Origin of the sequence: Nocardioides cremeus (assembly GCF_030518195.1) — a bacterium.
Classification (GTDB): Bacteria; Actinomycetota; Actinomycetes; order Propionibacteriales; family Nocardioidaceae; genus Nocardioides; species Nocardioides cremeus.
In genome coordinates, this window is the sequence record NZ_JAULSC010000001.1 from 112,983 (window position 1) to 168,638 (window position 55,656).

The 55,656-nt window shown below is 72.9% G+C and carries 53 protein-coding genes (2 of these 53 running past the window's edge); 28 read left to right on the forward strand and 25 right to left on the reverse strand.

Going from position 1 to position 55,656, the window contains the following annotated elements; genetic code table 11:
- The 3 genes in view from QWJ41_RS00515 to QWJ41_RS00525 are tightly spaced (at most 22 nt apart) and all read left to right on the forward strand, a layout consistent with a single transcriptional unit that may run on beyond the window.
- Positions 1-835, forward strand: the 3' end of a protein-coding gene (locus QWJ41_RS00515) for an acetyl/propionyl/methylcrotonyl-CoA carboxylase subunit alpha (RefSeq protein WP_302705154.1). 1,103 nt of this gene lie to the left of the window's left edge; only the last 835 of its 1,938 coding nucleotides appear in the window; the start codon falls outside the window, past its left edge; it ends in the stop codon at positions 833-835.
- A complete protein-coding gene (locus QWJ41_RS00520; RefSeq protein ID WP_302705156.1) occupies positions 832-1,998 on the forward strand; it encodes an acyl-CoA dehydrogenase family protein in 1,167 nt (388 codons plus the stop codon). Before QWJ41_RS00515 ends, QWJ41_RS00520 begins: the two co-directional genes overlap by 4 nt.
- A gap of 22 nt (positions 1,999-2,020) precedes the next feature.
- The gene (locus QWJ41_RS00525; RefSeq protein ID WP_302705157.1) at positions 2,021-3,166 is read left to right on the forward strand and encodes a YihY/virulence factor BrkB family protein; all 1,146 of its coding nucleotides are present in this window, start codon (positions 2,021-2,023) and stop codon (positions 3,164-3,166) included.
- Here the strand turns inward: QWJ41_RS00525 and QWJ41_RS00530 are convergent.
- Positions 3,123-3,893, reverse strand: a complete 771-nt coding sequence (locus QWJ41_RS00530; protein WP_302705663.1) for a tyrosine-protein phosphatase — start codon at positions 3,891-3,893, stop codon at positions 3,123-3,125. The genes QWJ41_RS00525 and QWJ41_RS00530 overlap by 44 nt on opposite strands.
- A 66-nt stretch (positions 3,894-3,959) precedes the next feature.
- Between QWJ41_RS00530 and QWJ41_RS00535 the strand changes: the two genes are divergently transcribed.
- The 3 genes from QWJ41_RS00535 (at position 3,960) to QWJ41_RS00545 (ending at position 6,498) form a co-directional block, all read left to right on the forward strand.
- Entirely contained in the window at positions 3,960-4,610 is a 651-nt protein-coding gene (locus QWJ41_RS00535) for a class I SAM-dependent methyltransferase (protein WP_302705158.1), read from the forward strand.
- Positions 4,611-4,826: 216 nt separating this feature from the next.
- Complete coding sequence (locus QWJ41_RS00540; protein ID WP_302705159.1) at positions 4,827-5,669, forward strand: SDR family NAD(P)-dependent oxidoreductase; 843 nt, start codon at positions 4,827-4,829, stop codon at positions 5,667-5,669.
- Positions 5,670-5,673: 4 nt separating this feature from the next.
- Complete coding sequence (locus tag QWJ41_RS00545; RefSeq protein WP_302705161.1) at positions 5,674-6,498, forward strand: mechanosensitive ion channel family protein; 825 nt, start codon at positions 5,674-5,676, stop codon at positions 6,496-6,498.
- A gap of 4 nt (positions 6,499-6,502) precedes the next feature.
- Here the strand turns inward: QWJ41_RS00545 and QWJ41_RS00550 are convergent, their stop codons facing one another.
- The 9 genes from QWJ41_RS00550 to QWJ41_RS00590 all read right to left on the reverse strand — a co-directional run bounded on the left by QWJ41_RS00550 (position 6,503) and on the right by QWJ41_RS00590 (position 16,314).
- Positions 6,503-7,072: a protein-L-isoaspartate O-methyltransferase family protein gene (locus tag QWJ41_RS00550; RefSeq protein ID WP_302705163.1), complete on the reverse strand. Its 570-nt coding sequence runs from the start codon at positions 7,070-7,072 to the stop codon at positions 6,503-6,505.
- 81 nt (positions 7,073-7,153) lie between these two features.
- On the reverse strand, positions 7,154-7,969 hold the full coding sequence (locus QWJ41_RS00555; RefSeq protein ID WP_302705164.1) for a DUF1295 domain-containing protein: 816 nt from the start codon (positions 7,967-7,969) through the stop codon (positions 7,154-7,156).
- Position 7,970: 1 nt separating this feature from the next.
- Positions 7,971-9,251, reverse strand: a complete 1,281-nt coding sequence (locus QWJ41_RS00560; protein WP_302705165.1) for a class I SAM-dependent methyltransferase — start codon at positions 9,249-9,251, stop codon at positions 7,971-7,973.
- Entirely contained in the window at positions 9,248-10,522 is a 1,275-nt protein-coding gene (locus QWJ41_RS00565) for a class I SAM-dependent methyltransferase (protein ID WP_302705166.1), read from the reverse strand. Before QWJ41_RS00565 ends, QWJ41_RS00560 begins: the two co-directional genes overlap by 4 nt.
- Entirely contained in the window at positions 10,519-12,567 is a 2,049-nt protein-coding gene (locus QWJ41_RS00570; RefSeq protein ID WP_302705167.1) for an FAD-dependent oxidoreductase, read from the reverse strand. The genes QWJ41_RS00565 and QWJ41_RS00570 overlap by 4 nt, the downstream gene beginning before the upstream one ends.
- Before the next feature lies 1 nt (position 12,568).
- Positions 12,569-13,303: an anti-sigma factor gene (locus tag QWJ41_RS00575; RefSeq protein WP_302705169.1), complete on the reverse strand. Its 735-nt coding sequence runs from the start codon at positions 13,301-13,303 to the stop codon at positions 12,569-12,571.
- Positions 13,300-13,908, reverse strand: a complete 609-nt coding sequence (gene sigK / locus QWJ41_RS00580) for an ECF RNA polymerase sigma factor SigK (protein ID WP_302705170.1) — start codon at positions 13,906-13,908, stop codon at positions 13,300-13,302. The genes QWJ41_RS00575 and sigK overlap by 4 nt, the downstream gene beginning before the upstream one ends.
- 38 nt (positions 13,909-13,946) lie before the next feature.
- A complete protein-coding gene (locus QWJ41_RS00585) occupies positions 13,947-14,603 on the reverse strand; it encodes a fasciclin domain-containing protein (protein WP_302705171.1) in 657 nt (218 codons plus the stop codon).
- Positions 14,604-14,736: 133 nt separating this feature from the next.
- The gene (locus QWJ41_RS00590; RefSeq protein ID WP_302705172.1) at positions 14,737-16,314 is read right to left on the reverse strand and encodes a molybdopterin-dependent oxidoreductase; all 1,578 of its coding nucleotides are present in this window, start codon (positions 16,312-16,314) and stop codon (positions 14,737-14,739) included.
- 66 nt (positions 16,315-16,380) lie between these two features.
- Between QWJ41_RS00590 and QWJ41_RS00595 the strand changes: the two genes are divergently transcribed.
- Positions 16,381-17,148, forward strand: coding sequence for an enoyl-CoA hydratase family protein (locus tag QWJ41_RS00595; RefSeq protein ID WP_302705173.1), 768 nt, complete (start codon positions 16,381-16,383; stop codon positions 17,146-17,148).
- A 3-nt stretch (positions 17,149-17,151) separates the two neighbouring features.
- Here the strand turns inward: QWJ41_RS00595 and QWJ41_RS00600 are convergent, their stop codons facing one another.
- Together QWJ41_RS00600 and QWJ41_RS00605 are read right to left on the reverse strand one after the other, a co-directional pair.
- Positions 17,152-19,260: an acyltransferase family protein gene (locus tag QWJ41_RS00600; RefSeq protein ID WP_302705174.1), complete on the reverse strand. Its 2,109-nt coding sequence runs from the start codon at positions 19,258-19,260 to the stop codon at positions 17,152-17,154.
- Complete coding sequence (locus tag QWJ41_RS00605; RefSeq protein WP_302705175.1) at positions 19,260-20,831, reverse strand: sulfatase family protein; 1,572 nt, start codon at positions 20,829-20,831, stop codon at positions 19,260-19,262. Before QWJ41_RS00605 ends, QWJ41_RS00600 begins: the two co-directional genes overlap by 1 nt.
- Positions 20,832-21,006: 175 nt before the next feature.
- Between QWJ41_RS00605 and QWJ41_RS00610 the strand changes: the two genes are divergently transcribed.
- The 3 genes from QWJ41_RS00610 (at position 21,007) to QWJ41_RS00620 (ending at position 25,196) form a co-directional block, all read left to right on the forward strand.
- Positions 21,007-21,558, forward strand: a complete 552-nt coding sequence (locus QWJ41_RS00610) for a SigE family RNA polymerase sigma factor (RefSeq protein WP_302705177.1) — start codon at positions 21,007-21,009, stop codon at positions 21,556-21,558.
- Entirely contained in the window at positions 21,555-22,901 is a 1,347-nt protein-coding gene (locus tag QWJ41_RS00615; RefSeq protein ID WP_302705179.1) for a hypothetical protein, read from the forward strand. The genes QWJ41_RS00610 and QWJ41_RS00615 overlap by 4 nt, the downstream gene beginning before the upstream one ends.
- Positions 22,902-22,985: 84 nt before the next feature.
- The gene (locus QWJ41_RS00620) at positions 22,986-25,196 is read left to right on the forward strand and encodes a HelD family protein (protein ID WP_302705180.1); all 2,211 of its coding nucleotides are present in this window, start codon (positions 22,986-22,988) and stop codon (positions 25,194-25,196) included.
- On the opposite strand, the gene QWJ41_RS00625 is transcribed toward QWJ41_RS00620, so the two are convergent.
- Positions 25,180-26,139: a helix-turn-helix transcriptional regulator gene (locus tag QWJ41_RS00625; RefSeq protein WP_302705181.1), complete on the reverse strand. Its 960-nt coding sequence runs from the start codon at positions 26,137-26,139 to the stop codon at positions 25,180-25,182. The genes QWJ41_RS00620 and QWJ41_RS00625 overlap by 17 nt on opposite strands.
- A gap of 69 nt (positions 26,140-26,208) precedes the next feature.
- Between QWJ41_RS00625 and QWJ41_RS00630 the strand changes: the two genes are divergently transcribed.
- The 5 genes from QWJ41_RS00630 (at position 26,209) to zwf (ending at position 32,368) form a co-directional block, all read left to right on the forward strand.
- On the forward strand, positions 26,209-26,886 hold the full coding sequence (locus QWJ41_RS00630; protein WP_302705182.1) for an alpha/beta fold hydrolase: 678 nt from the start codon (positions 26,209-26,211) through the stop codon (positions 26,884-26,886).
- Positions 26,887-26,929: 43 nt separating this feature from the next.
- Positions 26,930-28,843, forward strand: a complete 1,914-nt coding sequence (locus QWJ41_RS00635; RefSeq protein ID WP_302705183.1) for an anthranilate synthase family protein — start codon at positions 26,930-26,932, stop codon at positions 28,841-28,843.
- Between the two features lie 133 nt (positions 28,844-28,976).
- The gene (locus tag QWJ41_RS00640) at positions 28,977-29,567 is read left to right on the forward strand and encodes an anthranilate synthase component II (protein WP_302705184.1); all 591 of its coding nucleotides are present in this window, start codon (positions 28,977-28,979) and stop codon (positions 29,565-29,567) included.
- Positions 29,564-30,892 (forward strand): anthranilate synthase component I family protein, encoded by a 1,329-nt coding sequence (locus QWJ41_RS00645; protein WP_302705185.1) that lies wholly within the window; start codon positions 29,564-29,566, stop codon positions 30,890-30,892. The genes QWJ41_RS00640 and QWJ41_RS00645 overlap by 4 nt, the downstream gene beginning before the upstream one ends.
- Before the next feature lie 24 nt (positions 30,893-30,916).
- A complete protein-coding gene (zwf, locus tag QWJ41_RS00650) occupies positions 30,917-32,368 on the forward strand; it encodes a glucose-6-phosphate dehydrogenase (RefSeq protein WP_302705186.1) in 1,452 nt (483 codons plus the stop codon).
- 18 nt (positions 32,369-32,386) lie between these two features.
- Here zwf and QWJ41_RS00655 read toward each other — a convergent pair whose 3' ends face one another.
- Genes QWJ41_RS00655 through QWJ41_RS00665 form a run of 3 tightly spaced genes read right to left on the reverse strand, consistent with a single transcriptional unit; the run spans position 32,387 to position 35,395 of the window.
- Positions 32,387-33,244 (reverse strand): acyl-CoA thioesterase domain-containing protein, encoded by an 858-nt coding sequence (locus QWJ41_RS00655; RefSeq protein WP_302705188.1) that lies wholly within the window; start codon positions 33,242-33,244, stop codon positions 32,387-32,389.
- A 10-nt stretch (positions 33,245-33,254) separates the two neighbouring features.
- Positions 33,255-34,685 carry a HAMP domain-containing sensor histidine kinase gene (locus QWJ41_RS00660; RefSeq protein WP_302705189.1) on the reverse strand — a complete coding sequence of 477 codons (1,431 nt, stop codon included), beginning with the start codon at positions 34,683-34,685 and terminating at the stop codon, positions 33,255-33,257.
- Positions 34,682-35,395, reverse strand: coding sequence for a response regulator transcription factor (locus tag QWJ41_RS00665; protein ID WP_439117289.1), 714 nt, complete (start codon positions 35,393-35,395; stop codon positions 34,682-34,684). Before QWJ41_RS00665 ends, QWJ41_RS00660 begins: the two co-directional genes overlap by 4 nt.
- 124 nt (positions 35,396-35,519) lie before the next feature.
- Between QWJ41_RS00665 and QWJ41_RS00670 the strand changes: the two genes are divergently transcribed.
- Positions 35,520-37,874: a PQQ-dependent sugar dehydrogenase gene (locus QWJ41_RS00670; RefSeq protein ID WP_302705190.1), complete on the forward strand. Its 2,355-nt coding sequence runs from the start codon at positions 35,520-35,522 to the stop codon at positions 37,872-37,874.
- Between the two features lie 19 nt (positions 37,875-37,893).
- On the opposite strand, the gene QWJ41_RS00675 is transcribed toward QWJ41_RS00670, so the two are convergent.
- Genes QWJ41_RS00675 through QWJ41_RS00685 form a run of 3 tightly spaced genes read right to left on the reverse strand, consistent with a single transcriptional unit; the run spans position 37,894 to position 39,670 of the window.
- A complete protein-coding gene (locus tag QWJ41_RS00675) occupies positions 37,894-38,787 on the reverse strand; it encodes a fructosamine kinase family protein (RefSeq protein WP_302705191.1) in 894 nt (297 codons plus the stop codon).
- On the reverse strand, positions 38,784-39,293 hold the full coding sequence (locus QWJ41_RS00680; protein ID WP_302705192.1) for a low molecular weight protein-tyrosine-phosphatase: 510 nt from the start codon (positions 39,291-39,293) through the stop codon (positions 38,784-38,786). The genes QWJ41_RS00675 and QWJ41_RS00680 overlap by 4 nt, the downstream gene beginning before the upstream one ends.
- On the reverse strand, positions 39,290-39,670 hold the full coding sequence (locus tag QWJ41_RS00685) for a phage holin family protein (RefSeq protein WP_302705194.1): 381 nt from the start codon (positions 39,668-39,670) through the stop codon (positions 39,290-39,292). Before QWJ41_RS00685 ends, QWJ41_RS00680 begins: the two co-directional genes overlap by 4 nt.
- 42 nt (positions 39,671-39,712) lie before the next feature.
- Between QWJ41_RS00685 and QWJ41_RS00690 the strand changes: the two genes are divergently transcribed.
- From QWJ41_RS00690 to QWJ41_RS00705, 4 genes are all read left to right on the forward strand, one after another.
- Positions 39,713-40,267 carry a VanZ family protein gene (locus tag QWJ41_RS00690; RefSeq protein WP_302705195.1) on the forward strand — a complete coding sequence of 185 codons (555 nt, stop codon included), beginning with the start codon at positions 39,713-39,715 and terminating at the stop codon, positions 40,265-40,267.
- Between the two features lie 36 nt (positions 40,268-40,303).
- On the forward strand, positions 40,304-41,386 hold the full coding sequence (gene hisC / locus QWJ41_RS00695; protein WP_302705197.1) for a histidinol-phosphate transaminase: 1,083 nt from the start codon (positions 40,304-40,306) through the stop codon (positions 41,384-41,386).
- A 57-nt stretch (positions 41,387-41,443) separates the two neighbouring features.
- Complete coding sequence (locus QWJ41_RS00700) at positions 41,444-42,409, forward strand: glutathione S-transferase family protein (protein ID WP_302705198.1); 966 nt, start codon at positions 41,444-41,446, stop codon at positions 42,407-42,409.
- 176 nt (positions 42,410-42,585) lie between these two features.
- Positions 42,586-43,143, forward strand: coding sequence for a TetR/AcrR family transcriptional regulator (locus QWJ41_RS00705; protein WP_302705199.1), 558 nt, complete (start codon positions 42,586-42,588; stop codon positions 43,141-43,143).
- Positions 43,144-43,155: 12 nt separating this feature from the next.
- Here QWJ41_RS00705 and QWJ41_RS00710 read toward each other — a convergent pair whose 3' ends face one another.
- Positions 43,156-43,371 carry a hypervirulence associated TUDOR domain-containing protein gene (locus QWJ41_RS00710; RefSeq protein WP_302705200.1) on the reverse strand — a complete coding sequence of 72 codons (216 nt, stop codon included), beginning with the start codon at positions 43,369-43,371 and terminating at the stop codon, positions 43,156-43,158.
- Positions 43,371-43,823, reverse strand: a complete 453-nt coding sequence (locus QWJ41_RS00715; RefSeq protein WP_302705201.1) for an SRPBCC family protein — start codon at positions 43,821-43,823, stop codon at positions 43,371-43,373. Before QWJ41_RS00715 ends, QWJ41_RS00710 begins: the two co-directional genes overlap by 1 nt.
- 203 nt (positions 43,824-44,026) lie before the next feature.
- On the opposite strand from QWJ41_RS00715, the gene pdhA reads away from it, so the two are divergent.
- From pdhA to QWJ41_RS00750, 7 genes are all read left to right on the forward strand, one after another.
- Positions 44,027-45,205, forward strand: coding sequence for a pyruvate dehydrogenase (acetyl-transferring) E1 component subunit alpha (gene pdhA, locus QWJ41_RS00720; protein ID WP_439117290.1), 1,179 nt, complete (start codon positions 44,027-44,029; stop codon positions 45,203-45,205).
- Positions 45,205-46,194, forward strand: coding sequence for an alpha-ketoacid dehydrogenase subunit beta (locus QWJ41_RS00725; protein WP_302705202.1), 990 nt, complete (start codon positions 45,205-45,207; stop codon positions 46,192-46,194). Before pdhA ends, QWJ41_RS00725 begins: the two co-directional genes overlap by 1 nt.
- Positions 46,195-46,215: 21 nt before the next feature.
- The gene (locus QWJ41_RS00730) at positions 46,216-47,679 is read left to right on the forward strand and encodes a dihydrolipoamide acetyltransferase family protein (RefSeq protein ID WP_302705203.1); all 1,464 of its coding nucleotides are present in this window, start codon (positions 46,216-46,218) and stop codon (positions 47,677-47,679) included.
- A gap of 219 nt (positions 47,680-47,898) precedes the next feature.
- Positions 47,899-48,525 (forward strand): alternate-type signal peptide domain-containing protein, encoded by a 627-nt coding sequence (locus QWJ41_RS00735; protein WP_302705204.1) that lies wholly within the window; start codon positions 47,899-47,901, stop codon positions 48,523-48,525.
- 31 nt (positions 48,526-48,556) lie between these two features.
- The gene (locus QWJ41_RS00740; RefSeq protein WP_302705205.1) at positions 48,557-49,084 is read left to right on the forward strand and encodes a signal peptidase I; all 528 of its coding nucleotides are present in this window, start codon (positions 48,557-48,559) and stop codon (positions 49,082-49,084) included.
- Entirely contained in the window at positions 49,081-49,713 is a 633-nt protein-coding gene (locus QWJ41_RS00745) for a TasA family protein (RefSeq protein WP_302705206.1), read from the forward strand. Before QWJ41_RS00740 ends, QWJ41_RS00745 begins: the two co-directional genes overlap by 4 nt.
- A 41-nt stretch (positions 49,714-49,754) precedes the next feature.
- Positions 49,755-50,156 (forward strand): hypothetical protein, encoded by a 402-nt coding sequence (locus QWJ41_RS00750; RefSeq protein ID WP_302705207.1) that lies wholly within the window; start codon positions 49,755-49,757, stop codon positions 50,154-50,156.
- On the opposite strand, the gene QWJ41_RS00755 is transcribed toward QWJ41_RS00750, so the two are convergent.
- Positions 50,137-50,949, reverse strand: a complete 813-nt coding sequence (locus QWJ41_RS00755; protein WP_302705208.1) for an SDR family oxidoreductase — start codon at positions 50,947-50,949, stop codon at positions 50,137-50,139. The genes QWJ41_RS00750 and QWJ41_RS00755 overlap by 20 nt on opposite strands.
- Positions 50,950-51,037: 88 nt before the next feature.
- On the opposite strand from QWJ41_RS00755, the gene QWJ41_RS00760 reads away from it, so the two are divergent.
- Positions 51,038-52,351: an endonuclease/exonuclease/phosphatase family protein gene (locus tag QWJ41_RS00760; RefSeq protein ID WP_302705209.1), complete on the forward strand. Its 1,314-nt coding sequence runs from the start codon at positions 51,038-51,040 to the stop codon at positions 52,349-52,351.
- A gap of 57 nt (positions 52,352-52,408) precedes the next feature.
- On the opposite strand, the gene QWJ41_RS00765 is transcribed toward QWJ41_RS00760, so the two are convergent.
- The 3 genes from QWJ41_RS00765 to QWJ41_RS00775 all read right to left on the reverse strand — a co-directional run.
- On the reverse strand, positions 52,409-53,542 hold the full coding sequence (locus QWJ41_RS00765; RefSeq protein ID WP_302705210.1) for a S8 family serine peptidase: 1,134 nt from the start codon (positions 53,540-53,542) through the stop codon (positions 52,409-52,411).
- Positions 53,543-53,639: 97 nt separating this feature from the next.
- The gene (locus QWJ41_RS00770) at positions 53,640-54,503 is read right to left on the reverse strand and encodes a DUF2705 family protein (protein WP_302705211.1); all 864 of its coding nucleotides are present in this window, start codon (positions 54,501-54,503) and stop codon (positions 53,640-53,642) included.
- Positions 54,500-55,656 carry the end of an alpha/beta fold hydrolase gene (locus QWJ41_RS00775; protein WP_302705212.1) on the reverse strand. The gene runs 1,603 nt beyond the window's last position, so only the last 1,157 of its 2,760 coding nucleotides appear in the window; its start codon lies beyond the right edge, outside the window — the gene reads right to left on this strand; its stop codon occupies positions 54,500-54,502. Before QWJ41_RS00775 ends, QWJ41_RS00770 begins: the two co-directional genes overlap by 4 nt.

The following is a 55,656-nucleotide window of genomic DNA, read 5'->3' on the forward strand; positions in this document are numbered from 1 at the left end:
TTCGGTCGTCTCCACGCACTACGACGCCATGCTGGCCAAGGTGGTCGTGCACGCCGCCACCCGTGAGGCCGCCGCCCGGCGGCTGGCCGGCGTGCTCTCGCGGGCCAGGATCCACGGTCTGGTCACCAACCGCGACCTGCTCGTCGCCGCGCTGCGCGACCCCGACTTCGTCGCGGGCCGGGTCAGCACCGGCTTCCTCGCCGAGCACCCCGACCTGTCCGCCGGGGCCCAGGTCGACCCGGGCGCGCCGGTCGCCGCCGCGCTGGCCCTGGCCGAGCGCACCCGCGCCGAGCGCACCGTCCAGCACGGCGCCCCGGTCGCGTGGCGCAACGTGGTCTCCGCCCCGCAGCGCACCGAGCTCGTGGCGCCCGGCGCCGACGAGCCGGTGGTGGTGCAGTGGTGGGGCGGTCGCGACGGCTGCTCGGTCGAGGGCTGCAGCGTGCTCTCGGCGAGCGCCACCTCCGTGACCCTCGAGCGCGACGGCGTGCGCACGACGTACGACGTCGCGGTGAGCGGTCCGACCCACCGCGCGGTCGTCGACGTCGACTCCCCGCGCGGACACCTGCGCCTGGTGCGGGTGCCGCGCTTCACCGACCCCGCCGACGCCGTGGCCAGCGGCAGCCTGCTCGCGCCGATGCCGGGCAGCGTCGTGAAGGTCCTGGTCGCCCAGGGCGACGAGGTCGGCGCCGGTGACCCGGTGCTGGTGCTCGAGGCGATGAAGATGCAGCACACGGTCAGCGCCCCCACCGACGGTGTGGTGGTCACGCTCGACGTACGACCCGGCTCGCAGGTCGCGGCCGGAGAGGTCCTGGCAGTAGTGGAGGAGAAGCAATGAGCACGCACGCGTTCACCGAGTCCGAGGAGCGCCAGGAGCTGCGCAAGCAGGTCGCCAAGCTGGCCGCGACCTACGGACGCGACTACTTCGTCGAGAAGGCCCGCTCCGGCGGCAAGACCACCGACCTGTGGATGGCGATCGCCAAGAACGGCTACCTGGGCATCAACATCCCCGAGGAGTACGGCGGCGGGGGCGGCGGCATCGGCGACATCGCCGCGGTCTGCGAGGAGCTCTCGGCGCAGGGCTGCCCGCTGCTGCTGATGGTGGTCAGCCCGGCGATCTGCGGCACCATCATCGCCCGCTACGGCACCGAGGAGCAGAAGCAGAAGTGGCTGCCCGGGCTGTGCGACGGCACCGGCACGATGGCCTTCGCCATCACCGAGCCCGACGCCGGCACCAACACCCACAACATCACCACCACCGCGCGTCGCGACGGCGACGGCTGGGTGCTCAACGGCCGCAAGATCTGGATCTCCGGCATCGACGAGGCCGACAACGTGCTGGTCGTGGCCCGCACCGAGGACGCCCGCACCGGCAAGCTCAAGCCGTGCCTCTTCGTGGTGCCCACCGACGCCCAGGGCTTCGAGGCCAACGCGATCCCGATGGAGATCGTCAGCCCCGAGAACCAGTTCCAGGTGTTCATGGACGACGTGCGGCTGCCTGCCGACGCGCTCGTGGGCGATGAGGACGGGGGACTGGTGCAGCTCTTCGCCGGGCTCAACCCCGAGCGGATCATGGCGGCGGCCTTCTCGCTGGGCCTGGCCCGCTACGCGCTGCGCCAGGCGACGGCGTACGCGAAGGAGCGCGAGGTCTTCGGCCAGCCGATCGGTGCGCACCAGGCGATCGCGCACCCGCTGGCGCAGAGCCACATCGAGATCGAGATGGCGCGGCTGATGAACCAGAAGGCCGCCGCGCTGCTCGACGCCGGCGAGGAGATGGCCGCGGGCGAGGCCGCCAACATGGCCAAGTACGCCGCCGCCGAGGCCGCCTGCGACGTCGTGGACCGCGCCGTGCAGACCCATGGCGGCAACGGCGCCAGCCAGGAGTACGGCATGGCGGGGCTGCTGGTGGCCACCCGCGTGGGCCGGATCGCGCCGGTCAGCCGCGAGATGATCCTCAACTTCGTGTCGATGCACTCGCTGGGGCTGCCCAAGTCCTACTAGCCGTTCCACTAGCGTGGGGCGGGTGGGAAGAGTCCTGGACCGTGCCGACCGGTTCCAACGTCGCTACCCACCCGTCTCCGTGCCGATCGCGGTCTTCTACAAGTACGTCGACGACCAGGGCCCCTACCTGGCCGCGATCATCACCTACTACGGGTTCATCGCGATCTTCCCGCTGCTGCTGCTGGCCACCTCGATCCTCGGCTTCCTGCTGCAGGGCAACCCGGGCCTGCAGGAGGCGGTGCTGAGCTCGGCGCTGCGCCAGTTCCCGATCATCGGCGAGGAGCTGGGCCGCCCCGAGGGGATGACCGGCTCGACCACCGCGGTGGTCGTGGGGTCGCTCACCGCCCTCTACGGTGCGCTGGGCCTGGGCCAGGCCCTGCAGAACGCGCAGAACATCGCCTGGTCGGTGCCGCGGCACAACCGGCCCAACCCGGTGGTGCTGCGCTTCAAGAGCCTGGTGCTGCTGGTGACCTCCGGCGTGGCGGTCCTGGGCGTCTCGATCATCTCGGCGCTCGGCTCGGAGACCGACATGTTCGGGCCCACCGCCGACGGCTCGTGGCGCTGGCTGATCCGCCTGGTGACGGTGCTGCTGGTGGGGGCGGTCCTCACGGGGCTGTTCCGCTTCGCTGCTGCGCGGCGGCTGCGCTGGTCGCAGGCCGCCCCGGGCGCCTTCGTGGTGGCGGCGCTGTGGCAGCTCCTGCAGTGGCTCGGCACGCTCTACGTCACTGCGGTGATCAACGAGACCGACGGGATGAACGGCACGTTCGCCCTGGTCCTCGGCCTGATCGGCGTCATCTACATCGCTGCGGTGATGGGGGTGATCGGGATGGAGGTCAACGTGGTGATGGCCCGCCACCTCTACCCGCGCGCGCTGCTCACGCTGTTCATCGACAAGGTCGACCTGACCCCGGCCGACAAGCGGGCCTACTCGTACTACGTGCGCGCGCAGCGCCACAAGGTCAACGAGGTCATCGACGTGCAGTTCAGCGAGGACGAGCCGGAGCCCCCCGCCCTCGACGAGCTGCGCCAGCAACCACCGACGACCGTGCTCGACCTGCCGGGGCCCAGCGCGGGGTCCGGGTCAGGATCGAGCGCAGGGTCCAGCACAGGGTCCAGCACAGGGGCTAGCGCAGACGCGCCACCAGCGCCGCCACCGTCTCGCGACTGAGGCCCAGCCCCTCGACGGCGTACGTCGCGTGGTCGCCGTGCTCGGCGCGCACGCGCTCGTCGGCGGCAGCGAGGTAGTCGGCCTCGGCGACCATGATGCTCTCGTAGACCGGGACCTTCTCGGGGCCGAGGTGCTCGGCGACCATCGCGAGGTACTTCTCGCGGGTGCCGTTGACCTCGTTGGTGCGCAGGTAGTCGGCCAGCACCGTCTCCTCGGGCACCCCGGCCAGGCGCAGCAGCAGCGCGGAGGCCCAGCCGGTGCGGTCCTTGCCGGCGGTGCAGTGGAAGACCTGGGGTGCCGCGCCCGCCGCCAGCCGGGTCAGCAGCTCGGCGAAGCTGACCCGGGCCATCTCGTCGTCGACGAAACCGCGGTAGACCGCGCGTATCGCCTCGTCGGCCTCCTCGCGGCTCGACAGCGCCACCACCTGGTCCATCGGGATGCCCGGCACCGGCAGGTGGTGCCAGCTCGCGCCGGCCACCTCGATGTCGGGGTGGGCGTCGACCTCGTGCTGCTCGCGCAGGTCGAAGATCTCCCCGAGCCCCAGCCCGGCCAGCCGGTGCACGTCGGCGTCGCTGAGCTGCAGCTCGTTGGAGCGGTAGAGCACCCCGGGACGCAGCGGCGTGCCGTCCGCCGTGCGGTGGCCGGGCCCGGCCAGGTCGCGGAAGTTGTCGGCGGAGGCCAGCCGCACCAGCTCGTGGCCCAGGTCTCCGGTCTCGCCGGGGGACATCTCGCTCACGACCCGAATCCTGCCAGGTGCGTGTCCAGCCGCGGGTGGGTGTCGCAGGATGGGGGGATGGCCGCCGGCAGCAGGAGCACGCCCACGTGGACCGGCTACCGGCAGTCGATCGGGGACCGCTCGAGCCTCTTCGCGTCGTTGGCGGGGGAGGGGGGCTGCGCCCGCGCGCTCTACCCCGGCTCCTACCTCGACCTGTCGCCGTCGACGGCGATCGCGTCGGTCACCTACGTCGACACCGACCGCCGGGCGGCTCGCTTCTTCGCCGACGAGGCACTGGTCGCCACCGAGCTCGAGGGTCGGGCGGCGCCCGGGGCGGGTGCGGAGGTGCGGTTCGTCCAGGCCGACTACACCGAGCCGCTCCCGCTGCCCGACGTCGGCTTCGACCTGCTCGTCTCGCTGTACGCCGGGCCGGTGTGGGACCACTGCTCGCGCTACCTGGCCCCGGGCGGCGTGCTGCTGGCCAACACCAGCCACGGCGACGCCAGCATCGCCGCCCTCGACCCCGCGCTGGAACTCGTGGCCGTGGTGCAGCACCGCGGTGACGCCTACCGTCTCGACAGCCGTGACCTCGACACGCACCTGGTCCCGAAGGAGCCGGCCGCGGCCGATCCCGACCTGATCAAGCGCAGCGGGCGAGGCATCGCCTACACCCGCCCCGCCTTCGCCTACCTGTTCCGGAAGTGTGGAGGCCTGGCTGAACCAGGTTGATCCAGGACTCCACACTTCCCGGCCGAGGCCGGGCCAGGTCGCGCCGCCGTTGGTTGAGGAAGGCGCGCAGCGCCTGTCTCGAAACCGGGTGAGTCCATGGCGTACGGCGAGTGGTTGCGGTGGGCGCGGTGCTTGCGGGGTCTCGGCGTCGGTCGTCGCTGGCGCTCCTCCCTGCTCGACCAACGGTGACGTCGCTCGGTTCACTAGGCTCGAGCCATGACTGAGCAGACGATGGCGGGCCGCACGGTCCTGGTGACCGGCGCGAGCGACGGGATCGGGGCGGAGGCGGCGCGGGTGCTGGCCGCCCAGGGGGCGACGGTGCACGTGACCGGGCGCAGCGCCGACAAGCTGCGGCCGGTGGCCGAGGCCGTCGGCACCGAGCCGCTGGTCGCCGACTTCTCCCGCCTCGACGACGTGCGCCACCTCGCCAAGCTGGTCGCCGAGCGGGTCGGCAGCCTCGACCTGCTGCTCAACAACGCCGGTGGCACCTTCTCGCCCGCGCAGCGCACCCACGACGGCCACGAGCCCAACCTCCAGGTCAACCACCTGGCGCCCTTCCTGCTCACCCACCTGCTGCGGCCCAGCCTCGCCGCGGCCGGCGGCTCCCTGGTCGTCAACACCTCGAGCATCGCCAACCTGCTGGGCCGCGTCGTCCTCGACGACCTCGACTACGAGCGGCGCCGCGCGATCGAGTTCCCGGCGTACGGCACCGGCAAGCTGATGAACATCCTCTTCACCCGCGGCATCACCCAGCGCTGGGCCGACGACGCGATCCGCTCCGTGGCTGTGCACCCGGGGCCGGTCGGCAGCTCGTTCGGCCGCGACTCGTGGCTGGTCGGGCTGCTCTACCGCTCGCCGCTCAAGCGGTTCGCGACCATCACCGTCGCCGACGGCGCCGCACCGCTGGTCGCGCTGGCCCACCGGGGCCCCGACCCCGAGATCGACGGGCGCTACTTCAGCCGCTTCAAGATCGACGGGCGCGAGAACCGGCAGGCTCACGACCAGGACCTGATCGACGGGCTGTGGGAGCGTTCCGAGGCACTCGTCGGCCTACCCTGACGCCATGATCGACGAGCTGGACAGCCAGCGAGCCCTCCTCGGCGCGGCCGTCCTGGGCCTGACCCTGATGCTGGCCGTGGTCGTGCGGCGGGTGACGATCACCGTCCTGGACCGCGGCGACTCCGACCGGCACACCGGTCGGGTGGTCGGGCGCCTGGCCTCGGTGGTCGTGGTGGTGGCCGGCACCGTCTACGCACTCGAGCTGGCCGGGCTCCAGGTCGGGCCGATGCTCGGCGCCCTGGGGATCGGCGGCATCGCCCTGGCCTTCGCGGCCCAGGACATCCTGTCCAACTTCGTCGCCGGCATCCTGCTGCAGGTCAGGCGCCCCTTCCGGGTCGGCGACGAGATCGCCAGCGGCGACTTCGAGGGCCGGGTGGAGGACGTCAACCTGCGTTCGGTCCGGCTGCGCACCTACGACGGCGTGACCGTCTACCTGCCCAACGCCGAGGTGTTGCAGTCGGCGATCTCCAACTACACCAAGACCCCGCTCAACCGCACCGCGATCGCGGTCGGGGTGGCCTACGACAGCGACCTCGAGCGGGTCCGGTCGATCATCCTGTCGGCCTGCGACGACGTGTCCGAGGTGGTCGCGGACCCGCCGCCCGAGGCGTGGGTCGAGAGCTTCGGCGACTCCTCGATCAACATCGAGGTGCGCTACTGGCACGCCGCCGACATCGCCTCGCGCTGGCGAGCGCGCAACGACGTGGCGCTCGCGGTCAAGCGCGCCTTCGACGAGGCCGGGGTCACCATCCCCTTCCCGCAGCGCACGCTGTGGTTCGGCCCCGGCTCCACCACCCTGCGGGTCGAGGACGGGCAGCAGGAGGGCTGAGGCCCTACCTCAGCGGCACGAACCGGTAGCGGCCGTGCCGGGTGAGGTGGTCGCGGCCGTCGCGACGCTCGACCAGCACCATCTCGCCCGCCACCGGCACCACCATCCGGCCCGGGTCGGCGAGCTGGTCGAGCAGCGGCTGCGGCAGCTCACTGGCCTCGGCCGAGACCAGGATCGCGTCGTACGGCGCCTCCGCGGGCCGGCCGAGCCGGTTGGGGTCGGCCTGCTCGACCCGCACCCGCGGCACCTGCTGCGCCACGAGGTTGTCCCGGGCCATCTTGACCAGGGCGGGCTCGAGCTCGACGCCCAGCACCGTCCCCGAGGGGCCCACCAGCCACGACAACAGCGCCGTGGTCCAGCCCGAGCCGCAGCCCACGTCGAGCACCCGGTCGCCCGGGCGTGGCTCCAGCAGGCGCAGCATGTCGGCGACCGTGCGGGGCTGGCTGTTGGTCTGGCCGTGACCGATCTGCACCGGGGCGTCGTCCCCGGCGCGGTCGCGCTGTCCCGGCGGCAGGTAGTCGCCGCGGGCCACGACCCGCATCGCCTCTGCCACCTGGTCGGACGTCGACGGCATGCTCCCATTGTCCCCAGGGGCGCAAGTCCGGGCCTGCTCGGGGCGAAGTCCGGGCCGGGTCAGCGCGAGATTCGGGCCGGGTCAGCGCGGGGGGCGGGGGAAGAACATCGGCACGCGGGCGGCGTACTCGTCCCAGCCCTCGCGCTGGCTCATCTTCTTCTCCAGCAGCTTGGCGCCGGTGACGTTGCGCAGGAAGAGCGTCATCGCGACCGGGCACAGCACGGTGGCCAGGGCGGCGACCCAGCCGGTCGAGGCGGCCGCGGCGAGCCACAGGCCCCACCACACGCAGGCGTCGCCGAAGTAGTTGGGGTGGCGGGTCCAGCCCCACAGCCCCTGGTCCATGACGGGCGGGCGCTCGTCGCGCGGGCGCGACATGTAGTCGTTCAGCTGGCGGTCACCGACGGCCTCGAAGACCAGGCCGACCGCCCAGACCACGACGCCGAGCACCAGCACCCACGCGTGCTCGAGCGCCAGCACGGCGCCGACGGCGACCGGCACCGAGACGAACCACTGGGCCACACCCTGCACCAGGAAGACCCGGCGCACCGCGGTGCCGATCCCGACCTCCTGCAGGGAGCCGCCGAGCATGTCCTTGTAGCGCGGGTCCTCCTCGCCGGCGTGCGCGCCGAGCGCGCGGCTGCGCACGTGCCAGGCCAGCCGGCCGCCCCACGCCGCGACCATCGCCAGCACCAGCCAGCGGTGCCAGTCGGCGTCGTCGGCGCCCAGGGCGACCAGCGCGGTGACCAGGGCGACCACGACGAAGCCGAGCCCCCACGCGACGTCGACGACCGCGACCACGCCGAGCTGGCGGGCGCGCAGCGCCGTCGCGGTCATCACGACCACGACGCAGGCCAGCCCTGCCAGCAGCGAGACGGTCAGGGCTGTCGCGGTGTCCATGTCACCAGTCTCGTACAGCCGGCAGGGTGTGGGAGCCGTTCGGCCGGATCATCAGGACCTGGTCGACGCCCATCCGGCCGTCGCGGAAGGCCATCGCGCCGCCGACGAGGTAGAGCCGCCACACGCGCACGACCTCCTCGCCGACGAGCTTGGTGAGCACCTCGACGTTGGACTCGAAGCGCTCGAGCCACCCGGCCACGGTGAGCACGTAGTGCTCGCGCAGCGCGTGCACGTCGCGCACCTCGAGGCCACCGGCCTCGAGGAGGGCGACGGTCTCGCCGACGGGGCGCATGTGCATGTCGGGGGCGATGAAGCTCTCGATGAACGGCCCGCCGCCCGGCCACTTGCCCGCGCGCGACATCTGCTGCACCAGCACCCGCCCACCGGGGCGGACCGCGTCGTGCAGCACCTTCGCGTACGTCGGGTAGTTGCCCTGGCCGACGTGCTCGCCCATCTCCAGGGAGCCGACCGCGTCGTACTCCTGGCCCGGGGCCGGCACCGCGTCGCGGTAGTCCTGCAGCCGGATCTCGACCCGGTCGCGCAGGCCGCGCTCGGCGATGCGGGCGTCGATGAACTTCTTCTGCTCCGCAGCGATCGTCACGCCGGTCACCTGCGCGCCGAAGTGCTCCGCCGCGTGCAGCGACAGTGAGCCCCACCCGCAGCCGACGTCGAGCATCCGCATGCCGGGCTCCAGGCCGAGCTTGGTGCAGACCAGGTCGAGCTTGGCGCGCTGGGCGTCCTCGAGGGACTGCTCCGGGGAGGAGTGGTAGCCGCACGAGTAGGCCATCTGCGGCTCGAGGATCAACGAGTAGAACTCGTTGGACAGGTCGTAGTGGAACGAGATCGCCGAGCGGTCGCGCACCTTGGAGTGCAGCCGGCCGCGGACCCGTGCCTGCGAGGCGGGGTTGGCGGGCGGGCGGCCCAGGACGCCGAGGCCGGCGGCGGTGCGCACCGCCTCGACGAGCGCGCGCGGGGAGGGGCGCACGCCGCTCAGGCCGCGCTCACGGGCCACGGCGAAGGCGTGGGTCAGGGCCTTGTCGAGGTCCCAGCCGTCGACCTCGGGCACGTCGAGCTCACCGGTGACGTAGGCCTGCGCGGCCCCGAGCTCGCCCGGGTGCCAGAGCAGGCGGCGTACGGCGTCGGGGCTGCGCAGCTCGACCGTCGGCACCGAACCGTCGGCCGGTCCGGTCGCGGAGCCGTCCCACGCCACCAGGCGCACCGGGATCGGGCCGCGCAGGAAGGGCTCGAGCGCCAGGGCCAGCCGCTGCGCGACCCCGTTCACGAGTCCTCCGGACGCGCCAGCACCAGCTGGTTGACGTCGATGTAGCCCGACGCGAAGCCGGCGCGGGAGTACTCGAGGTAGAAGTGCCACATCCGCACGAACGTCTCGTCGAAGCCGAGGGCGGCGACCTCGTCGGGCGAACCGAGGAAGGCGTCGTCCCACAGGCGCAGCGTGGCGGCGTAGTGCTGGCCGAAGGCCTGGCGCTCGACCAGGCGCAGCGAGGTCTGCTCGTGGGTGATCTGCTCGATCACCGACACCGAGGGCAGCAGCCCGCCGGGGAAGATGTACTTGTGGATCCAGGTGTAGGTGTTGCGGGTGGCCAGCATCCGGTCGTGCGGCATCGTGATCGCCTGGATGGCCACGAGGCCGCCGGGGGCCAGCACCTTGTCGATGGTGCGGAAGTACTCGCCCCAGTAGTCGTGGCCCACCGCCTCGATCATCTCCACCGACACCACGGCGTCGTACTCGCCGGTGACGTCGCGGTAGTCGCAGATCTCCACGTCGACCAGGTGGCTCAGCCCCGCGGCCTCGACCCGGGCCTGCGCGAGGTGCTGCTGCTCGACCGAGAGCGTGATGGTGCGCACCGAGGCGCCGCGGCGCGCTGCGCGGATCGCGAGCTCGCCCCAGCCGGAGCCGATCTCGAGCACCCGTGAGCCGGCGCCGACCTTGGCGCGGTCGAGCAGCCGCTCGATCTTGTTGGCCTGCCCGGCCTCGAGGTCGGCGGCGGTGGCGCGCGACGGCGAGGTCTCGAACAGCGCCGAGGAGTAGCTCATCGTCGGGTCGAGGAACAGCTCGAACAGGTCGTTGGACAGGTCGTAGTGGTGCGCGATGTTGGCCTGGCTGTTCAACTTGTTCGAGTGCATCCAGGTCGGGGGCCGCTTGACGACCAGGGCGCGGGCCTTCTGCAGGTTCTGCGGCACCAGGTGCTGGATCTCGGCGGCCAGCACCGTCAGGAAGCCACCCAGGTCGGGGGCGTCCCAGGCGCCGGTCAGGTAGGCCTCGCCGAAGCCGATCAGCTGGTGCCGGCCCACGCGGGCCCACAGCTCGTCGGGGCGGTGCACGGTCATCTCGGGACCGCCGCGACCGATCGTGCGCCGGCCCTCGGGCAGGTCGAGGTGCACGGTCACGTCGAGGCGGCTCACCGCGGCGACGAAGAGCCGCTGGGCGATGGCCGCGGAGACGCGGGCGCGGGGTCCGGAGGGGACGACGTCGAGCCCTGGCCAGCGCTCCGCCTGCGGCGGGCTGGTGGGTCGGGACGGGGTCATGGTCATCGCGAGACGCCTTCCTGGTGGTGCGCGGGTCGCTGTCGGATCGGGAGTCGGCGCAGCCACAGCCACACCCCGTGCAGGCGGATCAGCACGGATCCGCGCAGCGCGGCGGGTGCGGCGCGCAGGGCGCTGGTGCTGCTCCTCTTCCCCGTCAGCGACGCACTGAACCGTGCGTCGCCGTCGGAGTGGAGGGTCACGGCGATGTCGAGGCTCTCGCCGGGCACCGGCACCACCAGCTCGTAGTGGCCGTCGGTGCCGTGGAACGGCGAGACGTACATGGCCTTGCCGGTGCGGGCCCGGCCCTGCTCGTCGGGGTGGACGAGGTAGGCGTGCCGGTCGCCGTAGGTGTTGTGCACCTCGACCACGCAGGCCTCGACGTCGCCGTCGGGCGCGAGCGCCCAGAAGACGGTGATCGGGTTGAAGCAGTAGCCGAACGCCCGCGGCTGCGCGGCCATCAGCACCCGGGCGTCGCGGCGCAGCGTGACGCCCTCGAGGTCGAGGAGGTGCTCGACGTTCTCGCGGATGGTGCGGTCGGGGGAGCCCAGGTGGTCGCGGGCCTCGAAGGAGCCGCGCAGCCACGAGGTGGACTTGTGGTCGGGCAGGTCGTCGAGGTCGACGAGCCAAGTGTGCGAGTGGTGGGTGAACGCGCGCTTGAACGGCGTACGACGCTGGTGGCGGATCGTGGTGTCGTAGACGACGCCGGCCTCGACGTCGGCCGCGGTCGGTCGCTCCGGCCAGGCCAGGCCCAGCCGCTCGACGGCGTGCAGGCCCGATCGGGCGCCGTCCTCGTGGAAGCCCCAGCCGTGGTAGGCGCCGGCCAGCGCGACCCGGTCGGTGTCGAGCTCGCGGAGGCGGGCCTGGGCGGCGACCGACTCGGGGGTGTAGAGCGGGTGCTCGTACTCCATCCGGTCGATCACGGTGGCCGGGTCGACGAGGTGCTCGCCGCCGAGGGTGACCAGGTAGTGGGTGTCGGTGTCGAGGCGCTGCAGGCGGGTCAGGTCGTAGGTGACCACGACGCCCTCGACCCCGTCGGGGCGCTCCTGGGCCTCGGAGGGGCGCAGGAAGTTCCACGACGCCCAGGTGTTGCGCAGGCGCGGCAGCACCGAGGTGTCGGTGTGCAGCAGCGCGGTGTTGGGCGAGTAGGGCATCGCGCCGAGCAGCTCGCGGTGCAGCGGCGTCGGGTCGGCCAGCATCGCCAGGGTCTGCGAGGGGTGCGTGGCCAGCACCACGGCGTCGTACGACGCGGTGTCGCCGTTGCCGTCGGTGACCTCGACGCCACCGGGCGTCTCGAGGACCGAGGTGACCTTGGTGCCGAGCCGCACGTCCTGCAGCGCCGCCCCGACCCGCTGCACGTAGGTGTGCGAGCCACCGGTGACGGTGCGCCAGGTCGGCGAGCCGAAGATGCTGAGCATGCCGTGGTGCTGCAGGAAGCTGAAGAGGTAGCGAGCCGGGTACTGCAGCGAGACCTCCGGGTCGCACGACCAGACCGCGGCGACCATCGGCTCCATGAAGTGGCGCACGAAGAAGTCGCTGAAGCCGCCGTCGGCCAGGAACTCGCGCAGCGTCCGCTCGTCGCTGCCGCCCGTCGCCTCGGTGGCGGCGAGCAGGGCGCGGGCCTGGCGGTGGAAGCGGGGGATCTCGGCGAGCATCCGCAGGTACGCCGGGCGCGTGAGGTGGCCCCGCGAGGGGATCACCCCGCGGCGACCGAGCGCGCCGGCCCACTCGAGGTCGGAGTCGTCGTCGCGGATCGACATCGACATCTCGGACTGCTGGGTGGGCACGCCGAGCTCGGCGAAGAGACGCAGCAGGGTCGGGTAGGTGCGGCGGTTGTGCACGATGAAGCCGGTGTCGATGCCCAGCTCGTGCTGGCTGCCGTCGGCCCGGGTCTCGGGCACCCGATGGGTGTCGGCGTGCCCGCCGAGGCGGTCGTCGGCCTCGTAGAGCGTGACGTGCGCGGTGCGCGAGGCGACGTACGCCGCGGTCAGTCCGGCGACGCCGGAGCCGACCACCGCGACCCGTCGGGGCGCAGCCGGGGTGGGACCGGCCACGTCAGGCCTTCGCGAAGTCGATGACGACGGCCGACTCGAAGTTCGGGGTGTTCGACCCGCCCTCGGGCTCGACGGTGATGCCGACCGCCTCGGCGGTGGCGGCGTCACCGGAGAGCAGCACGACGTTGTCGGGGCCCTTGGGCATGAACCCGGCGGCCTTCATCCGGCCGTCGCGCTGGAGCCACAGCTCGTAGACCAGGCCCTCGCCCGGGTCGGCCATGCCCTCGGTGATGATGACGGCCTGGCCCAGCGAGACCGAACGGGTCACGGTGGCCTTGGCGCCGTCCTCGAAGGTGCGGGTGACGCTCTCGGCGTCGGGTGCCTGGAGCACCTCGGTGACCGCCTTGGGGGTCACCACGACCTCGCCGGCCTCCGGCACCGAGGAGCCGTCCTCCCAGGGCTGGGTGACGGCGACGACGCCGCCGACACCGACCATGGCTACCACTGCAGCCGCGGCGGCGACCAGAAGCGGAAATCGACGGGACCGGCGCGGGACCTCCTGCACCAGCGGGGGCAGGGGACGCACGGTGGCGATGTCGGCGAGCAGCCGCTCGCGCAGTGCCGCCGGAGGCGCCACCGGGGCCGCCTCGGTCAGGATGCCGGATGCCTCGCGCAGCGAGTCCACCTCGTGGCGGCACTCGGCGCACTCGGCGAGGTGACGCTCGAAGTGCATCCGCTCGATGTCGTCGAGGGCGTCGACGGCGTAGGCGCCGGAGAGCGCATGGACGTCGTTCACTGGCCTACTCCCATCGTGTCTCGCAAGCGGATCAGTCCGTCGCGTATTCGTGTCTTGGCTGTGCCGACCGGAAGGTCGAGCATGGTGGCCACCTCGGTGTGCGTGTAGCCGCCGAAGTAGGCCAGCTCCAGGGCCTCGCGCTGCACCTGGGTGAGCGTCTTCAGAGCTTCGCGGACCCGGCGGGCCTCCATCGAGGCGTGGGCCGCCTCGGCGGTCGAGTCGTGCTCGACCGGCTGGTTGTGCTGGTGGTACGTGGTGTCGCGCCGCGTGGACGCCTGCGCCGAGCGGACCCGGTCGACGGCCTTGCGGTGCACGATCGTGAGCAACCACGACAGCGGGCTCCCGCGGTCGGAGTCGAACCTGGCCGCCTGGCGCCACACGTCGAGCATGGCCTCCTGGAGGACCTCCTCGCTCTGCGACGGGTCGCGCACGACCCGGAGCACGAGTCCGTAGGCCCGTGAGGCGACCGCGTCGTAGAGCTGCGCGAACGCCTGCTGGTCCCCCCTGGCGGAGGAACGGAGGAGCTCGGCGAGGTCTGGGGGCGCGGCCCCGCCGGCCGGGGACCCCTGGGGGTCCCCGGCGACGGTCAGCCTTGGCTCAGTCACGTGCTGATCTTCTCGCGTTGATGCTCAGTCGCGAAAGATCAGGGCATCAGCACGGTGTCGATGACGTACACCGTGGCGTTGGCCGTGGGGATGTTGCCGCACAGCACGGTCGCCGGGTTGTCGCCGTTCTCGACGGTCATGCCGTCGGTGTCGCCCTCGACGGTGACGGTGTCGCCGTTCAGGGTGTCCTGCTCGCCCACGATGGCCTCGGGGTCGAGCTGCTCACCGATGACGTGGTGGGTCAGGATCGCGGTGAGGGTCTCCTTGTCGGCGAGGACCGCGTTGAGGTCCTTCTCCGGGATCTTGCCGAACGCGTCGTCGGTCGGGGCGAAGACGGTCAGGGCCTCGGCGCCGTTGAGGGTGTCGACCAGCTCGGCCTCGCCCACAGCGGTCACCAGGGTGCCGAGCAGCGGGTTGTTGCTGGCGGCGGTGGCGACCGGGTCCTGGACCATGCCGTCGAACGAGCCGTCGCCGTCCTGCGGCACGGCCGAGCAGGCGTCGCCGAAGACCTGGTCGCCGGCGGAAGCCTCGGCGGGCTCCTCCTCGGGGGCCTCCTCCGTGGTCTCGGAGCTGGTGTCCTCGGAACCGGTGGCGCTGGTCTCGTCGGCGTCGTCGCCGCAGGCGGCGAGGCCGAGCGAGAGGGTGATGGCGGCGGCGGCGAGGGCGCCGGTGCGCTTGAAGGTCGTGTTCTTCATGGGGTGTGCCTTTCGTTGGCTGAACTTGGTGGCTGAATCACTGGTCATTCGGTGCTGCTCCCCGGGCGGATTGCCCGGAGGTGCGGGGATGGGGTGATTTCGCTGTGGTCTGCGTCACCCCGGCCCCGCCGCGTCACCCGACGGTGACGCGGAACTCGTGGATGCCGCTGGCGCCGTCCGGGAAGGGCATGGCGCGTGCGGGCGTCTGGGTGGTGCCGTCGCCGCTGATCGCTCGTGCGGCGACGGTGTGGCCACCCTCGGAGGCGTCCCAGCGGTAGAACCACTGGCGCCAGTAGTCGTTGTTGACCTCGGGGCCCATCTCGGCGTCCTGCCAGGCGCCGCCGTCGACGCGGACCTGCACCTTGTCGATGCCGCCGCTCTGCTGCGCCCAGGCGACCCCGCCGATGATGGTCTCGCCGGTGGCGAGCTGCTCGAGGGGCTGGGGCGTGTCGATGCGGGCGGAGATCTTGATCGGGGCGTCGGTGGCCCAGTCGCGGTCGGTCCAGTACGCCGACTTCTCGGCGTACGTCGTCAGCGTGATCCGGGTGATCCACTTGGTCGCGGAGATGAAGCCGTAGAGGCCGGGCACGATCATCCGCGCCGGGAAGCCATGGGCGCGCGGCAGCGCCTCGCCGTTCATCCCGATCGCGATCATCGAGTCGCGGCCGTCGGTGGCCAGGTCGAGCGGGGTGCTGATCGTCATCCCGTCGAAGTCGGTGGAGTAGATCTGGTCGGCGGTGTCGCCGACGCCGGCCATGTCGAGCAGGTCGGTCAGCCGCACGCCGAGCCAGCGGGCGCCGCCGACGAACTCGCCGCCGACGCTGTTGGAGACGCAGGTCAGGGTGATGTCGCGCTCGATCAGGTCCATCTCGAGCAGGTCGTCGAAGGTGAACGTGAGCTCGCGCTCGACGTCGCCGTCGATGGTCAGCGTCCAGCTGTCCTGGTCGACGACCGGGGTGTCGAGGCGGGTGTCGACGCGGTAGAAGTCCTCGTTGTCGATGCGCAGCGGCGTGATCTGGCCGAACTCGTCGCCCAGGCCTTCGGGGAAGTCGCCGGCGGGCGAGGCGGGCTCGGGCAGGGTGATGTCGACGTTGCCGGTGCGCAGGTTGGTGATGAAGCGACCCGCGCCACCGAGCACGGCGGCCGCGGCGGCCAGCGCGCCGGCGGCGATCAGCACGCCGCGGCGGCTGGGGTGCTGCGAGCTGTCCGTCCTGGCCACGGAGCCTGCCTTCGTGGCGGAGGCCTTGCCGTGCAGCCACCACAGCGACGCGACGCCGGTGACGGCGGCGACCAGGCTGGGCAGCAGGTCGGTGACGCTGCCCTGCACGACGGCGGCGGCCGCGGCCAGGGCCACGAGCGCGACCAGGAGGCCGGCGCCCAGCGCCAGGCGACGCCGGGCGAGCACTCCGGCGACGCCCGCGAGGATCAGCACGACGATGATCACCGAGCCGACCAGGATGATCTTGTCGGCACTGCCGAACTGGCGGATCGCCCACTCCTTCATCGGGGTGGGGGTCAGGTCGATGACCTGGGAGCCGACGGCCAGTACGGGGGACGCAGACGGGGTCGTCACGGCGGCGACGAGGTGGGCCGCGGCCATGCCCAGGAGGGTGGAGACGACGCCCAGGCCGGCCCAGAGGGCGGTGGCGCCCAGTCGCTGTGACCTGGAAAGGCCGGCGGACGGCGGGGTCGTGGTGCTCTCGGAGGACATGTAGGACATTCGTAGGCGCGGGGCCTGCGGATGTGTCCGCCCCCCTCGACAGGCAGGATGTGGCGCATGTCGCACGAGAGTCCTGACGAGTCCCTGGTCCGCTACGAGGTGGCCGACGGCGTCGCCACCGTCACCCTCGACTCCCCGCACAACCGCAATGCGCTGTCGCGGCGCCTGGTCACCGAGCTGCTCGCGGCGCTCGAGCGCGCCGCGGCCGACGAGGCGGCCCGGGTCGTGGTGCTCGCGGCCACCGGCAAGGTCTTCTGCTCGGGTGCCGACCTCTCGGAGGCGGCGGGCGGCTCGATGGAGGAGGGCGCGCTCACGATCGTCGCGATCCAGCGCGCCGTGGCCGCTCACCCCAAGCCGGTCGTGGCCCGCCTGCAGGGTCCGGTGCGCGCCGGCGGCATCGGCCTGGTCGCGGCCAGCGACGTCGTGGTCAGCGCCGAGGGCGCGACCTTCGCCCTGACCGAGGTCAAGCTGGGGCTGGCCCCCGCCGCGATCTCGCTGACGGTGCTGCCCCGGATGACCAGCCGCGCCGCCTCGCTGGCCGCCCTGGGCGGGGAGGTCTTCGACGCCGCGCAGGCGCTCGAGCACGGCCTGGTGACCCGGGTGGTGCCCGCCGACGGGCTCGACGCGGCCGTCGAGGAGGTCTGCGCGAGCCTGGCGACCGGCTCGCCCCAGGGCCTGCGGGAGACGAAGGCGCTGCTCAACCGCGACCTGCTGGCCCGCATCGACGAGCGCGGGCCCGAGCTGGCCATCCTCTCGGCGCGGCTCTTCGGCTCCGAGGAGGCCAAGACGGCGATGACCGCCTTCCTGGCCCGCGGGCGGGGCTGAGCCTCAGGAGCGCGCGAGCCGGTCGAGCTCGGTGCGCAGCTTCCGGTGCAGCGCTCGGGCCAGGCGGTGCACGAAGGTGACGGTGAGGTGGCCGCGGAAGTAGTAGACGACCTGGCCGTCGACGACCGTGGGACAGCGCTCGTCGCGGCACAGCCACGGCAGCGGGTCGACGAAGCCGAGGCCCAGGTCGTCGCTGAGCTCCTCCTGCGCGTCGAGGATCCGCGTGACCTCGGGGTCGAGCTCCATCTCGCAGTCGGCCGGGGTCGCGCCCTCGGTGTCGAGGCAGGCGACCAGGTCCTCGTCGCGCTCGAGCCAAGGGGTCTCGCCGAGCACCACGACGTCGGCCCCGCTGCCCTGCAGCCGCTCGGCGGAGCGCCGCATCCCTGCCACCCACTGCTCGCCGAAGTCGTCCTGGGCCATCGTCGACATCACGACCACGGCGGGCTCGAGGGCGTCGACCCGGTCGAAGGCCCAGTCGCGCCACTCGGTGCAGTCCTCGCGCGAGAGCGAGGGGGAGTCGGCCAGCGTGCAACCCGTCTTGACGAGGTGGTGGACCCGCCAGCCCCGCGCCCGGCCGATCTGGTCGAAGGCCGGCAGGAACATCCCGGCGTGCGAGTCGCCGATGACCACGACGTCGTCGAGGTCCTTCCCGTCCCGCTGGCCGACGGTGCACACGTCGTGGGAGGTCTGGTCGGAGCTGCGGGCGTAGCAGCGGTTGTCGACGGTGCGGTGGAAGGTGTCGCTGCGCAGCTCGGAGAGCGGTGGCTCCAGCTCGTCGGCGACCGGGTCGTCCGCCTGCGCGACGGCCTCGCGCAGGTCGCGGCGCGGCTGGCGGGTCGAGGTGGGGAAGTCCTTGCCCGAGGCGCGCTCCGCCCTGTCCACCCGGGTGAAGTACTCCGCCTCCTGCTCGAGGTCGGGCTCGTTGACGCCGACCACGACCACCGAGGTGACCAGCACGGCCACCGAGGCCGGCCACCAGGCCAGGGCGACCAGCCGCGCCGGTCGCAGCCGCCCGGCGTGGAAGGGCACCTCGATGAGCGTGTGGGTCAGCATCGTGGCGAGCACGGCGATCCCGATCGCGCCGACCAGCTCGAGGAGGGTCAGGTCGCGACCCAGGCGGGCCTCGGCCAGCACCAGCACCGGCCAGTGCCACAGGTAGAGCGAGTAGGAGCGGTCCCCGAGCCACTGCAGCGGCGCCACCCCCAGCAGCCGGCCGACGGCGAACCTGCCGGGACCGGGCCCCGTCCCGGGACCCGGCGTGCCGGCGGCCAGCAGCAGGCAGGTCGCCCCGACCGGGAGCAGCGCCACCGCGCCGGGGAAGGCGCTGGTGTCGTCGATGACCCACAACGACAGACCCAGGCCGGCGAGGCCGGCCCAGCCGGCCGCGGTCCGGACGACTGCGGGGAGCCCCGCCAGCCGCGGCACCAGCAGCGCCAGCCCGGCGCCGGCGGCCAGCTCCCAGACCCGGGTGGTGGTGGTGAAGTAGGCCGCCTCTGGCGTGCTCGCGGTCAGGTGCACCGACCACGCGAGCGAGACGACGACGACGGCCGTGACGAGCAGGCCCACCGCGGGCGGGCGGCGTACGCCGCGACGGCGCAGCCGGGTCGCCAGCAGGGCGGCGCCGAGCACCAGCAGCGGCCAGCCCAGGTAGAACTGCTCCTCCACGGCCAGCGACCAGTAGTGCTGGAAGGGCGACTGGTCGGCTCCCTGCGCGAAGTAGTCGGCGCCCTGCGCGGCCAGGTCCCAGTTGATCGCGAAGAGCGCCACCAGGACCGCGTCGCGGCTGACCTCGGCGGTGCGCACGTCGCCCAGCACCAGCACCGAGCCGAGCAGCGTGGCCAGCGCGACGAGGGTGGCGGCGGGCAGGATCCGGCGCGCGCGGCGGGCGTAGAAGTCGCGCAGCGAGATGGTGCCGCTGCGCTCCAGCTCGGCGAGGAGCAGCCCGGTGATCAGGAACCCCGAGAGCACGAGGAAGACGTCGACGCCCAGGAAGCCGCCCGGCAGCCAGCCGGCGTGGTCGAGGACCACCAGGCCCACCGCGACGGCGCGCAGGCCCTGGATGTCGCGGCGGTGCTGCCCCTGCCCCTGCCCCGGCCGCGTCGCGCCGGTCACTACCGCCCCGGCTCCGGCACCGGACCGAAGTCCTGGTGGCACTCCTCCGCTCCGCGACAGGCCGAGAGGATCGTCGTGCGACGGGCCAGCTCGGCCTCGACGGCTGCGTAGCGCTCGCGGCCGGCGACCGACTGCACCTGCTCCGGGTCGCGGTCGCGGTCGTAGAGCTCGACGACGCCGTCGTGGTAGCGGGCGTAGGTGTAGCGGTCGGTGCGCAGCCCGCGGTAGAGCCAGCCGGTCTTGCCGGTCTCGGGCTTGTAGGGCCCGCCCTGGAGCAGCACCCCGCCGGGGTAGAGCTCCTCCTCCTCGAGGCCCTGCCACAGGTCGAGCAGGGACGTGCCGTCGGTCAGCAGGCCCGGCTCGGCTCCGGCGATGTCGAGGAAGGTCGGGACCAGGTCGACGATGGTGGCCGTGGCGCTGGTCCGGGTGCCCGGCTCGATGCCGGGCCCGCGGACCAGCATCGGGGTCCGCACGCTCTCCTCGTAGGGCAGGATCTTGCCGAACCAGCGGTGCTCGCCGAGCTGGAAGCCATTGTCGGTGACGAAGACGAGGTAGGTGTTGTCGAGCTCGCCCTGCGCGCGCAGCTCCTCGACCAGAGGGGCGACGGTCTCGTCGAGGCTGGACAGTGCGCTGGCGCGCCCGCGGGCCGTGCGCACCACCGTCTTCTCCGACATCTTGGGCTGGCGGGCGACCAGGCCCTGCTTGTCGGAGACGTCCTCCTCGTTGAAGGCGGGCGACTCGATGACCGAGCGGGCCAGCTCGTCGGCGGCGTCCTGGTGGGGGGTCTTGCCCGTGCGCTCCTGCTCGGCGAGCGCCGACGGCGAGGAGCGCGGCGGCTCGAGGCCGCAGGTGTCCTTCTCGCAGGTGTCGCGGCGGCGCGAGGGGTGCGGGGCGAAGTGGCTGACCCACATGAAGAAGGGCTCGTCGTCCTGGCTGAGCTCGTCGACGTACTCGACGGCCTTCTCGCCGACGTAGTCGGTGTAGTAGCCGTCGACGTCGACCACCTCGTCGCCGTCGAACTGCTTGAAGTCGTAGTAGTCGGCGAAGCCGTGGCTGGTGGCGTCGAAGATGTCCCAGCCGGGGTCGCGGCCGTCCTTGTAGGAGTAGCCGTTGAGCATCTTGCCCAGGAAGGCCGTGCGGTAGCCCGCGTCCTGCAACCAGACCCCGACGTGCTCGCTCTCGTCGAAGGCCTTGTAGCCGCCCTGCGGCGGGAAGTTGCCGCGCACCCCGTTGTTCTGGGCCAGCTGGCCGGTCATCAGCTCGGCACGCGCCGGGCAGCACAGCGGGTGCGGGGTCAGGGCGTTGTCGAAGGTGATCCCCTCGCCGCCGATCAACCGCTCGACCTCGGGCAGGAACTGCATCTCGTCGAGGCGCTGGTCGTCGCTGGAGACCAGGATGATGTTGGGTCGTTCCCGGGTCAGGAAGCCCGGCGCCTCCCGCGCGCCGGTGCTGCCGGGCGGGGGCGGGTCGGTGCGGAGGTCGGTGACCGCGGCGACCGTGAGCAGCACCACGAACGCCGTGAGTGCGGCCAGGACGGGCCGCGGTACGCGCGGCGGGGAGAGCGAAGGCACGCCAGACCTCGGGATCGGGGATGGGTGTCGTCCCACGGTACCGACGCCCCAGGGACGCGGACGAAATGACGAGGTCCCGGTCCCCGGGGCAACCTTCCGTCATCCTCAGGTGGTCCACCAGGACATGACCACCACCACCGGGACGCGCTCGGGCCCGTCCCGCCCAGGAGGAGCCGTGGCACCACGACCGGGCGACGCGCCCGTCGTCTTCGACGAGTTCGTGCTGGCCCGCTCCTCCAGCCTGCTGCGCACGGCGTACCTGCTCACCCACGACCACGCCCTGGCCGAGGACCTGCTGCAGACCGCCTTGGCCAAGGCCTGGTTCGCCTGGGAGCGCATCGACCAGCACGAGGCCTACGTGCGCCGGATCCTGGTCACCACCTACGCGACCTGGTGGCGGCGGCGCTGGAACGGCGAGCACCCCACCGACGAGCTGCCCGAGACCGGTGGTCCCCACCCGCCGGGCCCGACCGACCCCGGCGACGCCGTCGGGCAGCGCCACGACCTGTGGAGCGCCATGGAGCGGCTGCCGCGCCGCCAGCGGGCCGTGGTGGTGCTGCGCTACTTCGAGGACCTCACCGAGGCCCAGACCGCCCAGGTGCTCGGCTGCTCGGTCGGCACCGTCAAGAGCCAGGCGTCGAAGGCCTTCGCCAAGCTGCGCATCGACCCGTCCCTGGCGCCCGTCCCCAGCACCACGTCCGTGACCGAGACCGAGGACCGCTCATGAGCACCGTCGACGACCTGCGCAGCACCCTCGAGGACCGGGCCCGGGCGGTGGACGACCCCGGTGCCTCACCGCGGGTCGTGGCCGTGCACGAGCGGGTGCGCGGGCTGCGCCGCCGGCGCCGCGCGGCGGCGGGGGCGCTGGCCGCGGTGGTGGTCGCGGCCGGTGTCGGCCTGGCTGCGCTGGGTCCTGTCGGTGGTGGTGACGGCCCGGCGCCGGCCGAGGGGCCGCGCACGCTCGCGGGCCAGGAGGTGCCGGCGACGGTGTCGCTCCTCGGGGTGCGGTACGACTTCGAGACGGCCGTCGAGGTCGACGTCAGCGAGGGGACCGCACGGGTCTCCTTCGAGCCCGGCGAGCAGCCGGTCGCGGTGTCCCTGGTGGCCTCGGGGCTCGACGGCGGTACGGCGACGCTCGTCGACTCCGGCGACGGTGTCGCGCGCTCGCTGGGTGCGGGCTCCGTGGAGCGACCGGTCCCGCTCCCGTCCTCCGGCACGTCGCTGCGGGTCGTCCTCGACGACGTGGGCCCGGACGCGCAGGTCGCCCTGGCGGTCTACCAGCGGGGCGACGAGCCGCCGGCCGGGGTGGTGGCGCCGGGAGGGGACGCCTGGTTCCGCGCCGAGCGCGCGGGCGAGCCGCTCCTGGGCGGCGGGTTCACGGACCCCGGCGGCAACGAGCTGCAGGTGCGCTTCGAGCTCGACGAGCGCCAGCGCGTGCGGTTCTCCAGCTACTGCACGGCGGACGCCCCCGGCGCCTGGGTGAACATCGACATCGACGACCAGCCCGGGTTCTCGCGGACGTCCTGCGACGAGGACGCCCCCGCCGACGCCTCGGGCAGCTGGGGCTCGCCGGCCGGGCCCCTCGGCGCCGGCACGCACACGATGCGCGTCTACCTCACCCGCGGCTCGGAGGGCCCGCTGCTGGAGGACCCCGACGCCCTGCTCGGCGTCGCGGCGTACGCCGAGCCCGAGACGGTGGAGGTGGCGGAGGCGGAGATGGACCGGGTCATCGAGGTCGACGGCCGGTTGTGGGAGCTCGACGCGGCCCTGCCGGCCACCCGCGACGGGGAGCCGGTGGCCCGTCGCGTCGAGTCGTCGCCCGGACCGCGCGTGGTCGGCTTCGCCGCCCGGGGCGGGATCGTGGGTCTGCGCGTCGAGGGCGGCGGGGCCGGCAGCAGGGGCCTGGGGTCGTCGCTCATCGACGCCCGGGGTGGCGCCAGCACCATCGTCGGGACCCTGCTCGGCGGCGACGACTACGAGCTGTCGCTGCGCGAGGACCGGGGGCGTCCCACGCAGGGGACGATCGTGCTCTACCGACCGGTGTTCGCGGCCGCTGACGGACAGCGGTAAAGTCGTCTCCTTGCCGCGACCCCGACCGGTCCGGCGCCGGTCCCGCGGGGCCGGCAGGCAGCAGCACGTCGAGGAGAGCACGCGTTGAGCGACGATCTCGCAGCGCAGGAGACCGCGCGCGAACAGGCGTACGTCGACAAGGTCTACGCGCAGCTCACGCTGTCGTCGGCCGCGGCCCAGGCGCTGGCCCGCGAGGGCCACGACCGGGGCCGGCTGGGCCACGAGGGCGGCCTCGTCGAGCGGGACGCGATGGTCTTCCAGGCCGCGCGGCGCATCGCCCAGCTCGACGCCGCCCACGAGGGCCTGGTCTTCGGCCGGCTCGACCTGCACCCCGACCTCGACCCGCAGCCGCGCTACATCGGGCGCATCGGCCTGCGTGACGCCGAGCGCGACTCGCTGCTCATCGACTGGCGCGCCCCGGCCGCCGCGGTGTTCTACCAGGCCACGGCGGCCACGCCCCAGCAGGTGATCCGCCGCCGGGTGCTGCGCTCGGACGGCCCGAAGGTCGTCGGGGTCGAGGACGAGCTGCTCGACGCCGAGGCCCTGGAGGAGACCGGCGCCGACCTGCCGATCATCGGTGAGGGCGCGCTGATGGCGCAGCTCTCGCGCGCCCGGGACCGCACGATGCACTCGATCGTGGCGACCATCCAGGCCGAGCAGGACCAGGCGATCCGCGCGCCCAGCAAGGGTGTCGTGTCGATCTCCGGCGGCCCCGGCGTCGGTAAGACGGTCGTGGCGCTGCACCGCGCGGCGTACCTGCTCTACACCGACCGGCGCCGCTACGAGACCGGTGGCGTGCTGATCGTCGGCCCCAGCGGCGTCTTCATGCGCTACATCGAGCGGGTGCTGCCCAGCCTCGGCGAGACCGCTGTGGCGCTGCGCTCGCTCGGCGAGGTCGTCGACGGCGTGCGCGCCACCCGCCACGACGAGCCGTCGGTGGCCGACGTGAAGGGTGCAGCCCGGATGGCCGAGGTCGTGCGCCGCCTCGCGCGCCAGCAGGCGCCCGGCAGCCCCACCGAGTTCCGCGTCTTCTACCGCGACGACGTGCTGGTGCTCGACCGCGGCCTGCTCGGCCGGGTCCGTCGCCAGCTGATGTCGCAGGGCCGGCGCAACCGCCAGCTGCCGCGGGTGCCCGGGATGCTGCTCGACGCCCTGTGGCGCCAGGTGCGCGGCGAGCGCGGTCGCGAGCGTGGCCGCTCCTCCTTCGACGAGGACCTGCTGGGCGACCAGAAGTTCCTCGACTTCGTCACCGCCTGGTGGCCGCCGCTCGACGCCCCGACGGTGCTGGCCTGGCTGCGCGACCCCGAGGTGCTGGCGCGGGTCGCCGAGGGCGTGCTCTCGGCCGAGGAGCAGCGGGTGCTCGCGAAGTCGTGGGCCGACCTGCCCGAGCACCCCGTCGGCAAGGACCTCACGGTGCAGGACGTGCCGCTGCTCGACGAGCTGCGCTACGCGCTGGGCGACGTGCCCGAGCGCACCGACGACGAGGCCTCGCTCGCCGACACCTCGCTGCTCGAGGGTGGGCACGACATGGCCGAGCTGATGACGGCCGCCGACCGCGAGTACGCGCCGACCGGCCGCGCCTGGACCGCGCCGACGCACAAGATCGACGACGACCCGTTCGCGCACGTGCTCATCGACGAGGCGCAGGACCTCACGCCGATGCAGTGGCGGATGGTCGGTCGCCGAGGGCGCACCGCGTCGTGGACCATCGTCGGCGACCCCGCTCAGTCGTCGTGGCCGGTGCCCGACGAGGCGGCCGCCGCGCGCGCCGAGGCGATCGAGGGCAAGGCGCTGCACGAGTTCCACCTCTCCACCAACTACCGCAACTCCTCCGAGATCTACGCCCACGCCGCGGCGTACGCCGAGCGGGTCGGCCTCGACGCCGACCTGCCGACCGCGGTGCGCTCGACCGGCGTGGAGCCGCGGGTCGTCGAGGACGTCCCCGACCTCGAGGCCGCGGTGCGCGAGGCCGTCGTCGACCTGGCGGGCCGGGTGGCCGGCACCGTCGGCGTCGTGGTCCCCGCCGCTCGCCGCTCCGAGGTCAACGCCTGGCTGGCGTCGTGGCCCGAGCTCGGGGACGACGCGCGGGGTGCCCGCGCGGCCATCGACTCCTCGGTCACGCCGTCGGGCGAGGACCGGGTCGTGGTGCTCACCGGCCTCGACACCAAGGGGCTGGAGTTCGACGGCATCGTGGTCGTGCGGCCCCAGGAGATCGAGGACGAGTCGCAGACCGGGCGGGCGACACTCTACGTGGTGCTCACCCGCGCGACCCAGCTGCTCACGACGGTGTCCTGAGCGAGCGCGCCAGCCGCGCCGCCACCGCGGCGACGGCGGCGCGCAGCTCGGGCCCGCCCTCGACGGTGGTCTCGAAGGGCAGACCGGCCAACCACTCACCGGCGTACATCGCGGGGTTGCTGGTGCTGCCGACGACCAGGCAGCGCTCCTCGTCGAGGGGCTCGAGCCGGCCCATGGTGGGTCGCAGCCACGGGGCCACCTGGTCGGCCGGGGCGTGGACGACCACCCGGGTCTCGTGCTCCCACCCGGAGGCGAGGTGCTCCTCGAGCACGGCGACCGGGTCGAGCCCCTCGGGGGCCTCGAAGGCCCGCGTGCCCTCCTCGACGGTGCTGACCCGGTCGATGCGGTAGGTGCGCACGGCGTCGGCGTGGTGCGCGAAGCACAGCAGGTACCACCGGCCGTGGCGCACGACCACCGACCACGGGTCGACCTCGAAGGTGTGGCTGCGGCCCGCGGCGCTGCGGTAGCCGATGCGGGTGGTGTGCTGCCGACCCACCGCCTCGACGAGGGCGCTGGTGATCGCGGGTTCGGGGCGGTCCCCGCGCTCGGGCACGGCATGGGCGTGCGCGCGCATCGCCGCCGCCTGCCGGCCGACCTGCCTCGGCAGGGCGCGCACCAGCTTGGCGAGGCCGGAGCCGACGGGGTCGTCGTCGTCGGCGACGGCGTGGCGCCCGTCGAGGACCGCCATCACGAGGCCGAGGGCCTCGGTGGCGGTGAAGACCAGCGGCGGCAGCCGCACCCCGCGACCGAGGCGGTAGCCGCCGTAGGGGCCCCGCACCGACTCGACCGGGATGCCGGCCTCGCGCAGCACCGCCACGTAGCGCCGGGCGGCGCGGTCGGAGACCCCGAGCCGCTCGGCGAGCTGGCCCGCGGTGCAGCCGGGCCGCTCCTGCAGGACCTCCAGGGTGCGCAGGGCCCGCGCGGTGGGGCTGGTGCCGTCCATCGGCCCACCGTCCCACCGACTCGTGTGATGCGGAAGCAGAACGTCCGGAACTGCCTTTACCGTCGCCGCATGGACATCATCCTCATCGCCGGCATGTGGCTCGACGCGACCGCCTGGCACGAGGTCGTGCCCGAGCTCGAGCGGCTCGGCCACCGACCCGTCGCCCTGACCCTGCCCGGCCAGGGCGACGGCGACACCGCTGCGACGTACGACGACCAGGTGGCCACCATCGTCTCGGCCGTCGACGCGGCCGACGGACCGGTGGTCGTGGTCGGCCACTCCGCGGCCTGCGCCCTGGCCTGGGTGGCTGCCGACGCGCGCCCGGAGAAGGTGGCGCGCGTGGTCCTGGTCGGAGGGATGCCCAACGCCGACGGCGAGACCTACTTCGGCTTCTTCGAGCCCGTCGACGGGGTGGTCGCGTTCCCGGGCTGGGAGCCCTTCGAGGGCCCGGACTCCGACGACATGTCGGCCGAGCTCAAGGCGCGGGTGGCGCGCGGTGCGGTCGCGGTGCCGGCCGCGGTCACCCGGGGCGTGGTGCGCCTGCACGACGAGCGCCGCTACGAGGTGCCGGTGACCATGGTCTGCCCGGAGTTCACGCCCGAGCAGGCCCGGGAGTGGGTCGAGGGCGGCGACGTCCCCGAGCTGGCCCGGGCCCGGCAGGTCGACTACGTCGACATCGACTCGGGGCACTGGCCGATGCACACCCGGCCCCGCGAGCTGGCCCGTCTGCTGGCCGACCTGTCCTGAGCCGCGGAGGGGCGCGCCGCGGGGCGCAACTAGGCTGCGGGGCATGACTGAGGCCATGCCCGATGCCCGCGCCGCGATCGAGGCGATCCAGGGCCACGAGGCGTGGGCGATCATCCGGCGCTCCACCCGGGCCGGCGACAAGGACACCGTCGGGCTCGTCGGCGGGCGGCGCAGCGTCGTCGAGTCGCTGCTCGACGTGCCGCTCGAGGAGGGGCCGCCGGCCGACGGCCACATCGCCGACCGGCTGCTGGCGATCCCGTTCCGCCAGGTCGCCGAGCGCGGCTTCGAGGCGCACGACGACGGCACCCCGCTGGTCGTCGTCGACGTCGAGACCGAGCTGGAGTTCTCGGTCGCCGAGGTGGTCGCGGCGATCGACGACACCGGGGTCGAGTTCACCGACCGCGGCGGCTTCGAGACCGACGACGCGGCGTACGCGAAGGTCGTCGACACGATCATCCGCGACGAGATCGGGCAGGGCGAGGGCGCCAACCTCGTCGTCGGGCGGCACTACCGCGCGAAGGTCGCCGACTGGGGCACCGCCACCGCGCTGACCGTCTTCAAGCGGCTGCTCGAGCGCGAGCGCGGCGCCTACTGGACCTACGTCTTCTTCACCGGCGACCGGTTCCTCATCGGCGCCAGCCCCGAGCGGCACGTCTCGATCCACGACGGCGACGTGCGGATGAACCCGATCTCGGGCACGTTCCGGATCCCGCGCGAGGGCGACGTCAAGAGCTCGCTGCTGGAGTTCCTGCGCGACGAGAAGGAGATCTACGAGCTCTTCATGGTCGTCGACGAGGAGCTCAAGATGATGTGCGACATCTGCCACGAGGGCGGGCAGGTGCTCGGGCCGTTCCTCAAGCCGATGACGCACCTGGTGCACACCGAGTACCTCCTGGCCGGGCGCACCGACCGGGACCCGCGCGAGGTGCTGCGCGACACGATGTACGCCGCCACCGTCACCGGCAGCCCGGTCGAGAACGCCTGCCGGCTGATCAAGGCCTACGAGTCGGAGGGCCGCGGCTACTACGGCGCCGCGCTGGCCATCCTGGGCCGCGACGAGCGCGGCGGGCCGGTCGTGGACAGCCCGATCGTGATCCGCAGCGCCGACGTCGACCTCGAGGGCAACCTCAAGGTCACCGCCGGGGCCACGCTGGTGCGCGACTCCGACGCGGCCTACGAGGTGGCCGAGACGCACGCCAAGGCCGGCGGCATCCTCAGCGCCTTCGGGCTGGTGCCGCCCGCGCCGGTGCCGACGGTCCCGGTCGCCGAGCTGGCCGCCGACGAGGACGTGCTGATCGCGCTCAACGCCCGCAACCGGCGGCTGTCGTCGTTCTGGCTGACCGACCAGGGCGACGAGGACCCCGACCCGCGCCTGGCCGGACGGAGCGTGGTGATCCTCGACGGCGAGGACGACTTCGTGAACATGCTGCGCCACGTGATGGGCGTGATCGGGCTGAGCAGCACCGTGGTGCGCCACGAGGACTACGTGCCCGGCTGCCTCGACGGCCACGACCTGGTCATCGTCGGGCCCGGGCCCGGCGACCCCCGCGACGACACCGACCCCAAGATGCAGGCGCTCCGCTCGGCGGTGGCGGCGCTGCTCGAGGGCGGGCAGCCGTTCCTGGCCGTGTGTCTGGGACACCAGGCGCTGTGCCACCAGCTGGGGCTGCCGCTGGCCTACAAGGACATCGTCTTCCAGGGCACCCAGTCACCGGTGCGCCTCGAAGGACGCACCGAGAGGGTCGGCTTCTACAACACCTTCGTGGGCCGGGTCGGCGAGGGCGCCGAGCTGCCCGCGGGCGTCGAGGTCGACACCGACCCCGCGACCGGCGACGTGCACGCGCTGCGCGGCCCGCACTACCGCGGCATCCAGTTCCACGCCGAGTCGATCCTGACCCAGAACGGCTTCGACCTGCTGCACACGCTCGTGCGTGACCTGCTCGTCGGTGAAGAATGACCGATCGGGGGATGCTTCCCGGTCTGGACCGGGTAGTGTTTCGCCTCGACACGCACTGCGCGTCGAGGCCCGGTGGAGACTGCCCCCCAGCTCCATCGGGCCTGTCGCATTTCCAGGCCCCCGCAGGCTCGTGATGGCGCTCGCCGACGTGGTCGTCGTCGACCACCACGACTCCTACACCCAGAACCTGGTGCACCTGCTGGCCGAGGTCACCGGGCGGCTGCCGCGGGTCGTCCAGCACGACGAGACCGACCCCGACGACGTGCTGCGGCACAGCCACGTGGTGCTCTCGCCGGGGCCCGGTCGCCCCGACGACCCGCACGACTTCGCGGTCGGGGTCGAGGTGCTGCGCCGCGCCACCCGGCCGGTGCTCGGCGTCTGCCTGGGCATGCAGGGCCTGGTCACCGCCTACGGCGGCCTGGTCGGGCGGGTGCAGCCCGCCCACGGCACCGTCTCGACGCTCGACCACGACGGGCGCGGGGTCTTCGGCGGGCTGCCGCAGGGCTTCGACGTGGTGCGCTACCACTCCCTGGCCGCGCTGCGGGTGCCCGACTGCCTCGAGGTCAGCGCCACCTGCGCGGGCGCCGGCCCCGACGACCCTCCCGTGGTGATGGGGGTGCGCCACCGCGACCTGCCGCTCGAGGGCGTGCAGTTCCACCCCGAGTCGGTGCTCTCGCGGCACGGTGCGGAGATGGTCGGCTCGTTCCTGCGGGGGGCGGCGTGAGCGACCCGGCCACCGACCCCGTGGCTCTCTTCGAGCGGACGGCAGCGGCGTACGAGCGGTGCTTCTGGCTCGACGGCGGCGGCGCGCGGGAGTGGTCGGGGCGCCGCTCGATCCTCGGCTGGCTCGAGCCCGACGACGTCTCGCTGAGCTACGACGCCACGCGCGGCGAGGTGACCCGGCACGCCGCGGGGCGCGCCGAGGTGGTCGGTGACGACGTGTTCACGGTGCTCGAGGCCGAGCTGGCCGCCGGCTCGCCGCGCGACCAGTGGTTCGGCTACCTCGGCTACGCCAGCCGCCCCGACCTGCCCGCCCGCCCCTCGGTCGACCTGCCCGACGCGGTGTGGATGCGCCCCCGCCACGTGCGGTTCTTCGAGCACCCCGAGGTCGGGGACGGGGCTGCGGTTTCCCCGGGTACCCGGGGAAACTGGATGCGGTCGGGTGAAATTTCACCCCAACGCCTACGGGATCCCCGGGTACCCGGGGAAACCGACGGGCCCCCCGCGGCCTACCGCGCCGCCTACGACGAGGTCCAGGAGCGGCTGCGGGCGGGGGACACCTACGAGGTGAACCTGACGCTGCGCGAGGAGGTGGCCTCCGGCCTCGACCCGGTGGCGGCCTACCTGCGGCTGCGCACGCTCAACCCGGCGCCGTACGCCGGCTTCCTGCAGCACGACGTGGCGGGCGCGCGGGGGTGGCTGCTGAGCAGCAGCCCCGAGCGCTACGCCCTGGTGGGGGCCGACCGGGTGCTGGAGACCAAGCCGATCAAGGGCACCGCGCCGCGCGGCGCCGACGAGGCCGCCGACGAGGCGCTGCGCGAGGAGCTGGCCCGCGACCCCAAGCAGCGCGCAGAGAACCTGATGGTCGTCGACCTGCTGCGCAACGACGTGGCGGGCGTCTGCGAGCCGGGGTCGGTGCGGGTCCCGGTGCTGATGGAGGTCGAGACCTACGCGAGCGTGCACCAGCTGGTCAGCGTCGTCTCGGGCCGGCTGCGCGACGACGTGAGCACGGTCGGGGCGCTGCGCTCGCTGTTCCCCGCGGGGTCGATGACCGGGGCGCCCAAGCTGCGCACGATGCAGGTGATCGACGCCGTCGAGGCCACCCCCCGCGGTGCGTACGCCGGTGCCTTCGGGTGGGTCAGCGCCGACGGGCGCGCCGACCTCGGGGTGGTGATCCGGGCGCTGAGCACCCGCGGTGACGGCACCTGGCGCCTGGGCACCGGAGGCGGGGTGACGGTGCTCTCCGACGCCGCGGCCGAGTGGGCCGAGGCGCGGGTCAAGGCCGAGCGGCTGCTGGCGGTCTTCGACGACGGGGGCCCCACGGGGTGAGCGGGGACCGTTAGCCTCGTGTCCATGGAGAAGCCGCACGTCGTCGTCCTGTTCGGCGCGACCGGGGACCTGGCCCGGCGCAAGCTCCTGCCGGGGCTGCTGCACCTCTACCAGGCCGACCTGCTGCGCGACGCGAAGATCGTCGGGACCTCCCTGGAGGACATGAGCGACGAGGAGTTCGTGGCGCTGGCGCGCAAGTCGTGCCAGGAGTTCGCCAAGGACGACTTCGACTCCGACACCTGGCACTCCTTCGCCGCGATGCTGAGCTACGTCTCGCAGACGGCCGGCTCCGAGGCGCTGCGCGACGAGGTCTACCGTGCCGAGACCCAGCTGCCCGGCGACATCCACGACAAGCGCCGCCTGCACTACCTGTCGGTGCCGCCCAGCGCGGCGCTCGACGTGCTGCACCAGCTGGACGAGTGCGACCTGGTGGAGCGCTCGCGGGTGGTGATGGAGAAGCCCTTCGGCACCGACCTGGAGTCCGCGAAGGCGCTCAACGCCCGCGTGCACGAGGTCTTCGACGAGTCGCAGGTCTTCCGCATCGACCACTTCCTGGGCAAGGAGGCCGCCCAGAACATCCTGGCCTTCCGCTTCGCCAACGGCCTCTTCGAGCCGATCTGGAACCGCAACTTCATCGACCACGTGCAGATCGACGTGCCCGAGACGCTCGGCCTCGAGGGCCGCACGTCCTTCTATGAGGCGACCGGCGCCTACCGCGACATGGTGGTCACCCACCTGATGCAGGTGCTGACCTTCATGGCCATGGAGCCGCCCACGTCGCTGACGCCCGACCCGATCAGCGACGAGAAGCTCAAGGTCTTCCGGTCGATGAAGCCGATTGAGCCGCACCACGTGGTGCGCGGGCAGTACGCCGGCTACCGCGGCAAGGAGGAGGTCGCCGACGACTCCGAGACCGAGACGTTCGTGGCGCTGCGCGTCGAGATCGACAACTGGCGCTGGGCCGGCGTGCCGTTCTACCTGCGCACCGGCAAGAAGCTGGCCGACAGCGCCCGGATCATCTCGATCGCGTTCAAGGAGCCGCCGCTGACGATGTTCCCCTCCGGCTCGGGCGCGGGCACCCACGGCCCCGACCACCTCACCTTCGACCTGGCCGACCAGTCGCGGATGTCGCTGTCGTTCTACGGCAAGCGCCCGGGGCCGGGGATGAAGCTCGAGAAGCTCTCGATGCAGTTCGCCACCCACGACACCCCCGCCTCGGGGCTGGTGCTGGAGGCCTACGAGCGGCTGATCCACGACGCGATGCGCGGCGACCACACCCTGTTCACCACCTCGGAGGGCATCGAGGAGCTGTGGGCGAAGTCGACCCCGCTGCTCGAGGACCCGCCGCCGGTGCGCAGCTACCCCGCCGACTCGTGGGGCCCCAACGCGATCCACCAGCTGATCGCCCCGCGTGCCTGGCGACTGCCCTTCGAGCGGGAGTGGCGCGACACCGGCACCACCACGCCGGAGGTCTGAGCCCGCGGCCGGTCGGCCTCAGACGTCGTCGCCGCGGGCCCGCTCGTCGGAGCCCAGGTCGACCGAGCGGCGGGTGTTGGTCATCGCGGTGACCACGGTGGTGCCCAAGCGGCCCTCGCGGTCGAAGAGGGTCGCGGTGCCCACAGCGATGCCGTCGTGCTCGACCCGGTCGCTGGCGTGGAGGCCCACCGTGACCCCGACCGGACGACGCGCCAGGGTCAGGGTGATGTCGGCGTTGATGTGCTCGACGCCGCGGCTGCCCCAGTTGCTGGTCAGGCTGGTGCCGTCGGCCATCGCGGCCGCGGCCTGGAAGCCGGTCAGCGGCTCGCCCGACACGATCGAGGGCGGGGTGTTCCAGGTGGTCTTGCGCCCGGCGTTCTGGTGCTCGCGGAAGTTCTGCGACCAGTCGGCGTCGCTGCGCAGGTAGGGCACGTGCGGCTCGTCGGAGGCCGGTGCGACCTCCAGCGGGGGCGGCTGCGGGGCGTCCTGGGGCATCCACACCTCGCCGGTCGGGGCCTCGCCGGTGCGCAGGAACAGCACCGAGGCCCGCGCGGTGGTGACCTGCTCCTGGTCCCCGTCACCGTCCCCGCCGGTGTCCTGGTGCAGGTGCACGTCGACCAGGCACAGCCGCGGCCCCTCGCGCACCACCGTGGTCTCGAGGCGGCAGGCACGCATCCGGGTGGCCCGGAAGAGGTCGACGGTCAGGCGCACCGGCACCAGCTCGGCGCGCCCGAGGTCCGCGACCGCCCGCTCGGCGGCCCGGCCCAGGGCGCCGCTGACGGCGACCCCGTGCAGCTGGTCGTCCGACCAGCTGCTCAGCGCCATCGGGGTCGGCACGAGGGTGTCGCCGTCGCTGGTGAAGAAGGAGAGGTCCACGCGCGAGACCCTAGAGGTCGCGCGCCCCGGGAGGGCTCCCGGGCACCTGCAGCACCAGCCGCGCCCCGCCGTACGCCGACGCCTCGGCGCGCACCGTGCCGGAGTGCCGCTCGGCGGCCTGCGCCACGATCGCCAGGCCCAGCCCTGAGCCCGGCATGGAGCGGGACTCGTCGGCGCGGTAGAAGCGCTCGAAGACGTGCGGGCGGTCGTGCTCGGCGATGCCGGGGCCCTCGTCGTCGACCGAGAGCACGCCCTCGGCGAGGCGCACCCGCACGGTGCCGCCGTCGGGGCTCCACTTGGCCGCGTTGTCGAGCAGGTTGGTGACCGCACGCTCGAGGGTGCCGGACTCGCCGACCACCTCCCAGGCCTCGGTGTCGACCTCGAAGCGCACCGCCGGGGCGCGCCGCCGCACCCGGGCCACGGCGTGCTCGACGAGCTCGGCGAGGTCGACCGTGCCCACGACGTGGGCCAGCGGCTCGTCGCGGGCCAGCTCGACCAGGTCGCCGATCAGGGTGGTCAGCTCCTCGGTCTGGGCGCGGACGTCGTCCATCAGCTCCTGGCGGGCCTCGGGGGGCAGCTGCAGCGCGTGCGGGTCGTCGTCGGCCGCGGTGGCCTGGCTGAGCAGGTCGATGTTGGTGCGCAGCGAGGTCAGCGGGGTGCGCAGCTCGTGCCCGGCGTCGGCGACCAGGCGGCGCTGCCGGTCGCGGGAGGCCTCGAGCGCGGCCAGCATCTGGTTGAAGCTGGTCGAGAGCCGGGCGATCTCGTCGTCGCCCTCGACCGGGATCGGGGTGAGCTGCTCGGTGCGCGCGATGGTCTCGACGGCCCCGGTGAGGCGGCGTACGGGCTTGAGGCCGTTGCGGGCCACGCCCCAGCCCGCGAAGCCGGCCAGCACCACGCCGGCCAGCCCGAGCAGGAGGGTGACCACGCCGACCTTGGCCATCACCTTCTCCTGCGCGTCGAGCGACTGGGCGATGACCAGGGCCTGGCCCCGGGTCTGGGCCGGCACGGCGACGACGCGGAACCGCTCGCCGCCGGCCTCGACGGTGCGCAGGCTCGAGCCCTGCCCCTGCACGGCGACCCGCGTCTCGGGGGCGCCGAGCGCGATGCGGGCCGCGTCGGGGTCGCGGTCGGCCGAGACGACTTCGGGCTCGGGGCCAGCGGTGAGGAAGGCGATGCGGATGTCGCCGGCACCCAGCGCCCACGAGGGGATGTCGTTGGCCACCGTCAGCTGCTGCAGCGCGTCGGCGCTGGCCGCCGCCTGGGCCCGGTCGAGCAGCGACTCGTCGAGGGTGTCCTGCAGCTGCAGGCGCATCGTCAGGTAGGCGCCGGCGGCGACCAGCGCCACGGTCAGGCCCACGGCCATCGTGGTCAGCAGGGTCACCCGCCCGGCCAGCGAGCGCCGGAAGCCGGTGCGTCCCGACGGCCCGGGGGCGGGCCTCATGACTCCTTCAGCACGTATCCGACGCCGCGCACGGTGTGCAGCAGGCGGCTCTCGCCCTCGGCCTCGGTCTTGCGGCGCAGGTAGCCGACGTAGACCTCGAGGGAGTTGGCGGTGGTGGGGAAGTCGTAGCCCCAGACCTCCTCGAGGATGAACGAGCGCTCGAGGACCCGGCGGGGTCGGCGCAGGAACATCTCGAGCAGCGCGAACTCGGTGCGGGTCAGCTCGATCAGCCGCTCGCCGCGGCGCACCTCGCGGGTGGCGGTGTTCATGCTCAGGTCGGCGAAGGCGAGGGTCTCCTCGTCGTCGCCGGCGACCGGCACCGTGCGGCGCAGCAGCGCCCGGAGCCGGGCCAGCAGCTCCTGCAGCGCGAAGGGCTTGGTCAGGTAGTCGTCGGCGCCGGCGTCGAGGCCGTCGACCCGGTCGCCGACGGCGTCGCGGGCGGTCAGCACCAGGATCGGCACGTCGTTGCCCGAGGCGCGCAGCGCGCGCGTGGTCTCCAGGCCGTCGAGTCGGGGCATCATCACGTCCATCACGACCACGTCGGGTCGGGCGGAGGCGATGCCGGCCAGCGCCTCGGCGCCGTCGGTGGCCAGCGCGACGGCGTAGCCGTTGAACTCCAGCGAGCGGCGCAGCGACTCGCGCACGGCCTTGTCGTCGTCGACCACGAGCACCGTGGACCGGCTGGTCGTGGGGGCGTCGGGAGCGGTCACGGCTCCACTGTGCCAGGAAGCCCTGAGTCCAGGCTGAGAGTCCTGGCTGAGAGTAGGGGGGCGTGAACCGCAGACAGCGGGCCCGCGAGCGGCCTACGGTGCTGGGACATCCATGGGGGCCTCGATGAAGCTGCACCGACTCGCGGTGGGCGCGCTCGCGCTGCCGCTCCTGCTGGGCATGGGCGCGGTCGAGCCGCGGCCGGGGCCACCGCCCGACTCGATGGGCTTCGCCGGTGAGCGTGCCGCGCAGCCCGGCCCCACGCAGCACAGCACGGCGGCGCCGCGGCTGCCGGAGCGCTTCGAGGAGCGGGTCGTGCTCGACGGGCTCTACATCCCCACCGCGGCGGCCTTCGCGCCCGACGGCGAGATCTTCGTGGCCGAGAAGAGCGGGGTGGTCAAGGTGGCCGAGGGGCCCGGGGCCACGCCCTCGGTCTTCGCCGACCTCAACGTCGAGGTCAACAACCTCTTCGACCGCGGCATGCTGGGCCTGGCCGTCGACCCCGCGTTCCCGCAGCGCCCGTTCGTCTACGTGCTCTACGCCTACGACCACATCCTGGGCGACCCGGGGCCGGCGCCCCGCTGGGGCACCCCCGGCACCTACTTCGACGAGTGCCCCGACCCCGCCGACGGCGGGCCGGGCGCCGAGGCCAGCGGCTGCCTGGCCAGCGGCCGGCTCAGCCGGTTGACCGCGGAGGCCGTCGACGGGTCCTGGCGGATGAGCGGGCAGGAGGACGTGCTGGTCGAGGAATGGTGCATGCAGTACCCCAGCCACGCCACCGGCTCGTTGCACTTCGGCCCCGACGGCTACCTCTACGCCAGCGCCGGCGAGGGCGCGCACTACTCGCAGGTCGACCACGGGCAGGTGGCGGCGCCGTACTGGGCGAACGGCTCGAACCCCTGTGACGACCCCGAGCTCGAGGGCGGCTCGCTGCGCTCGCAGGACATCCGCACCCGCGGCGACCTGGTCGGGCTGTCGGGCAGCGTGATCCGCATCGACCCCGACACCGGGCTCGGCGCCCCGGGCAACCCGTACGCGGGCGACGGCAACCTCAACGCGGAGCGGATCGTGGCCTACGGCATGCGCAACCCGTTCCGCTTCGCCTTCCGGCCCGGCGCCGGGGCCGCCGAGCCCGAGGTCTGGCTCGGCGACGTGGGGCAGAGCGGCTTCGAGGAGATCAACCGGTTCCGCGTCGGTGGGGACGCCGAGAACTTCGGCTGGCCCTGCTACGAGGGACCGGGCCGCAACCCGGCGTTCGCCTCGCTCGACCTGCCGCTGTGCGAGTCGCTCTACGCCGAGCGCTCGGCGAGCGAGCCGTACTTCGCCTACCCGCGCACCTCGACGGTCGCCGGCGAGAGCTGCCCGACCGGCTCCTCGTCGGTCTCGGGGGTGCAGGTCCCGGCCAGCGCGACCTACCCCGCGCGCTACGACGGGGCGCTGTTCTTCTCCGACTTCTCGCGGCAGTGCATCTGGGTGATGAAGGCCGGCGACGACGGGCTGCCCGACCCCGACCGGGTGCAGCCGTTCCTCGAGAGCGCCGCCAGCCCGGTCGACCTGCTCACCGGCCCCGAGGGCGACCTCTACTACCTCAGCCTCGGCGTCGACGAGGTCGGCAGCTTCGAGGAGCGGGGCGGGTCGCTGCGGCGCATCCACTTCGCCCGTGGCAACCGGATGCCGCGAGCGGCCATCGACGCCGACCGCACCTGGGGCGGGCTGCCGCTCACGGTGGCCCTCGACGCCGGCGCCTCCACCGATCCCGACGGTGACGACCTGACCTACGAGTGGGACCTCGACGGCGACCTGGAGTTCGACGACGCCACCGGGCTGCGGGCCTCCTGGACCTACGACGACGACCGCGACGCCCTGGTGCACGTGCGGGTCGGCGACGGACAGGCCAGCGACGTGGCCACCCTGCGCCTGCACCCCGGCGACCTGGGCCCGCCGGAGATCGAGGTGGGCGACCCGAGCGCGGGCCGGCAGTGGGCGGTCGGCGACCGGATCGAGCTGGGCGCCACCGCGGTCGACCCCGACGGCTCGGACGTCGACGTGTCGTGGTCGGTGGTGGTGCGGCACTGCCCGAGCGTGTGCCACTCCCACGAGCTGCTCGGCACCGGCACCGACCCCGACGTCGTCGCACCCGACCACGAGCACCCCTCGCACCTGCTGGTGCAGTACCGGGCTACCGATGCGCGCGGGCTGAGCAGCACCGAGTCGGTGCGGCTCGACCCGAGCACGGCCGACCTGCGGGTTCGCACCAGGCCCCGCGGGCTGCGGGTCGTGGTGGCGGGCGAGAAGCACCGGACGGGGTGGACGGGCACCTTCATCGAGGGCTCCCAGGTCAGCCTCACCGCCCCGCGCAAGCAGCGGCACCGCGGCCGGGCCTGGCGCTTCAAGCGCTGGTCCGACGGGGGCGGGCGCAGCCACGTGGTGACCGCCGGGCCGGGCACGACCACGCTGCGGGCGGTCTACCGGCGTCGATGACGGCGCTGCTGAGCGAGGTTCAGAGGTAGCGGGAGGCCAGGTCGGCGGCGCGGGCGCCGTACCCGCCGCCCATCAGGCAGGCGTGCACGAGGAGCGGGAAGAGCTGGTGCAGCGCCACCCGGTCCTCCCAGCCGTCGGCGAGCGGGTGGGCCTCGTCGTAGGCCGAGAGCACCACCGGCAGGTGCGGCAGCCCGAAGAGGGCCAGCATCGCCAGGTCGACCTCGCGGTGCCCGCCGTACGGCGCCGGGTCGACGACCCAGGGGGAGGCCGGGGCGCCGGGGGCGGCGCCGCTGGTGGTGTCGGTGCCCCAGAGCACGTTGCCGTTCCACAGGTCGCCGTGCAGGCGGGCGGGCGGCTCGTCGGGCAGCAGCGTGGTCAGTCGGCCGACCAGCCGCTCGATGGTGGCGACGTGGGCGTCGGTGACGGCGCCGCGGTCGCGGGCCAGCTTGAGGTAGGGCAGCACCCGGCGCACCGCGTAGAACTCCGCCCACGTGTCGGCGCTGCGCTGGGGCAGCGGCAGCCGGGCGATGAACCCGTCCCGCTCGGCGCCGTACGCCGGCGCGCCGGCGCGGTGGGTGGCGGCCAGCGCGCGGCCCAGGTCGGCGGCGGCCTCGGCGCTGACCCGTCCGGGCTCGATCCAGCGCAGGATCACGCAGTCGCTGTCGGCGGCCAGCAGGGCCGGCACCTGCACGCCCTCGGGCGCGGTCTCGGCGAGCCAGCGCAGGCCGGCCGCCTCGGTCTCGAAGAAGCCCGGCGGCGCCTGCGAGAGGGTCTTCATCAGCGCGGTGGTGCCGTCGGAGAGCCGCAGCTTGGTGGCGCGGGCCACGTCGCCGCCGGCGACCGGGGCGGTGGCGACCACCGCGGAGCCGAGCAGCTCCTCGGCGCGACGGGCGATCACGGGCTGGCGCGTCATGGCAGCCCCGTCGCCCGCTGCAGCGCGGAGACGAGCGCAGCGCTCGTGCGCTCCACCATGGCAAGCACCTCCTCGAACCCCTGGTCCCCACCGTAGTAGGGGTCCGGCACCTCGCCACCGGTGCCGACGGGGTCGTGGTCGCGGAAGAGGTGCACCCGCTCGCTGCGGCCGCCGAGGTCGGCGAGGTTCTGCTCGTCCATCGCCAGCACCAGGTCGTGCTGGTCGAGCCAGTGCGGGTCGACCTGGCGGGCCCGGTGGGCGCTGGGGTCGTGGTCGGCGGCCAGCAGCGTCGCGGCGGCGCGGGAGTCCATCGGCTTGCCGGTGTGCCAGCCGGCGGTGCCGGCGCTGGCGACGCTGACGCGCGCCGCCAGGCCGGCGTCGTCGACGCGCCGGGTCAGCACGACGTCGGCCATCGGCGAGCGGCAGATGTTGCCGAGGCAGACCAGCGCGACGGCGTAGCGCCCCGGCTCCCGGGGCGCGGGCAGCTCGCCGGGGGCGGGCCTCACCGCTCGGAGCCGATCACGTTGTCGACGGCCCAGGTCACCACGGTGATCACGACCGCGCCGCCCACCGCGGGCCAGAAGCCGGTGACCCGGAACCCGATGTCGAGCAGCTGGGCGATCTCGTCGGTGAGCAGCAGCATCGCGGCGTTGATGACCACTAGGAACAGTCCCAGGGTCAGGATGATCAGCGGCAGCGACAGCAGCTTGAGCACGGGCTTGAGCACCGCGCTGACGGTGCCGAGGATCGCGGCGACCAGCAGCAGGGGCAGGACCTTGTCGGCCAGCTCGGCGTTGCGGGGGGTGAAGCGGATCCCGTCGAGCAGCCAGGCGGCCGCCGCGAGGGCGATGGCGTTGGTCAGGAGCCAGGTCACGAAGCGCACGGTCCCGAGTGTGTCAGGTGGTGGGTTCCGTAGGCTGCGGGCGTGTTCCCGGTCGGTGGTGTGGAGGCGATGCTCGCCGGGGCCTTCCTGTCCGGGCTGGTCTGCCTGGTGATCACGCTGGCCCTGCAGCGGCGTACCGGGGTCGTCTGGGCCTGGTCGCTGGGCGGGCTGCTCTGGTCGCTGGCGGTGATCGCGCTGGTCACGCTGCTGCCTGCGGACGGGGCGACCGAGGTCGTCTACGCCGACGAGCGGATGGGCTCGTGCTCCTTCGACCTCGGCGGCCCGGCCCCGGAGGGGTTCTGGATCTTCTCGGGCGGCCAGCGGCTGCTCAACGTGCTGGTCTTCGTGCCGTCGGGGGCGCTGCTGGTCGTGGTGGCGGCGCGCTGGCGCTCGGGGTGGGTCACGGTGCCGATCGGGCTGCTGGCGCTGGCGGCGTACTCGGTGGCCATCGAGTGGACCCAGCTCGAGCTGGCCCGCATCGACCGGGCCTGCGACGTCACCGACGTGGTCGACAACGTCACGGGTGCTGCGCTGGGGGTGGCCGCGGGGCTGGTGCTGGTGCTCGTGCTGCGGCCGTGGCGGGCCCGACGAGCCTGAGCGGAGCGTCCCGGGCGCGCTGACTAGGGTGACGCCATGAGCACCCCCACGACGCCTCGGCCGCGCGCGCACATCGGCGACATCCCGGCCTACGTCCCCGGCAAGCCGCCCACCCCGCGCCCCGGCCTGACGGCGTACAAGCTCTCCAGCAACGAGAACCCCTACCCGCCGCTGCCGGGCGTGGTGGAGGCCGCGACGCGCGCGGTCGAGGTGATGAACCGCTACCCCGACATGGGCAGCAGGGCGCTCTACGAGGCGCTGGCCGAGCGGCTGGGCGTGCCGGTGGAGGACCTGGCGGCCGCGACCGGCTCGGTGGCGCTGATCTACCAGCTGCTCCAGGCCTTCTGCGAGCCCGGCGACGAGGTCGTCTACGCGTGGCGCTCCTTCGAGGCCTACCCGATCGCGGTCACCGCGGCCGGTGCCCGCTCGGTCCAGGTGCCGCTGCGCGCCGACGGGCGCCACGACCTCGACGCGATGGCCGAGGCGATCACCGAGCGCACCCGGGTCGTGATGGTCTGCACCCCCAACAACCCGACCGGCCCGGCGGTCAGCCAGGCCGAGCTCGACGCCTTCCTGGCGCGGGTGCCCGAGCACGTGGTGGCCGTGGTCGACGAGGCCTACCTGGAGTTCGTGCGGATGGACGACGCTGTCGACGGCCTCGCCACCTACCGCGCGCACCCCAACGTGGTGCTCTTCCGCACCTTCTCCAAGGCCTACGGCCTGGCGGGCTTCCGGGTCGGGTACGCCGTCGCGCAGCCCGAGGTCGCCGGCGCGCTGCGGGCGGTCTCGCTGCCCTTCGGCGTCTCCGCGGTGGCGCAGGCCGCCGCGGTCGCCTCGCTGGAGGCCGGCGAGGAGCTGCTGGCGCGGGTCGACGCGCTGGTCGTCGAGCGTGACCGGGTCGAGGCCGGCCTGCGTGCGGCCGGCTGGGAGGTCCCCGACGCCCAGGGCAACTTCGTCTGGTTCGCCCTCGGCGAGCGCACCGCGGAGTTCGCGGCGGCCTGTGACGAGGCCGGGATCGTCGTGCGTCCCTTCGCGGGCGAGGGCTGTCGGGTCTCCATCGGCGAGGTCGAGGCCAACGACCGGCTGCTCGAGGTGGCGCGCTCGTTCCTCGGGGGGTGAGCCAGAGGTGGACCGGGGATGAACCCGGTGGTTGAGCGTTCACCTAGCCTTGGAGGAATGAGCGACGACCTGAAGCCCACCTACGTCGAGGCCGGCGGGTTCGACCGCGACATGAACTACGTGCCCGACCGGATCACCCGGGACGCCAGGCGACCCGAGCACGGTCCGGTCGAGGGCGAGCTGTGGCCGGCCGAGCCGGGTCGCTACCGCCTGGTCGCGGCCAAGGCCTGCCCGTGGGCCAACCGCTCGATCATCGTGCGCGGGCTGCTGGGCCTCGAGGAGGTCATCTCGCTCGGCATGCCCGGGCCCACCCACGACAAGCGCTCGTGGACCTTCGACCTCGACCCCGGGGGCAAGGACCCGGTGCTGGGCATCGAGCGCCTGCAGGAGGCCTACTTCGCACGCTTCCCCGACTACCCGCGCGGCATCACCGTGCCGGCCATGGTCGAGGTCGAGTCGGGCAAGCTGGTCACCAACGACTTCCCGTGGATCACCCACGACCTGTTCTTCGAGTGGAGCGAGCACCACCGCCCCGACGCCCCCGACCTCTGGCCGGCCGAGAGCCGGGAGGAGATGGAGGAGGTGATGCAGCGGATCTTCACCGAGGTCAACAACGGTGTCTACCGCTGCGGCTTCGCCGGCGACCAGGAGTCCTACGAGGCGGCGTACGACCGTCTCTTCACCGCGCTCGACTGGCTCGAGGAGCGCCTCGGCGAGCGGCGCTACCTGATGGGCGACACGGTCACCGAGGCCGACGTGAGGCTCTTCACCACGCTGGTGCGCTTCGACGCGGTCTACCACGGCCACTTCAAGTGCAACCGCAACAAGCTCACCGAGATGCCGAACCTGTGGGGCTACGCGCGCGACCTCTACTCGATCCCGGAGTTCGGCGACACCATCGACTTCGACCAGATCAAGGCGCACTACTACGTGGTGCACAGCGACATCAACCCCACCGGCATCGTGCCCAAGGGACCCGACGAGTCGCTCTGGCACACCCCGCACGACCGCGACCGGTTCTGAGGCCCCGGCCGCTCCCCGCACGGACCCCCTTCTCCAGTTCGTCGATCGGTTGATCAACGACACCGGTCGTTGATCAACCGATCGACGAACGGGGAGGGTGGGGGTGTCGGCGGAGCGGGGCTGGCCCCTGTGGAGGAGCGCTCGCGTCGGCCCGCTCGGAGTGGTCGACTCCCGCCATGCGCCCCCTCCACGAGTTCAGCCGCACCTCCGACGTCCTGGACGCGATCAACGCCCTGGTCGTCGAGAGCGGGCTGCGCGGCCCCAGCCAGCGCCAGATCGCGGCGGTCGTGCGGATCAGTCCCGGCACGCTCATGCACGAGTACGGCAACCGGTCCGAGATGCTGCGGCGTGCCTGCGTGCAGGCGGCGCGCGACCACGTGCGGGCCTGGAACCAGCGCTGGTCCGAGCGCTGGTACCTCGCGGCGCCGGAGCGGCGCGGGCCGGCGCTGCTGCTGCCCGACCACGAGCAGGAGCTCTCGCACGAGCGGCAGTGGGGGGCCTGGCGCGAGCTGGCTCGCAGCGACGTGGCCATGCTCCCCGGTCTGGGTGTGGCCCTCGAGGGCGAGCGGCGCGCGGTCGAGTGGGCCCGCGAGCAGCTCGGACGTGAGCGCGACGAGCTGGCCACCGACGCGTTGCTCGCGCTGGTGACCGGTGTGATCACCAGGATGGTCGACACGGAGGACCCGTGGACGCTGGAGCACGCGTCGCGGGTGCTCGAGTCGGCGTGGCGCTAGTCGGACGAGCCGTCAGTCGGCGCGCTCGACCTCGCTGCGCAGCTTGAGCACGACCGTCCCGTCCTCCTGCTCGATGACGTACGCCGGGTTGTCCTCGCTGCCGTGCCGAGTGATCTCTTGACCCTTGGTGGTGCGCGAGACGTCGCCGTGGTGGACCTCGGTGACCTTGCCGGTCGCCGAGCCGTTGCCCCACGACCACCGGACCTCGGTGCCCGTGCGGATCGACATCAGTGCACGCCCGCGTCGGCCTCGGCGGCGTCCTTGAGCTTGGGCAGCGTCGCCTCGATCGCGGCCTGGGTCCGCTTCGCGAACAGCGCCCGGAAGACCGCACGCACGGGGGCGGGGTAGCGGGTGATGTCCCAGGTCTCGGTGACGCGGGTGCCGCCGTCGCCGGTCGGCTCCAGCTCGTAGCGCCAGCGGTGCAGGCCCTTGTGCCGCCACGCGATCAGCCGGTCCTCGTCGTACTCGACGACCTTGTTGGTGATCTTGTACGGCGCGCCCTGCTTCATCGACATCCCGAACTCCGAGCCCAGCACCAACCGGTCCGGGCCGGAGACCGTGCCCTGCACGGTGCCCGAGCCGTCGATGCGCGGGTGCTGGCGCGGGTCGCTGAGGATCGCGAACACGGTGGCAGGGGGAGCCTGCACGGTCAGGGAGGTGTGCACCGGTGAGGTCGACATGCCTCGACGGTAGCGGGCACGGCCGATCCGGGTGGGTGGGTGATTGGCGAGCGCGCCGACCGGTTCGGTAGGTTTGCGCTACTCGTGTGGTCCGGGTCACAGACCCCTGGCACGATGGCGCACCACCCCGCGCCGAGCCAGGCCCGGACCACGTGCGGCCTGCGGAGACCCCGCTAGCCCGTGACTCGAATGGAGTGTGCCCCGTGCCCGATCCCGCCACCGAACGCGGCCAGAACCGCGACGGATTCGGCCCCGACCTCGCCGAGGTGTTCGGCCCCTCGCAGAACGACGGCGGCCCCGAGCTCGTGCAGCTGCTGACGCCCGAGGGCGAGCGGGTGCACCACCCCGAGTTCGACATGGACTTCAGCGCCGAGCAGCTGCGCGGCTTCTACCGCGACATGGTCCTGACCCGGCGCATCGACACCGAGGCCACCGCGCTGCAGCGCCACGGCGAGCTCGGCATCTGGGCCCAGCTGCTGGGCCAGGAGGCCGCCCAGATCGGCGCCGGCCGCGCGCTGCGCCCGCAGGACTACGTCTTCCCGACCTACCGCGAGCACGGCGTGGCCTACTGCAAGGGCATCGACCCGCTGAGCCTGCTGGGCCTCTTCCGCGGCGTCGACCACGGCAACTGGGACCCGGCCGAGTTCAACTTCGGCCTCTACACGATCGTCATCGGCGCCCAGACCCTGCACGCCACCGGCTACGCCATGGGCATGCAGCGCGACGGCGTCGTCGGCACCGGCGACCCCGAGCGCGACGCGGCCGTCGTGGCGCACTTCGGCGACGGCGCCTCGAGCCAGGGCGACGTCAACGAGGCCTTCATCTTCGCGGCCTCCTACAACGCGCCGGTCGTCTTCTTCTGCCAGAACAACCAGTGGGCGATCTCCGAGCCCATCGAGCGCCAGACCCGCATCCCGCTCTACCAGCGCGCGCTGGGCTTCGGCTTCCCGGGCGTGCGCGTCGACGGCAACGACGTGATGGCGACGTACGCCGTGACCCAGGCGGCGCTGCAGCGCGCCCGCGACGGCCAGGGGCCGACCTTCGTCGAGGCCTACACCTACCGGATGGGCGCGCACACCACGACCGACGACCCCACCCGCTACCGGCTCAGCGACGACGTCGAGAGCTGGAAGCTCAAGGACCCGATCGCGCGCGTGGAGGCCTACCTGCGCCGCAACGGCCTGATCGACACCGAGTTCGTCGACGACCTCAAGAAGGAGGCCGACGACCTCGGCGCGCACCTGCGCGAGGGCTGCAAGTCGATGCCGGACCCCAAGGCCATGCAGATGTTCGACCACGTGTACGCCGACATGCCCGAGGAGCTGGTCGCCCAGCGCGACGGCTTCGCGGCGTACCTCGAGACCTTCGAGGAGGCCCGCTGATGTCCGCCAGCACGCAGAAGATCACCCTGGCCAAGGGGCTCAACATGGGCCTGCGCAAGGCCATGGAGGACGACCCCAAGGTCCTGGTGATGGGTGAGGACGTCGGCAAGCTCGGCGGCGTCTTCCGGATCACCGACGGCCTGCAGAAGGACTTCGGCGAGGACCGCGTCATCGACTCGCCGCTGGCCGAGTCGGGCATCGTGGGCACCGCGGTGGGCCTGGCGCTGCGCGGCTACCGCCCCGTGGTGGAGATCCAGTTCGACGGCTTCGTCTACCCCGCCTACGACCAGATCGTGTGCCAGGTCGCGAAGATGCACTACCGCTCCAAGGGCCGCTCGCCGATGCCGATGGTCATCCGGATCCCCTTCGGTGGCGGCATCGGCGCGGTCGAGCACCACAGCGAGTCGCCCGAGGCGCAGTTCGCGCACACCCCGGGGCTCAAGGTCGTGGCCTGCTCCAACCCCGTCGACGGCTACTGGATGATGCAGCAGGCCATCGCCTCCGACGACCCGGTCATCTTCCTGGAGCCCAAGCGGCAGTACCACGCCGAGAAGGCCGAGCTCGACGAGTCCGCGACCCCCGAGCCGCTCTTCACCTCGCGCGTCGTACGCCGCGGCGAGGACGTCACCGTGCTGGCCTACGGGCCCACCGTGAAGACGGCGATGTCGGCGGCCGAGGCCGCCGCCACCGAGGGTCGCTCGCTCGAGGTCATCGACCTGCGCACCCTCTCGCCGCTCGACATGGGCCCGGTCTACGAGTCGGTGCGCCGCACCGGCCGCGCCGTGATCACCCACGAGGCGCACGTCAACCTCGGCATCGGCTCCGAGGTGGCAGCCAGGATCACCGAGGAGTGCTTCTACTCGCTGGAGTCGCCGGTGCTGCGCGTCGGTGGCTTCGACACGCCGTACCCCGCTTCGCGGATCGAGGAGGACTTCCTCCCCGACCTCGACCGGGTCCTCGACGCCGTCGACCGCACCCTGGCCTACTGAGAGCCTCGAAGGAGCACGCGCATGCCTGAGTTCAAGCTGCCCGACGTGGGCGAGGGCCTCACCGAGGCCGAGATCGTGACCTGGAAGGTCAAGGTCGGCGACGTCATCGAGATCAACGACGTGGTCGTCGAGATCGAGACCGCCAAGTCGCTGGTCGAGCTGCCCTCGCCGTTCGCCGGCGAGGTCACCGCCCTGCTCGTCCCCGAGGGCGAGACCGTGCCGGTGGGCACCCCGATCATCCGCGTCGGTGCCGAGGAGCCCGCGGTCGCGGGCGGCGCGCCGGCACCCCAGCCCGGCGCCAGCTCGGGCACCCCGGCGCCCGAGATGGAGATCGACCTCTCCAACCCCGCCGCCAGCGGCGGCGGGGAGGGCGAGAGCCTGGTCGGTCGCAACAAGGCCGACCGCGGCCCGACCCGCCGGGCGCGGCACGGCGCCGGCGCGGCCGCCGCCAACCGCCAGGCCCAGGCTGCCTTCGAGCCGGGCGCAGCGCCGCCCGTCGAGGAGGAGACCGACGAGGAGCCCGTCCCCGCCCGATCGGTGGTCGACCGCCCGGGGGTCGAGGAGGTTGCGCAGCAACCGTCTCGAGACCAAGCGTCCACCCGCGCCCTGGCCAAGCCCCCCGTCCGCAAGCTGGCCAAGGACCTCGGCGTCGACCTGACCACCCTGACAGGCTCCGGCCCCCAGGGCTCGATCACCCGCGACGACGTCCAGGCCGCCGTCGGCGGCACGCAGGCTGAGGAGGTCGCGCAGCGACCGTCTCGAAGCCAGCCCGCCACCGGCGAGCGCGAGACCCGCGAGCCGGTCAAGGGCGTGCGCAAGATGATGGCGCAGGCGATGAGCCAGTCGGCCTTCACCAGCCCGCACGTCACCGAGTGGGTCACCGTCGACGTCACCGCGACCATGCAGCTCCTCGAGCGGCTCAAGGCTCGGCGTGAGCTGCGCGAGGTGAAGGTCAGCCCGCTGCTGGTCCTGGCCCGCGCGGTGCTGCTGGCGATGCGGCGTACGCCCGAGATCAACTCGTTCTGGGACGACGCCGCGCAGGAGGTCGTCTACAAGCACTACGTGAACCTCGGGATCGCCGCGGCGACCCCCCGAGGCCTGGTGGTGCCCAACGTCAAGGACGCCGACAGCCTCTCGCTGGTCGAGCTGGCGACCGAGCTCGGCGAGCTGACGGCCACCGCCCGCCAGGGCAAGACCCAGCCCGCCGACATGGCCGAGGGGACCTTCACGATCACCAACGTCGGCGTCTTCGGCGTCGACGCGGGCACGCCCATCATCAACCCGGGCGAGTCGTCGATCCTGTGCTTCGGCGCGATCAACAAGCGTCCCTGGATCGACGAGACCACCGGCGAGATCGTCGCGCGCGACGTGACCACGCTTGCGCTCTCCTTCGACCACCGCCACATCGACGGCGAGAAGGGTTCGCGCTTCCTCGCCGACGTCGCCGGTCTCCTGCAGGACCCCGCCTCCGCACTGATGTTCTAGGGCTTCGCTCCGCACGACAGGGGAGGATCATCGGCACCAGGTGCCGAAGATCCTCCCCTGTTGTCGGCCCAAGAGCCATCGGGACATGACTCGTTGTGACTATCTCCGGATCGGGTTGGGACAAATCCCTCTCATTTCGGACGTAGGCCACCTCACCCGTCGCCATAGTGCGAAACGGGGGGAGGCACTCGCGTGTCCCCACGAGGCTTGGGAGGGCCGATGAGGACATCGCCGAAGGCTGCGCTGGCGGGAGTCGCAGGCGCTGGCCTGCTGCTGGGGGGTGCCGGGTCGCTCGCGTTCTGGAACGACACCCAGACCGAGGACGGCGGGACGATCGAGTCTGGCACGCTCAACTTGCTGGATCGTAAGTGCAGCGGGTGGTTGAGTAACCCGGCGGATGCGAAGTCGACCGTGGACCTCTTCGGTGAGTTTCTTGTGGTGCCCGGCACCAAGCTCACCCAGACCTGCACGTACGGCATCAGGGTCGAGGGCGTCTTGGATGCTGAGCTGTCGGTCAACAACGACTACGACGATGATGGATCGACATTGGGAGCGGAGATCGACGTGGATCCCGTCTTCTCGGTCGTCGACGACGCTGCGGCGACGACCGCGCTGACCACCGACGGGACGTGGGGCTTCGATCAGACCGACACCGGGAAGGTGCTGAAGGTCGTCATCACGGTCGAGCTGCCCTTCGGTGCCGGCGTGGACAACGACTCCAACTCGCTCGTGGGGGATAGCAGGATGGTTGCGCCGTCGGAAGGCGCCGATCCGGTCAGCACCGCCAATGTGCCGCTGAAAACCGTCCTTGACGACCTGACGGTCACCGTCAAGCAAACGGCCTGACGGGGTCGACGTGCGCACTTGGTGGTGCGCGATGCTCAGCATCTTGTCCTGGCTCGTGCTGGGCCTCGCGGTGGCGGTGGTCGGAGCCGCGGTACTCGTACCGCGGCTGACCGGCTCCACCCCGATGACGGTGCTGACCGGGTCGATGGCGCCCAGCTACCTGCCCGGCACATTGGTGGTCGTCCGCCCCGTCGCGGCGGAGGACATCGCGATCGGGGACCCGATCACCTTCCAGCTGCGTTCCGGTGAACCGACCGTCGTGACCCACCGGGTGGTGGGCATCGGCTACGACGGCACCGGGGAGAGAGTCTTCAGCACGCAGGGAGACGCCAACGAGAGCCCGGACGCGGTGCCTGTCAGGCCGGTCCAGGTGCGCGGCGAGGTCTGGTACGCCATTCCGTGGCTGGGAAGACTGAACATCCTCTTCTCTGCCGATCAGCACGAGCTGATGACTCGGGTGGCAGCCGGGGGCTGCTTCGCGTACGCCATTGGCGTGCTGCTGCGTGGTCGGTGGCGCCGAACACGTCCGGAAAGCCCTTCGGTCCGGGTTGCCACATGACCGGCGTCCGTCACCGGGCCGAGCGTCCGCGCCGCGGCCTGGCGGCCTTGCCAGTCGGGGCGCTGCTGGCCGTCGGCTTCGTCGGGACCCTGGGCGGCGCCGGCACCCTGGCCTACTGGAACGACACCTCGACCGTGCAGGGCGGCACGGTGACAGCCGGCTCGCTCGACGTGAAGGTCGATGGTCAGCAGGGCAATCCCAGCAGCTACACGTGGAAGGCGCTGCAGATGACCAACATGGCGCCGGGGGAGAGGGTTGCGGCGTCCATCCCGATCAGCAACGCCGGCACGACGCCGTTCACATATGCCGTCACTGGCGCAGCGACCGGAGTTCCGGCGAGCGGCGTCGCATCGATGTTGCCCCAGGTCACGGTGAAGGCGTACGTCGGCGCAACTGCGTCTGCTCGGGCTACCACCTATCCGCGGAACGAGACCTGCTCCGGCGGCACGGAGGCGCTCACGGTCGTCCTGGACGAGACGACCGAGCCCGTGGTGCCGAGTGGCGCGGTGCTGGCGCCAGGCGAGTCGACGACTCTGTGCGTCACGTTGGAGCTCGCGCAAGCGGCCCCCAACGACGTGCAGGGGGCCACGATGACGCCGACGTTCGTGGTGACGGCGGCCCAGTCATGAGGTCGTCAGCCGCATTGGCCGCAGCCGCCATCACCGGGTTGGTGGCGCTGACCCCCGGCAGGGTGGACGCGAGCTGGGGCGACACGGGAACCGTGACTGGCGAGGCCACGGCCATGAGTCTCGCTGCGCCGGACCTGCAGTGCTCGACGTCCGGGGTCAGCGTGATCGGACTCGGGGTCATCACCTCAGCAACCGTGAGCTGGACGCCGTCCTCGCGCCCCACATCCCTCAGTTACACCGCCAAGGTGGTGGAGAAGCCGGAGATACCGGTCGTGGTGTCGGCCAACAGCTCCGCGACCCTGTCACCGAGTCTTCTCTCCGCGCTGGTCGGGACGGATGTGACCCTGCGTGTCACCGGCGCGCTGCCGGAGACGGAGTGGACCGTGGTGTCGGACCAACGTCTTCGCGTGGGCGCCCTCGGTCTCAGCGTGACGTGCCGTTGACCGGTCCGGGGTGCCACCCCACCGGCACCCTCGGATGCAGCATCGCGTCGGTGCCGCCGTCGACGTACAGCACCGACCCGACAACCAGCGAGGCCGCGTCGGAGAGCAGGAAGCCGATGGTGGCGGCGACCTCCTCGGGTCGGCCGGGGCGACCGATCGCGGTGGGGTAGGAGTCGGCGAAGACGCCGAGCTCGGGGTCGGCGCGCAGGCGGTCGGTCATCGGGGTGGCGATCAGGCCGGGGGCGACGGCGTTGACGCGGATGCCCGCACCGGCCCAGTCTGCGCCGACACCCTCGCGGCGGGCCCACCAGGCCAGCGCCGCCTTGGTGGCGGGGTAGACCTGCACCGCCTCGGTCGCCGTGGCCGCGGCGCGGGCGGCGTCCTCGTCGCCGGCGAGGCACAGGTCGGCCACGTCGCCGGCCCACCCGGGCTGGCAGGTGACCGAGTTCGACGCCAGCAGCACCACTCCCGCGCCGCCCGCAGCTGCCAGCTCGGCGTGCAGCCCGCGCACCAGCGCGAGCGCGCCGAAGTAGTTCACCGACACCACCAGCGCCGGGTCGACTCCGGTCAGCCCGGCCACGCCCGCGCACGGCACCACGCCGTGCACCGCGTCGGTCAGCGCCCGCACCTCAACCACGGCCGCCGTACGCCCCTCCGCGCTCGACAGGTCGGCGACCACGTCGGCGTCGCGCAGGTCGACGCCGATCACCCGGCCACCCCGGTCGCGCAGCAGGGCGGCCGTGGCGGCACCAATCCCGGAGGCGGAACCGGAGACGACGTACGTGCGCTTCATCGCAGAACTGTAACAAGTTCTATCTGGCACTGAGGCGGGTCCTCACGCCTACAGTGGTGGCGCTTGGTCATCTACTCGGGAGGTCCTCGTGAGAACTCGTCCCATCCGTCGCGCCCGCGTGAGCGCGGTCGGCCTCGTCACCGCCGCGCTGCTGGTGCCGCTGACCGCCTCGGTGGCCCAGCCCCCGCCGGAGCGGGGCGGCCCACCGCAGGACCTGCGGATCGCCACCTTCAACGTCTCCATGTTCCGCGCCACCGAGGGCGAGCTCGCCGCCGACCTCGCCGACGCCGACGACGAGGAGCAGGACGCCGAGGTCCGCAACGTGGCCGAGATCGTGCAACGCCAACGCCCCGACGTGCTGCTGCTCAACGAGTTCGACCACGACGCCGGCGGCGTGGCGCTGCAGCGCTTCCAGGACAACTTCCTGGCCGTGGGCCAGGGCGGCGCCGAGCCGATCGGCTACCCCTACGCGATGGTCTTCGCCTCGAACACCGGCGTGGCGAGCGGCTTCGACCTCAACAACAACGGCGAGGTCGGGCAGTCGGGCCGGGCCTACGGCGACGACTCGTTCGGCTATGGCGAGTTCCCGGGCCAGTACGCCTTCGCGATCCTCTCCCAGCACCCGATCGACACCGACGCGGTGCGGACCTTCCAGGAGTTCCGGTGGGCGGACATGCCGGGTGCGCTGCTGCCCGACGACCCCGAGACCCCGGAGCCGGCGGACTGGTACTCGCCGGAGGAGCTCGAGGTCTTCCGGCTCTCCAGCAAGAACCACGTCGACGTCCCCGTCGAGGTCGGCGGCCGCACGGTCCACGTGCTCGCCAGCCACCCGACGCCCCCGGGCTTCGACGGGCCGGAGGACCGCAACGGCACCCGCAACCACGACGAGATCCGGTTCTGGGCCGACTACGTCTCGCCCGGTCGCTCGAGCTACATCTACGACGACGACGGTGAGCGCGGTGGGCTGCGTCCGGGCTCGGCGTTCGTCGTGATGGGCGACCTGAACGCCGACCCCGCCGACGGCAGCGGTATCGACGGAGCCGCGGCGCAGGTCGTGGAGCACCCCCTGGTCCGCGACCCCCGGCCCGCCAGCGACGGCGCGGTCGAGGCGAGCGAGCTGCAGGGCGGCGCCAACGAGACCCACGCCGGCGACCCCGCCCTGGACACTGCCGACTTCAACGACCGCCCGGGCTCCGCCGGCAACCTGAGGGTCGACTACGTGCTGCCGTCGCGGCCGCTGCAGGTGCGCGACGCGGGCGTCTTCTGGCCGGTCCAGGAGGACCCGCTCTTCCGGCTGACCGGCGTCTACGACCCGTCGTTCACCAACGGCTTCCCGAGCTCGGACCACCGGATGGTGTGGGTCGACCTCGGGGTCCCGCCGGGCGGCCCGGACGCCGGTTGACGCCGAACGCCGGCCCGGGCACTCGCCCGGGCCGGCGTCAGCGGGCCTGCTCTCGCGTCAGCCCTTCGGCTTGCCCTTGCCCTTGCCGTTGCCCTTGGTGGGCGCCGGGTCGACGGACGTCGTCGTGGCGCCGGGCTGCTGCACGGCGGCCGCGGCGTCGACGATGCCCCAGCCGTAGACCGGCGAGTAGAGGCCGGTGACGTCGGTCAGCGGCTGGCGCGCGGTGTCGAGCAGCGCCGCCTCGATGTTCTCGCGGGTACGACCCTGCGCCGCGAGCAGCGCGGCGACGCCCGCGACGTGCGGGGTGGCCATCGACGTACCGGCGTAGTAGTCGTAGTCGGACTCGCCGCAGCCCGCGCTGCCGGTGCCCAGCGGCACCGTCGAGACGATGTCGTCCTCGCAGAAGGCCAGGCCGGCACCGCCGGGAGCGGTCACCGCCTTGAGGTCGGGCTTGTTGGGCAGCTCGGAGAACCAGCTCTTGACCTCGTTGCGGTCGGTGGAGGCCACGCAGATCGCACCCGGCTCGAAGGCGGGGGTGTTGCAGAGGGGGGTGGCCGTGTTGCCCGCGGCCGCCACGACCGTGACCCCGCGCTCGTTGGCGTAGGCGATGGCGTCGGTCACGTCGGACTCGACGCCGGTCAGGGTGAGCGCCTGCAGGCCGGGCAGGCCGCCGAGGCTGAGGTTGATGACGTCGGCGCCGTTGTCGGCCGACCAGCGGATGCCGTCGGCGATCTCGGCGAAGGAGCCGCTGCCGTCCTCGAGCACCTTGACGGGCAGGATCTTGGCGTCCGGGGCCGTGCCGGCCACACCGATGCCGTTGTCGGTGACGGCCGCGACGATGCCGGCCACGTGGGTGCCGTGCTCGTCGGCGTTGTTCTCCCCGTCGGGTCCGCGGAAGTCGCCGTTGCCGCACGGCGAGGTCCCCTGGCAGCCGGTGAACGTCGCTCCCTGGAGGAGGTTGGCCTTGAGGTCGGGGTGGGAGAAGTCGACCCCCGTGTCGACGACGGCGACCACGGCGCCGGCCCCCGTCGAGGTGGGCCAGGCCTGCTCGGCCCGGACCTGGTCGAGACCCCACTGCTGGGTGCGCAGCGGGTCGTTGGTGGCGGCGTGGGCAAGGGTGGTCGTGCTGGTCACCATCGCCATGGCGGCGAGCAGGGAACCAGCGGTGGCGGCCTTCCGAGACAGGCGCATCGTCGTCCTTCCGTCCGTGGTCCAGGCGGTCTGGACCACATCGGCTCAACGACCCGACCGGGCCGGGGCTACGCCCGTCTCCCGACGACCCCGTCGCTCAGCTGAGCACGTCCTTGCGGCGGAACATCCAGAACGCCAGCCCCACGAAGACCAGCGTGTAGAGCACCGACCACAGGGTGCCCTGCACCAGGTCGTCCCAGACCACCTCGGCCCGCAGCAGCGAGAACCAGGCGCCCGCGTCGTGCAGCGGCAGCGCGTTGCGCAGCGAGCCGAGGTTGTCGATCTGGTCGAGGATCGCGGACACGATCGTCACCATCACCGCGCCGCCCACGGCCGCCAGCGGCGCGTCGGTGCGCACCCCCAGCGCGAAGGCGATGGCGCCGACGGGCAGGAGGGTGATGACGAGGTACGCCGCGATCAGCGCCAGTCGTGGCCCGAAGGTCGCCCAGTCGAGGCTGCCGCCGCTGAGGCTGCGGAAGTCGGCCGGGCCGTAGAAGACCAGCCCGACCAGCAGCGACCAGCCGATCAGCGCCACCACCGCCACGGCGGTGCTCAGCAGGCCGATGACCAGCTTGCTGGCCAGCAGCCGCGCCCGCGGCACCGGCGCCAGCAGCAGGTAGCGCAGCGTCGACCACGACGCCTCCGAGGGCAGCGAGTCGCCCACGAACAGCGCGGCCAGCACGATCAGGAGGAACGACGAGGACACCGCGGTGGTGAAGATCGCGAAGTTGGCCGCGCCGCCGGTGGCCAGGTCGACCAGGCTGCCCTCGCTGGGGTCGCCGTCGCCGAGCGCGAAGGCGGCCACGATCACCAGCGGCAGCGCCAGCAGCAGCACGAACGACCACAGGGTCCGTCGGCGCGACAGCTGGCGGCGCAGCTCGGCGCGCAGCGACAGCGGCCGTCCGGGCAGGGTCGCCGTCGAGCCGGCGGTCGTGGAGCTGGCGGTCGTGGAGGGAGTCATCGCGAACGCACCTGCCTGAGGTCGGGGTCGGAGCCGGAGGCCGCGGCGATCACGCCGAGGAAGACCTCCTCGAGCTGGCGGCGGCTGCTCACGCCGACCACGTCGGCGCCGCTGCCGGCGGCCGCGCGCACCACCTCGGCGCGAGCCAGGTCGGCGACGACCACCACGTGCGGCTCGTCGACGTCGGGCACGGACTCGACCTCGGTGACGCCCTCGAGGCCGCGCAGCGCGTCGGCCAGGACGTCCGGGTCGCTGCCCGGCGCCAGCGTCACCACGGTGGTGTCGGTGGAGTCGACCAGCTCGGCCACGGTGCCGGTGGTGACCACCCGGCCGGCGTGCATCACCACCACGTGCGAGCAGGTCAGCTCGACCTCGGCGAGCAGGTGGCTGGAGACGACCACGGTGCGGCCGGCGGCGGCGTACCGGGCCAGCACGGGCCGCAGCCCGGCGATCTGCGGCGGGTCGAGCCCGTTGGTCGGCTCGTCGAGCACCAGCACCTCGGGCAGCCCCAGCATCGCCTGGGCGATCCCGAGCCGCTGGCGCATGCCGTGGCTGTAGGTGCGCACCGGACGCTCGACCGCGCCGCCCAGCGCCGCGATCTCGAGGACCTCCTCGTAGCCGGCCTCGGCCTGGTCGCGGCCGGTGGCGGCCCAGTAGGCCTCGAGGTTGGCGCGGCCGCTGAGGTGCGGCAGGAACCCCGGCCCCTCGATCAGCGCCCCCACGCGCGCCAGCACCGGCGTGCCCGGACCGACCCGGCGCCCCAGCACGTGCACCTGCCCGGAGTCGGGTGCGATCAGGCCCATCACCATCCGCAGCGTCGTGGTCTTGCCGGCGCCGTTGGGGCCCAGCAGGCCCACGACCTGCCCGCGCTCGGCGCGCCACGACACGTCGTCGACGGCGCGGTGGCCGTCGGCGTACGTCTTGACCAGCCTCTCGACCACCAGCGGCACGTCGGCCAGGTCGGGGTCGACGGGGCCGTGGCTGCGGCGTCGGCCCACCAGCGCCGCGAGCAGCAGCCCGAGAGCCACGACGCCGATCGCGACCAGCAGGCCCACGACCTCGTCGTCGAGGCCGCCGCCGTCGGTGGCCAGCACCTCGGCGCCGTCGACCGCGGGCAGCCGCAGGTCGCTGGCCTGCACCAGGTCGGCGCGGG

What these genes read in the sequence shown, in the direction of transcription:
- QWJ41_RS00520 (WP_302705156.1), top strand. Translation starts at nt 832, where the DNA reads ATGAGCACGCACGCGTTCACCGAGTCCGAGGAGCGCCAGGAGCTGCGC.
- QWJ41_RS00530 (WP_302705663.1), bottom strand. Translation starts at nt 3,893, where the DNA reads ATGTCCCCCGGCGAGACCGGAGACCTGGGCCACGAGCTGGTGCGGCTG.
- QWJ41_RS00535 (WP_302705158.1), top strand. Translation starts at nt 3,960, where the DNA reads ATGGCCGCCGGCAGCAGGAGCACGCCCACGTGGACCGGCTACCGGCAG.
- QWJ41_RS00540 (WP_302705159.1), top strand. Translation starts at nt 4,827, where the DNA reads ATGACTGAGCAGACGATGGCGGGCCGCACGGTCCTGGTGACCGGCGCG.
- QWJ41_RS00545 (WP_302705161.1), top strand. Translation starts at nt 5,674, where the DNA reads ATGATCGACGAGCTGGACAGCCAGCGAGCCCTCCTCGGCGCGGCCGTC.
- QWJ41_RS00550 (WP_302705163.1), bottom strand. Translation starts at nt 7,072, where the DNA reads ATGCCGTCGACGTCCGACCAGGTGGCAGAGGCGATGCGGGTCGTGGCC.
- QWJ41_RS00555 (WP_302705164.1), bottom strand. Translation starts at nt 7,969, where the DNA reads ATGGACACCGCGACAGCCCTGACCGTCTCGCTGCTGGCAGGGCTGGCC.
- QWJ41_RS00565 (WP_302705166.1), bottom strand. Translation starts at nt 10,522, where the DNA reads ATGACCATGACCCCGTCCCGACCCACCAGCCCGCCGCAGGCGGAGCGC.
- QWJ41_RS00585 (WP_302705171.1), bottom strand. Translation starts at nt 14,603, where the DNA reads ATGAAGAACACGACCTTCAAGCGCACCGGCGCCCTCGCCGCCGCCGCC.
- QWJ41_RS00590 (WP_302705172.1), bottom strand. Translation starts at nt 16,314, where the DNA reads ATGTCCTCCGAGAGCACCACGACCCCGCCGTCCGCCGGCCTTTCCAGG.
- QWJ41_RS00595 (WP_302705173.1), top strand. Translation starts at nt 16,381, where the DNA reads ATGTCGCACGAGAGTCCTGACGAGTCCCTGGTCCGCTACGAGGTGGCC.
- QWJ41_RS00615 (WP_302705179.1), top strand. Translation starts at nt 21,555, where the DNA reads ATGAGCACCGTCGACGACCTGCGCAGCACCCTCGAGGACCGGGCCCGG.
- QWJ41_RS00625 (WP_302705181.1), bottom strand. Translation starts at nt 26,139, where the DNA reads ATGGACGGCACCAGCCCCACCGCGCGGGCCCTGCGCACCCTGGAGGTC.
- QWJ41_RS00630 (WP_302705182.1), top strand. Translation starts at nt 26,209, where the DNA reads ATGGACATCATCCTCATCGCCGGCATGTGGCTCGACGCGACCGCCTGG.
- QWJ41_RS00635 (WP_302705183.1), top strand. Translation starts at nt 26,930, where the DNA reads ATGACTGAGGCCATGCCCGATGCCCGCGCCGCGATCGAGGCGATCCAG.
- QWJ41_RS00640 (WP_302705184.1), top strand. Translation starts at nt 28,977, where the DNA reads ATGGCGCTCGCCGACGTGGTCGTCGTCGACCACCACGACTCCTACACC.
- zwf (WP_302705186.1), top strand. Translation starts at nt 30,917, where the DNA reads ATGGAGAAGCCGCACGTCGTCGTCCTGTTCGGCGCGACCGGGGACCTG.
- QWJ41_RS00660 (WP_302705189.1), bottom strand. Translation starts at nt 34,685, where the DNA reads ATGAGGCCCGCCCCCGGGCCGTCGGGACGCACCGGCTTCCGGCGCTCG.
- QWJ41_RS00670 (WP_302705190.1), top strand. Translation starts at nt 35,520, where the DNA reads ATGAAGCTGCACCGACTCGCGGTGGGCGCGCTCGCGCTGCCGCTCCTG.
- QWJ41_RS00675 (WP_302705191.1), bottom strand. Translation starts at nt 38,787, where the DNA reads ATGACGCGCCAGCCCGTGATCGCCCGTCGCGCCGAGGAGCTGCTCGGC.
- hisC (WP_302705197.1), top strand. Translation starts at nt 40,304, where the DNA reads ATGAGCACCCCCACGACGCCTCGGCCGCGCGCGCACATCGGCGACATC.
- QWJ41_RS00700 (WP_302705198.1), top strand. Translation starts at nt 41,444, where the DNA reads ATGAGCGACGACCTGAAGCCCACCTACGTCGAGGCCGGCGGGTTCGAC.
- QWJ41_RS00705 (WP_302705199.1), top strand. Translation starts at nt 42,586, where the DNA reads ATGCGCCCCCTCCACGAGTTCAGCCGCACCTCCGACGTCCTGGACGCG.
- QWJ41_RS00710 (WP_302705200.1), bottom strand. Translation starts at nt 43,371, where the DNA reads ATGTCGATCCGCACGGGCACCGAGGTCCGGTGGTCGTGGGGCAACGGC.
- QWJ41_RS00715 (WP_302705201.1), bottom strand. Translation starts at nt 43,823, where the DNA reads ATGTCGACCTCACCGGTGCACACCTCCCTGACCGTGCAGGCTCCCCCT.
- QWJ41_RS00725 (WP_302705202.1), top strand. Translation starts at nt 45,205, where the DNA reads ATGTCCGCCAGCACGCAGAAGATCACCCTGGCCAAGGGGCTCAACATG.
- QWJ41_RS00730 (WP_302705203.1), top strand. Translation starts at nt 46,216, where the DNA reads ATGCCTGAGTTCAAGCTGCCCGACGTGGGCGAGGGCCTCACCGAGGCC.
- QWJ41_RS00735 (WP_302705204.1), top strand. Translation starts at nt 47,899, where the DNA reads ATGAGGACATCGCCGAAGGCTGCGCTGGCGGGAGTCGCAGGCGCTGGC.
- QWJ41_RS00740 (WP_302705205.1), top strand. Translation starts at nt 48,557, where the DNA reads ATGCTCAGCATCTTGTCCTGGCTCGTGCTGGGCCTCGCGGTGGCGGTG.
- QWJ41_RS00745 (WP_302705206.1), top strand. Translation starts at nt 49,081, where the DNA reads ATGACCGGCGTCCGTCACCGGGCCGAGCGTCCGCGCCGCGGCCTGGCG.
- QWJ41_RS00755 (WP_302705208.1), bottom strand. Translation starts at nt 50,949, where the DNA reads ATGAAGCGCACGTACGTCGTCTCCGGTTCCGCCTCCGGGATTGGTGCC.
- QWJ41_RS00765 (WP_302705210.1), bottom strand. Translation starts at nt 53,542, where the DNA reads ATGCGCCTGTCTCGGAAGGCCGCCACCGCTGGTTCCCTGCTCGCCGCC.
- QWJ41_RS00770 (WP_302705211.1), bottom strand. Translation starts at nt 54,503, where the DNA reads ATGACTCCCTCCACGACCGCCAGCTCCACGACCGCCGGCTCGACGGCG.